This window comes from Micromonospora okii (assembly GCF_020884795.1).
GTDB classification, from domain to species: Bacteria; Actinomycetota; Actinomycetes; order Mycobacteriales; family Micromonosporaceae; genus Micromonospora; species Micromonospora okii.
This window is the reverse complement of record NZ_BBZF01000031.1, coordinates 1-57,387: the sequence shown is the minus strand read 5'-3', so window position 1 is coordinate 57,387 and position 57,387 is coordinate 1. Positions and strand designations below refer to the sequence as shown.

The window sequence follows — 57,387 nt, the reverse complement described above, 5'->3', positions numbered from 1 at the left end:
GTTGAACACCCCGTCGGGCACGCCGGCGGCGGCCATCACCTCGGCGAGCAGGGTCGCCGAGGCGGGGGTCTCCTCGCTGGGCTTGACCACCACGGCGTTGCCGCAGGCCAGGGCGGGGGCGACCTTCCAGGTGAGCAGCAGCAGCGGCAGGTTCCACGGGACGATCACCGCGACCACGCCGACCGGCTTGCGGACGGCGTAGTTCAGCGCCCGCCCGCCGCCGGGGGTGACGGTGGTGAACGACTCGGTCGGCGCGGTCGCCACGATCTCCGCGAACGCCCGGAAGTTCGCCGCGCCCCGAGGGACGTCCAGGGTCCGGGCCTGGCTGATGGACTTGCCGGTGTCGGCGACCTCGGCGGTGACCAGGTCGTCGAAGCGGCGCTCCAGCTCGTCGGCGACCCGGCGCAGCACCTCGGCGCGCTCCCGCTCGCCCATCCGCCCCCACGGCCCGCGCAGCGCCGCCCGCGCGGCGGCCACCGCGTCGTCGACCGTCGACCGGTCGGCCTCGACCACCTCGAAGACCGGCTCCCCGGTCACCGGGCTGCGCTTGACGAACCGCCGCCCCGCGTCGACGAACTCCCCGCCGACGAAGTGGCGCAGCAGCCCCGGGCCGCCGGCCGCCCGCCCGGCCATCAGGCCGGCGTCCCAGGTCACGCTCATCGCCGCCGCCCGAGGGCCAGCGCCGCCCCGACCGCGCCGACCAGCAGCGCCGCCGCCCCGGCGGCCACCGCGCCGAGCGCCGCCTGCTGGCGGCGGACCCGCCGCCGCACCTGCGCGTACGGGGTGGTGGAGAACGAGACCAGCTCGTATTGGGAGACGTACCGACCGGGCAGGGCCCGCTCCAGGGCGTGGTCGAGCCGCCGCCGGGCCTGGAACACCGGGGAGGCCACCTTGTCGCGCATCTCCACGAAGTTGGCCAGCGCCATCCGGGCGATGGCCTCCGTGTCGTCGCGCCGCCGGGCGTGGAACAGCGGCAGCGCCGCCGCCCAGTCGTCGGCGCACTCGTCCAGGCAACGGTCCAGCTCCACCACGTCCTCGAAGGCGCAGTTCGCGCCCTGGCCGTAGAACGGCACGATGGCGTGCGCGGCGTCGCCGAGCAGGCCGACCCGCCCGCCCACCTGCCACGGGGCGCAGCGGACCGTCCCGAGCACCCCGACCGGGTTGTGCTGGTAGTCGTCGACCAGGTTGGGCGCGAGCGGGACCAGGTCCGGGTAGTGGGTGGCGAAGTGCCGTTCGATCGCCGCCGGGCTGGTCAGCGAGGCGAAGCTCGCCGTGCCGTGGGTGGGCCAGAACAGCGTGCAGGTGAAGGAGCGGTCCGGGTTCGGCAGGGCGATCATCATGGACGTGCCGCGCGGCCAGATGTGCAGCGCCGTCGGGTCGAGGGCGAACTCCCCGCCGGCCGGCGGGATGGTCAGCTCCTTGTAGCCGTAGTCGAGGAAGTCGAGGCGCTCGTCCAGCACCCCGTACCCGAGGAGTTGCCCGCGCACCGCGGAGCCCGCCCCGTCGGTGCCGAGGACGACCGGCGCGGCGGCCGTGACCTTGCCCTGGGGGGTCTCGAAGGTCATCTCCCCGGTGGCCGGATCGAGCCCGACGAGCCGGTGGTCGAAGGCGACCCGCACCCCCGGCAGCGCGGTGGCGGCGGTGAGCAGGGCGTTGTTCAGCGCTCCCCGGCTGATCGAGTTGATCGCCAGGTCGCCGGCGGCGCTGTACGACTGGAAGCTCGGCTCCCCCGCGACCGGGTGGATCATCCGGCCGCGCATCGGCAGCGCGTCCGCCAGCACCTGCTCGGCCAGGCCGACGCGGCGCAGCGCGTCGAGCCCGCGCTCCGACAGCGCCAGGTTGATCGAGCGGCCCCGCTCGGCGCGGCCCGTGCGCGGGTCGGGTCGCCGCTCGTAGAGCGCCACCCGGTGCCCGCGCCGGGCCAGGAAGCAGGCCAGCAGGCAGCCGGCGAGACCCGCCCCGACGACGGCGATCTCGTCGCGGTCGGTCATGAGTGCCTATCTTTCGTTCGCGACTGCGGGGCTCGCAAGCCCGGCTCACTCCTCGCGCTCATGGATGCCTACCTTTCGTTCGCGACTGCGGGGCTCGCAAGCCCGGCTCACTCCTCGCGCTCACGGGGTCACCTCGGCGACGGTCGCGGCCAGCGCGTCGGCGACCCGCCAGCAGTCGTGGTACGTCGAGTAGAGCGGGACCGGGGCGAACCGGACGACGTCCGGCTCCCGGGCGTCGGCGATCACCCCGTGCTCGTGGCGCAGCCGCTTGGTCAGCTCGCCCGCGCTGCCCGCGTCGATCCGCACCGAGAGCTGGCAGCCCCGCCGCTGCGGGTCGCGCGGGGTGACCACCGTCAGTGGGCGGCCGGGGGTCACCGCGTCGAGCAGCCGCTCCAGGTACCCGGTGAGCCGCACGCTGCGCTCCCGCAGCGCCGGCATGCCGATCGAGTCGAACAGCTCCAGCGAGGTGCGCACCGGGCCCATGGCGAAGATCGGTGGGTTGGAGACCTGCCACGCCTCCACGGTGGCCGGCGGCCGGGACACCGGGGTCATCTCGAACCGGGTGGCCGCCTCGGTGCTCCACCAGCCCTCGAAGCGGGGCAGGTCGGCCCGGCCGAGGTGGCGCTCGTGGACGAAGACGCCGGCCAGCGCTCCCGGCCCCGAGTTGAGGTACTTGTAGGAGCACCAGGCGGCGAAGTCGACGTCCCAGTCGTGCAGGGCGAGCGGCACGTTCCCGGCGGCGTGCGCCAGGTCCCAGCCGACGACCGCCCCGGCGGCCCGCCCGGCGGCGGTGATCGCCGGAATGTCCATCAGCTCGCCGGTGAGGTAGTTGACCCCGCCGAGCAGGACCAGCGCCACGGTGTCGCCCTCGGCGGCCAGGAAGTCCAGCACGTCGGCGGTGCGCAGGGTGTCCTCGCCGGGGCGCGGGGTCAGCCGGACCACGGTGGCGTCGGGGTCGAGGCCGTGGAAGCGGGCCTGGCTGCGCACCGCGTAGCTGTCCGAGGGGAAGGCGCCGTCCTCGATGACGATGCGGGTGCGCCGCCCGGCCGGCCGGTAGAAGCTGACCATCAGCAGGTGCAGGTTGACCGTGAGGGAGTTCATCACCACGGCCTCGGCGGGCCGGGCGCCGACCAGTCGCGCGACGGGCCCGGTCAACAGCTCGTGGTACGGCAGCCAGGGCCGCTGCGCCTCCAGGTGCCCCTCGACGCCGAGCCGCCGCCAGGCGTCCAGGTCGGCCAGCAGCTCGTCGCGGGTGGCCCGGGGTTGCAGGCCGAGGGAGTTGCCGGCCAGGTACGCGGCCTCCGGGTAGCGCCCGCCGTCGGCCTCCGGCACGTGGAACAGGTGCCGGTGCCCGGGGTCGGCCTTGTCGAGCCGGTGCGCCTCGCTCTCCTGAACGCTCATCGTCTCCTCCATGCTCACATCGCCGTCCGGGCCGACCACAGCTCGGGGAAGACCACCCGGGCCATGCTGCGCTGCAACCAGGCCAGGCCGGCCGAGCCGCCGCTGCCCACCTTGGCGCCCATCGTGCGCTGCACCGCCTTGACGTGATTCCACCGCCAGTCGCCGAACTGCTCGGCCACCTCGGCGAGCGCCTCGCCGAGCAGCAGCAGGTGGTTCTCCGGCCCGCCGTCGTCGTAGACGGCCACCCAGGCGGCCTCCACGGCCGGGTGAGGGCGGTGCTCCTCGGCGACGTCGCGCCCCAGCACCTCGTCGGGGACCTCGAAGCCGCGCCGGGCCAGCAGGGCGGTCACGTCGTCCCAGAGGCTCGGGGCGGCCAGCGTGGCGGTCAGCTCCGCGTACACCTCGGTCTGCCGGCGGAAGGGCCGGATCAGGGCCGGGTCGCGCAGGCCGAGCAGGAACTCCAGGTGCCGGTACATGGCGGACTGGAAGCCGGAGCCCTCGCCGAGCAGGTTGCGGAACCGCTCGAAGTCCGCCGGGGTCATCCAGCGCAGCCCACGCCAGGCCGCGTTGAGCCCCTCCAGGTGCAGCCCGGCGCGGCGCAGCGGGGCCAGCGCGTCCCAGACGCGGTCGGCGCGCAGGCAGCGCTGCGCCTCGCGCAGCTCGTGGCAGGTCAGCTTGAAGTACAGCTCCATGATCTGGCTGACCATCAGGAAGGACATCTCGCCCGGGTCGTCGCTCAGCGGCTGCTGCAACGTGTGCAGGGTGCTGGCGTGCACGTACGCGTCGTAGGGCACCCGCTCGGCGAACTCCAGCGTCGGCTGGCCGCCGTTGCGGGCGGCCCGCGCCGCCCGCTGCCGGGCAGTCGCCGGGCGGACCGCCGTGACCAGCGCGGGGCCCCGCAGGTCCGTCTGCTCCACCTGTCGCCTCCTCCTTGAGCCGGGTAGCGTCATGGTGCCCCGGCGACCAGGCGGAACGGAATGCCGATTCGACGGCGCTACCGCCCTGCGACCTGTCACGGCAAAGGCGAAGCGCCCCTACGGGTTTCGGGAAGGAAGGTCAGGCGTGGATCACATGGACTGGGCGCTGCTGCGCGAACTCCAGGCCGACGCCCGGCTGTCGTACAGCGAGCTGTCCCGGCGGGTGCACCTGTCGCCGCCGGCCGTGGCCGAGCGGGTGCGCCGGCTGGAGGAGTCGGGGGTGATCACGGGCTACCACGCCCACGTCGACCTGACCCGCGCTGGCCGCACCGTGGTCGCCCTGATCCGGATGTCCTGCTACGGGTCGCGCTGCGTCCTCAACGACCCGACCGTCCCGGACTGGCCGGAGATCATGGAGATCCACCGCATCACCGGCGACGCGTGCAGCATGCTCAAGGTGGCGGCCGGCTCGATCGGCGCGTTCGAGCGGGTGATCGACCGCCTCGCCCCGTACGGCCAGCCGTCGAGCACGATGGTCCTCTCCACCCCCCTCGCCTGGCACCCCGTCACCCCGGTACAAGGAGGGGCACCTTCCTAGCGTCTCCGGTATAGGAAGGGCCCCTTCCCAACACCTCCCGGGGCCGCCGCACACCTCCCCGGGCCGCCGCCCCCGGCCGCTCGGGTTTGCCCCGGGGCCAGGGGGAATGCAGGGCGCGGACCACCCAGGGGAGGATTTCCGGTGCCCCGGCACCGGGAGGGGGGAATCATGCGGGGGCTCACCGCGTCGCACCGTGTCCTTGCGACCGTGCTGACCGTTCTCGGCCTCGTCGGGGCGTTCGTCCTGGCCGCCGCCGCGCCGGCCCGGGCCGGGGAGAACACCTTCGTCGAGGTGACGCCGAACAGCGCGCAGGCCGGCAGCCGGGTCGACATCCGGGCGAGCTGCGACAACGACAACAACCGCCAGGCGGAGGTGCACTCCGACGCCTTCGGCCGGGTCGTGCTCCGGCCGGACAACGGCTTCCTGACCGGGGCGGTCACCATCCCGGGCAACAAGCAGCCCGGCGACTACCCCGTCGAGCTGCGCTGCCCGGACAACCGCACCGCGACCACCACGCTCACCGTGCTGAACATGGCCCAGCCGAGCAAGGGGCCGAACACCGGCGCGGGCGGCACGGCCGGCGACGACCGGGGCAGCGGCTCGCTGCTGCTGGTGGGCGGGCTGACGCTGGCGGCCGTGGCGGCCGGGTTCGGGGCGTACGGCTCCCGCCGGCGGGCCGGTACGCGTCCCTGACGGGGCCCGCCATGGCTCGACGTACGCGCGAGGGCCCGGCCCCGGGCCGGTTCCGGGCGACGGCCCGGCTGGTGGCCCGGGGCGCCGGCCGGTTCGCCCGGGTCGCCGGGCAGGCGTTCTCGGCGAGCGTGACCACCGAGGCCCCGTCCGCCGGGGCGCCGGCCGCCCGCACGGCGCCCGCCGGCGCGGTCGGCCGGGCGGGGACGGTCGCCCGCGGGTGGCGGCGGTCGGCGGGCCGGGGCCCGGGCGCGCCCGGGCTCTTCGTCGCCGCCCTGATGGTGCTGATCATGGCGATGCTCGCCGTCGAGCGGGTGACGGGCCACAGCCTGCTGCCGGACCGCTTCGTCGCGGGACTGCGGCCCCCGCCGAAGAAGTTCCCGGTGCTGCCGGCCAGCCGACCGGTCGGCATCGCGAGCGAGTCGATCGACCTCGACGCCCCGGTGCACGAGGTGGGCATCGCGGCGGACGGCAGCATCGACACGCCGGACGCCGGCCGCGCGCAGGAGGCCGCCTGGTACGACCAGGGCCCGACCCCCGGGCAGTACGGCCCGGCCGTGATCGTCGGCCACGTCGACACCCGGACCGGGCCGGCGGTGTTCCACGAGCTGAAGGAGCTGCGCTCCGGCGACCGGGTGGAGGTGCGCCGCGCCGACCGCTCGGTGGCGGTCTTCGAGGTCGACGCGGTGCACCGGTACGCCAAGGACGCGCTGCCGGTGGACGAGGTCTACGGCGACTTCAGCCGCCCCCGGCTGCGCCTGATCACCTGCGGCGGGCGGTGGGTCGGCGGCGCGACCGGGTACGCCGACAACGTGGTGGTGTACGCGTCCCTCGTGAAGGCGCGCGACGCCTGACCGCGACCGTCAGCGGGCCGACGCCGGGGCGGGCCGACGCCGGCCGGACCGACGCCCGACCGCGACCGCGAGCGGGCCGACGCCGGGCGGGCGACGGCGACGGCTCAGGCCGCCACCTCGGCCTCGGGCTCCCGCAGGTCGAGCCAGTCCGCCCAGCGCGGGTCGGGGGCCCGGTGCCCGAGCACCCGCCAGGCCGTGCCCTTCGGCACCGAGGGCGGCGAGTGCAGCCGCCAGCCCAGCTCGGCGGGGGTCTTGTCGCCCTTGGTGTGGTTGCACCGGGCGCAGGCGGCCACCACGTTCTCCCAGGCGTGCCGGCCGCCCCGGCTGCGCGGGAAGACGTGGTCGATGGTCTCGGCGGGCCCCCGGCAGTACGCGCACCGCCAGCCGTCCCGCGCGAAGATCGCCCGCCGGGAGAGCCCGACGTGGGCGCGGAAGGGCACCCGGACGAACCGGGTTAGCCGGACCACCGAGGGCACCGGGAGCGCGTTGCGGGCGCTGTGCAGGACGCCCTCGCCGTCGGCCACGCAGACGGCCTTGGCGGAGAGGACGAGGATCGCGGCGCGACGCACCGACACGACACACAGCGGCTCGTAGGTGGCGTTGAGAACCAGCGCGCCGGAGCCCACCGTGGGTCGTATGTCAGGCATCGAGCTCACCCTCCCGGTCCAGCCGCTCCCGCCGCGGGTGCGCCGGGCGCGTTCGCGCACGGCGCGACCACCCGACGTCGGCGGGTCCACCGACGTCCGTTGCGCAAATCTTCCCTGATAAGGCACCGGATTGCACGTACTAATGTGACAAGCCAAGTAGGCATCACCCGGAAACGGGCAGAGCTGGCCTCTGAGCAGGGCGGGACCCTTCATCGGCTCTCGACGTTTTACACCCGTTTTCGATCTCAGTTGTGCCGGATCTGTGCCCGATGATCATGCTTATGCATTGGGCTTGATGAATTTGATCAAGGTGACTCAAGATCACTAGAGTGCCTGACGTGAAGCGAAAAGCCCTCTCGAAACGCTGGCCCTGGGTTCTCCTGTCCCTCGTCGTCATGGCGTGCACGGGTGCGCTGGCCGTTCCTGCGGCGTGGGCGGTGAGAGTCCAGGTTGAGGCGGAACGGGGAGAGCACGCCCCCGATGCTGCGGTGGCCGTCTACCTGCTGCGGTTGAGTAGCGGGGATGATGGCGGGTTGCGTCGAGTGCTTGCCGCTGATCGCCGTGACGATCTGGTCGGTCAGTGGCGCGCTTACCGGGCACAGATGTCAAGATCGGCTAACCCGCCCAGCAAGCTCGAATCAGGCCCGTTGCAGGTTGACCACGTCCGAGACGGTGTAGCCCTGGTCGTCACCGAGGTTTACGCGGTTTGGTGGCAAGATCGGACGCTGCTGACGGGAAGTCGGCATTCCTGGCGTTTTGAGGTCCGAGAAGGCCGTAGCGGGTGGAGGGTCTGGACGGTCGAGGCCCCGGCTTGGTGCGGTGGCTACATCCGGCCGGACCGGTGCTAACGGCCGGCTGTCACTGCCTTACCGGGCAGAGATGTTCGAGTCCTCTCAGGCCGCGCGGGAGTCAGCCGGCAGGGTCACAATACGTCCGAAAAATCGGTGGATCTGCTGCACGACGCTCTCGAACTCGTCCAGGTCGATGGGCTTGGTGACGTAGGCGTTGGCGTGCGCGGTGTAGCTGGCCACCACGTCGGCGTCGACCGCTGAGGTGGTGAACACCACGACCGGGATCGTCTGGAGCCGGGGGTCAGCCTTGATCGCGGTGAGGACTTCTCGGCCGTTCATGCGGGGCATGTTCAGGTCGAGCAGAATCAGTTTCGGGCGTGGAGCATCGGCGTACTGGCCCTGACAGCGCAGGAACGCCATAGCCTCCACCCCGTCGGAAACGTGGTGCAGCTCGGTGTCCAGGGTGTGGGTAGCGAACGTGTCCTCGATGAGGGCGACGTCGGCGGGGTCGTCCTCGACTAGCAGCACTCGCAGCCGACCAGGCTGACCGTAGGTGGTGGCGTCCTCAGCAGCGTTCACGGCCGAAGAATACTTGTGGACCCGTTGCAGGTCACGACCCGATTTTGCTGGCGTTCGGAAGATCACTACCGGTCAGTTCGGAGCCCTGTAGTTAAGCTGGCCTCCTGCGCTGCGGTGTTGGCGGGAAGGCCCTGGTGTCGCCGTAGGTGGTACCGGCGGCCAGGCCTGCTGACGCTGGCAGCCAAGGCCAGGGCGACAGGGCGCACCGTCTTACGTCTTGCTTGCCGGCTTCACGAAGGTCCCCCGCTGAGGCACCACGAACAACACGCCCTGGTCCACCAGTACCGCGATCGTTCGCCGTACGGTCGCCCGCGCGAGACCGTACTCCTGCACCAACTGAGACTCGGACGGGATCGCTCGGTTGGGCTGCCAGTCGCCACGCTCAATCCGGGCGGCAAGGATGCCGGCCAGTTGCCGATACGGCGGCAGCGGTGCCCCGTGGTCAATGTGGGCCTCCGGGTCGATCTCCATGGCTCGACGCTAGAAGTCCCCGGATGACCGCCCTCAACCTTCTACGTACCTAGACGTATGAAGACCAGCGTTGGTACGGTGCGGTTACCCGCTGTGCTGGTCGTGGAGGATCCGAACTCGCCCCGGTGCGGCGGTATCCCTGCCCGGCTGGGCTCCTTCGACTCAGTCGGGCAGGGCCACTTTCGAGCAGGAAGGGCTTTCATGCCTGCCGAACAGCACAGGCGCACGTGGGCCAGGGCGCAACTTCGCTCGCCCAAGCCTGGTGATGAGCTGTGGATCGACCGGGAAGCGTCGGTGCAGTTCGCACGACAGCCGCGGTTCCTGTTCCGGGTGATCTCGGTGTGCCCGAAGCCGACCTATCCGGGCTGGGTGTGGCTGACGGGCTACCAGCTCGATGAGCGGGGCAACGCTGTCGACAAGCGGGAGATCTTCGTCAGGCTTGCCGGCCTGCATTCTGCCCGTCGATCTGATGGGCGCCCGGGGTCGGAGTCGGCTTTCGTGTCACGGTCCGGCACCCGGCGGACACCGCCACAGCGGCGCTCTTGACCTCAACCGGGACCGGCAGCGGAGTCGGCTCCTGGCCGATCGCCCCGACCCCAGCGGCTACCCACCCCCTTCCAGGCGAAGGTTTTGACCTAACCCGGACTCGGTAGTAGCTGGCACGGGGTCATGTGCTCGATACCAGCGGACGCCGCCCCCATGCTTGGGGCTTGCCGGCCCTGCCCCGCGCGTCATTCTCGGCGCTCAGTCCCCGGCGGCGGCCCGTTCTGACGCCGGGGTACACGAGGGTTTATCCGGTCGGTCGGAGAGCTGCACTGCGGCTGTCAAGGGCTTCCCTGATAGCCGTGCGCCGGGGCGTGACCGGCCGCCAGGCCGCACGCGCGCCCCGGCGCGAACACGGCGGCGGGCCGCAGGCCCGCCCTTGACCAAGTAAAGAAAGTCTGAACACGCTACGCTCCAACCATACCTAAGTAGAGGGCCAGCGCGTTACGGCCGGTCTCGCATACACCGATCGATGGCATTTGCCGCTTCACCGATAGACACAGCCTCGGTATCGATTCGCATGTCTGCGACTGGCAGGCGAAGCGTTTCTTCGACAGCCGCGCGGCGCTGGCCTTCGTCCCCGGTGCCCCGTGCTCGAATGCGCTCGTTCAGTACGGCCGGATGGGCGTAAAGCTCGACTACAGTCCAGTTCGCTTCGGTGCCGCCCGCTACAGCTCCAATCGCCTCCACCTGGCCAAGGTGCACGACTGGCACCCGGCCAGACCTCCATATCTGCTCAAGCCCGGAGCGATCGACAAAGTAGGTTGCCCCGTATCGGGTGTTCTCCCACAGAATCGCCTCGTGCGCTAGCCGCAGCCGATCTACTTGGTCTGGCTTGATCATCCGGTAGCCGGCTGTTCTTCCGGGTCCACACTTCAACCGCTTGAAGTGCTCAAAACTGGGGTATCGGCCGATCAGCTCAGCGGTTATTGAATCTTTTCCGCTTGCGGGAGCACCGTAAAGGATTAAGCCTTTCCTCACAGTTTCGCCATCCTGTCGAGCAATTCTTTCGCCTGCTCTTGAAGTGGCCTTGCGCCAGCAGAGTTATCAAGCCGGGCGTGCGACGCTTTCGGCGCAAACACGAAGTCAAGCTGACTCACGTACTCGCTCCAGTTTGCAAGCTTGTATTCATCACGGGCGGCACCACGGCGACGAATATAGGTGTGCATAGTGAATGCGTCGCAGTAAACCCAGACAACTTGAAGACTCCCATTGTGGGCTGCCACGGTCGCCGCAAGCCGTTCACACCATGCCTCATCGCTCAACTCCCTGACGAAGGGTGCGGTAACGACTACGTTTGAACCACACTGCAAATTCTCGTTCAGAGTCGCCATCAGGGCTTCATACTCGGCGGGCCGGATGATCGTCAGATACGTCTCAGACTCCCGGTCATGCGGCGAGTGCCCCAAGCGCTCCAGCGCAGCCTCTACCACGGGACGGGTTGTGGTGTCCTTGTCAAGGATTGCCCAGCCTGTTTGGCAAGCGATGATGCGACCGAGCTCTGTCTTGCCCGAGCCTGGATAGCCTCCGATAAGGATCACGCGGGGGCCTCGCCGCTCCGCCGCTCCTGCCGGGTTGTGCACGATCCGGCTTGAACGTGCCCGGTTGATCACCAACCCTTCCTCAGCAAGCATCGCCATCGCTCGGTTGATCGTGGCCACGCTTGTATTCCAGGACTCGGCAAGGCTCCTAGTCCCTGGGAGCTGCCGCCCATGCGCCAGGCGCCCGGACTGAATGTCGTTCCGGATGGCCTGCGCGATGACGAGCGCTGCCGTCCCTCGCTGCAACTCCTCCTGCGGGTTTGGCTGAGTGGTCACTGGCGCTCCTTGTTTCGACGCGGGCGAGGGCTACGAAGGGTGCCTGCGCCACCCCCACGTAGCGATGTTCTCGCAGGTCAGCCGGCAACTTTCGCGGACCTGAGTGTATCTGTTGACTCGCTCTGATCCAAGCTGTTAGCCTCTGATCCACGCTGATCCGCTCTGTTACATCGGACAGCAGTGAGGAACCGGGGCCTAAGTGCCCAGCAGCCACAGGAACGACACAGGCACGACGCGACGAAGGAGATCAACAGATGCGGAACATCCCGGTGAACCTGGCTGGCTTCAAGCTGCGGGTGGTGGAAGAGGCGTCGATCAAGACGGACCAGGAAGGCAGGGTCAAGACGGCCTACGGGACCGATGACCCGCTGTACGTCGTGGGCGTGTTCGCTAAGCCGGTGGCGACGGAGGACGGCTACCGGGGCAAGGGTGAGGAACTCAAGGTGACTCTCTCGATCGCTCCGGAGGGGATCGAGGAAGGCGACCTGGTCGAGCTGGTGGGGCCGACGGTGTCGCACTGGGAGAACGAGGGCCGGTCGGGTCTGTCGTGGAAGGCGCAGGCTCTTAAGCCGGTCGGCGCGTAAAGACTTTTCGCCCCGCCCCTTTCTGGTGGGTGACCCGTTCGAGTCGGGTCGGGGCACTTTGTCAAGGTGATGGGGTCTGTGTGTGGGCTTCATTCTTGGCTACTCGTTCGTTGAGAATTCCACAGTGAATGTGAATACAACCATGCCTAAAACGGGTTCAATGCTGCTATTCGCATATCGATTCTTTGGAAGGAGGTTGTCATGTCGGACTTTGAGTTGATTCTTATCGGGTTGCTGCTGTTGTCGGTTTCTCTGAACGTCGGTCTGATTCGTCGCGAGGGGCGTCGGTTGCGGCGGGTGTGGCGTCTGTCCGGTCGGGAGTAGCCGCCCGGTCGGTGGCTTCTATCCGTCCCTTGGGGTGTGTGCACCGGGGGCGGGTGGTGCCCACCGATGGTGGAGGTGGAAACCGGAAGGAGAGGCATGGATTTGGTGCCGGAGTTCGTGAAGTCGTTGACCGGCAAGTCTCGATATGAGGCGCTGATGGGCAACGTGCAAGGGCTGTCGATGCTGATGGACGGCGCGAAGAGCCTGATCAAGGGGTGCGAGCCTCCGCCGGGAACGCTGTACCAGTTCGCGGCCCGGGTGGAGGAGCTGGAAGACGCGCACAAGCAAGCGGTGGAGGCGCTGAGGGCGTTTCACACGCGAGTGAAGACGTATGAGGCCGATTTGGTGGCCAAGCCGTGGAAGGTGAGCTGATGTCTTACCAGATTAGCGACACCTACGACGGTATCGATCAGGCTATGCGGTTGATGCGTTCTTCGATGAAGGGAATGCCGGAGCGGTACCGGTACATGCGGCACTACGACGACCTTCGTCGGGCGGTCGCGGTGCTGCTGGTGCTGCTCGAAGAGGCCGCGCCGTGGATGGACGAGACGCGGGAGGCGAAGGAGTCCACGTCTCGCGCGAAGAAGATGCTCGCGGCGGTGCGCTGACAGTAATTGCGTCAACGGAAAGGCCCGGGTTGGTAATCCGATCCGGGCCTTTCTTATACCCAAAAACAGATGTCACGGAATTGTATTCGGAATTGATGAAAGTAGGTGCGGGAGATGGGTAAGCGTGTTCAGGGGTGGGAATGGAAGGTCGCGGGTTGGGCGGCGCGGCACCCGGGTTTCGTGGCTGCTCCGGCGGCGGTGGCTACTGCGGTGGCGCAGCTCGGGCCGGTAACGGCGGGTGGCGTGGCGGCGGGTGCGCTGGCGGCGGGTGTGGGCTGGTACCGGGGTCACCCGGACTCCTGGTCGACGCTGGCGGCCCCGAGGTTGCGGGCGGTGCGCCGGCGGTGGCTGTCGCGGGCGTATCTCGGTCCGTGGTGGGGTCGGGTGACGGAGGCGTGCAACCTGGTGACGGTGCACCGGGTCACCGGGGCGGTCAACGTCCCGCGCATCATCCGGGTTCGGTCGCACTCCCCGTCGACGGAGACGGTGTACGTGCGTCTGCTCCTGGGCCAGACCCCCAAGCAGTGGGAGGAAGCGGCCGACGCCCTGGCGGTTGCTCTGAACGCGGAGCGGGTGGGTATCGAGCGGGTTCGCGCGCAGGTGATCGCGCTGATCGTGCAGCGCAGCGAGCCGTTTACTCAGGTCATCGTTCCGCCGGACCTGCCTGGCGACGCTGACGCGGTGAGCCTGGCGAACGTGTACCTGGGTGAGACCGAGCACGGTACCGACTGGATCGCGCCGCTGATCGGCCAGCACTGGCTCGTCGGCGGGGCCACTGGGTCGGGCAAGAACTCGGTTACGTGGATGGCGTTGCGGGCGTGCGCTCCGCTGATCCGTGACGGCCTGGTGCGGGTGCACGTGGTCAACCCCAAGGGCACCGAGTTGAACGCCCTGCGGCCGGTGTCGTACCGCTACGCCGAGACTGACGGCGACATCGTGGAGGTCGTCCAGGAGTACTGGGCCACCATGCAGGCCCGCAAAAAGGTGTTGGCGGAGCAGGGCCGGCGCACGTTCGAGCTGTCCCGCGAAACCCCGCTGGATCTGCTGGTAATCGATGAGCTGGGCGCGGTGACCGGCTACGGCGACCGGTCTCTCACCAAGGGCGTCCAGGCGGTGTTGCCGCTAATCCTGTCGCAGGCTCGCGCCCTGGGCGGCAGCGTCATCGGCGCTCTCCAAGAGCCCACCAAGGACGTCATCCCTCAGCGAGACCTGTTCAGTCTGCGGATGTGCCTGCGGACCACCTCGGCTGGACACGTTGAAATGGTGCTCGGTGACGACATGCGACGCCGGGGCGCGCTCGCCGACGAGATCCCGAACCACCCGAGCACGGCCGGTATCGGGTTCGTCGTCAAGCAGCGCTCACGGACCCCGATGCGGGTGCGGGCGGCGTACTGCGATGACTCCGACATCCGCGAGTTGGTGCGGGTCGCCGGCTGGCCCCACACCGAACTCACCACGGCGGGCCGGTGATCGCGGTGAACAACCCCGACACCAACAAGCGGCCCGCGAAGCAGCCCCGACCGGTTCGCAAGCTGAGCAAGCGTCTCGACGTTGCCCGGCAGCTTCACGACCTGGAACAGGACTCCGCGCTAGAGATCGTGGAGATCGAGCGGCTACGGGTGAGCGTGAACCGCAACCTGTGGACGTTCCTGGCCATCGGCCTCTTCTTCACCACCACGGGCGTCCACGACTTCCTAGCCGGCGATCTGACCCCGACTAACCCGGTGTGGTGGGGAAGCTGGGGCGTTGAGCCCTGCCTCGCGGGAATCCTGATCACGGTCCTGCGATGGGAAGCCGCGATGATCGCCCGGGACATCAAGATCGATTCCCGGGTGGTCGACTGGTTGAAGCGGTTCCTTCTCGGCTGCACCTTGATCATGAACGTGGTGCCGGTCCTGATGCCACGCACAGGCGGTATCAGCCCGGGAATGCTCGCCGCGCACGTCATGGTGCCGGTCCTGGTGTTCCTCCTGGCCGAAGTCATGCCGGTCGTCCAGGCCCGCTGCATGCAGGCACGCCGGGCCGTCGCCCTCCCCACCAACACCCCCGCCCCTGCCCCGGCTCCGGCTCCGGCTCCGGCTCCGGTGACCGTGCCGGCCGCCGTCGCGGAAGCCGCCACCCCGGCACCGGCCCCGGTTGCGCCGCCCGCTCCGGTCAAGGTCCCGGCTCCGATCCCGGTTGCCCTGGTGGAGCCGGCCAGGGACGCCGTTGCGGAGCCTCCGGCCCTGGACGGCTTGGGCATTCCGGCCGGGATGCAAGCCCAGATCCGGCGACTCGTCGCAGACCTGGACCGGCCGGTGACCGCCGTCGACATCCAACAGGCCACCCGGCTACCGGCGTCGATCGCCTCGAAGGTCGCTGACCGGTTCACCCCGGCCACCGCCAACGGCTACACGCACTAACCCCTGCTCATCTCCTGGCCTGCCGCGCTCCATCCTGCGAGCGCGGCAGGCCCCGCACGGCCCTTGTCTTTCCTGACCGAGGAGGCACCCCCGTGTCCCGATCGCTGCCCTACCTGTCGTCGCTCACGATCCACAGTGAGGCCCCGATGAGCCTCACCGCTGTTGCCGGTCTGCTCCTGGTCGCCGCGCTCGCCCTGGTGTCCTGGAACCGGTATCGGCTGACCGTGCTCCGCTGCGAACTGGCCGCCCTGCGGCGGGCCGTCCTTCGTGACCCACTGACCGGCCTGGCCAACCGCGCCGGACTTACCCAGGCGTGGACGCACCTCGCGCCGGCCCGGCCATACGTGGCGGTGATCGACCTCGACGGCTTCAAACCCGTCAACGACACCCACGGCCACGCCGCCGGCGACATCGTGCTCACCACCATCGCCGGCCGCCTCCGCACGGTCAACGCAGTAGCCGCGCGCCTCGGTGGAGACGAGTTCGCCGCTCTCATCGACGCACCCGACCCGGCCGCCGTCGCTCACCGGCTCGCCCAGGTGATCGCCGCTCCGGTCGAGCTGCCTACCGGAGTGACGGTCACGGTGACGGCCAGCATCGGCCTCGCTCCCGCCGTTGGTGACCTGCCCGCTGCTCTCGGCGCTGCTGACGCCGCGATGTACCGGGCCAAGACCGGCCGTACCGGAGTCGCGATGTTCGACCCCCGCCGCGATGACCACACCACCCCCACCGCCAACACCCGGCCGGTCGTGCGGGTTCGTGACCTCAGCGGCGCTGCGGTCACCAGCTACGCCCACTGACCCCCGCACCTCTCCCCCTCGCTCCTGCCTGCCGTGCTTCACGCCCTGGAGCACGGCAGGCCCGTCTCCGAAAGGAGAGACCTCGTGGCACGACCACCAAGCCCCGCGTACGACGCTGAGGCAGCCTTCGCCCGCTGGATGCGCACCCCCGCCTACAAGGAATGGCGGGCCGGCGTCGAGAGCGTCAAAGGCTGCCTGCAACCGGTGCGTCTGGTCGGCAAGTTCGAGGTTCGGCACCTCGGCAGCGGTGACCTGATCGCGTCTCGGCAGGGCCGGGTGTGGGCGCCCTGCGGCACCCGCCGATCGGCCGTCTGCCCGACCTGCGCCGACCGGTACGCCGCCGACGCCTGGCACCTGATCCACGCGGGCATGTCCGGCGGCAAGGGCGTCCCCGACACGGTGGCCCGGTCGACGCGGCTGTTCGTCACCCTCACCGCCCCGTCCTTCGGTGCGGTGCACAACCGGCCCGGCAAGCGGCCCTGCTCCTGCGGACGCTGGCACGGCGAGGGACACCCGCTGCTGGGTAGCCCGCTCGACCCCGGCTCCTACGACTACGCCGGGGCCGTGCTGTGGCAGGCACACAGCGGTCAACTCTGGCACCGCTTCACCATCGCCCTACGCCGCGCCGTCGCTGCCGCTGGTGGCCTCACCGTCCGCGCATCCGGGGCATACCTGCGGATCTCCTACGCCAAAGTTGCGGAGTATCAGCGGCGCGGCCTGGTGCACTTCCACGCCGTCATCCGCGCCGATGGCCCATCCGGGCCGGACTCGTCGCCCCCGACCTGGCTCACCGCCGACGTGTTGGCCGACGCGGTGCGTTCCGCGGCTTCCTCCGTCGAACTGGACACCGCCCGACCTGACGGGACCGCGCTGCCTCTCGGCTGGGGCGCACAGGTCGACGTCAAGGACATCACCGCCACCGACATCGACGCAGACGCAGACGGAGACGACGACGGGGACCAGGTCGTAGCCGACACCCGGCTCGCCGGCTACATCGCCAAGTACGCCACCAAGGGCACCGGCGCGACGGAGACCGGCGACCGGCGTATCCGTTCACAGGCACACATCGACCGGCTACGGGTCTCCGCACACCACCGCGCGATGATCCAAACCGCGTGGGACCTCGGCGAACTCGACCAGTACGCCGACCTGAAACTTCGTCACTGGGCGCACATGCTCGGCTTCCGAGGCCACTTCCTCACCAAATCGCGCATCTACTCGACCACCTTCAAGAACCTCCGCGCGGAACGCCGAACCCACCAAATCCAGACCGCGCTCACCGAAGCCGGCCTACCCGAAGACGCTGACGTCCTGGTCGTCAACGACTGGCAGATCCTCGGCATCGGCTACGACTCGCCCGAACAACTCGAACTCGCCACCGCAATAGGCGACCGCATCCGAACGGCACGACAGCAAGCCAGAAAGGAACCCCGATGACCACCCCCACCACCGAACGGCTGTGGAGCGTCACCGACGTGTCGGCGTTCCTCGGCATCCCCGTCGGCACCCTCTACCAATGGCGTCACCGCCGCATCGGCCCCCGCGCGTCCCGCGTCGGCCGCCACCTCCGATACGACCCCGCCGACGTGCGGGCCTGGTTCAACAGCAAGGCGGCCTGACATGCCCATCGATGACCTGTGGTACCTGACCAAACGCGGGCCAGACAAGAAGCGGCTTCCCTCCAAGCGGCACGGCAGGGGCAAGCGCTGGCGAGTGCGCTACGCCGACGCGGCTGGTGAGCCCCGAGAGAAACTGTTTGAGCGCAAGGTCGACGCGGAAGCCTTCGACCTCGAATGCCGTTCGGGCGTTGCTGTTGAGGTATCGGTAAAGCGTGAGATCGAGCGCCTGACATTTGCCGAGTATGCCGACCGGTGGAAGGAGTCACGGGAGTCGGGGTGGAGCGTCGAGACAAGGCGGCGCGTTCCGCAGAACCTTAGAAAACGTCTTCTGCCGACGTTCGGGGATCGGGTAATTCGATCGATCACCCGGACTGACGTTATGGCATGGATTGGTCGCCTGCTTGACGAGAGCGTCGCCAGATCATCTATCGTCCTTTACTTCGGGGTCCTTAAGAGCATTTTGAACGCCGCTGTTGTCGACAAGGTCCTTTCCGACAATCCATGCGACGGCGTGAAGCTCTCGCACATCCTACGGGGCATTTCACGTACGCCGAAATGGGTGCCCACTGAGGATCAGGTTCTAAAACTCTCCGAGGTTGTGCCCCGACGATTTCGCGCGGCTGTTTGGCTTGGAGCCGGCGAAGGCTTGCGCATCGGTGAGGTTCTGGGAATGGAAGCCGGCCCACGATGCATGGACGTTGCCCGTGAAGAGCTTCACGTTATTCAGCAATTGCGATACTCCACGGAGCATTTCGGCGGCTTTTATCTCGCGTCACCGAAAAGCGGATCGGCGGGGACGGTCGACCTAGACGCGATTGTTGCGGAGGAGGTGGAGGCGCACATCAGAGAGGTCGGTCCGGTTGAGTTCGAGATTCCGGATATCACCGGCGAAAGGTGCCTAACTCGTTCGGCAGCTCTTCTATTCACCTCTACGCGCGGAAAGCTGATTTCCGGCCGATATTGGTCCGAACTGTGGGAAGACTGGCGTATTGCTGCGGACTGGCCCAAAGAGGGAACTTTCCACTCGTTGCGTCACTTCTTCGCCACCACCCTCATGAGCAACGGGGTTGAGCCTCAGGAGGTACAGAAGGCACTGCGGCACGCCAGCCTGCGGATCACGTTGGAGACCTACGTGCACTGGATGCCGAAGAAGGACCGGCGGCGCGGTCTGGTCGGGCAGATCCTGCGGCCGGTCAAGGACAGCCAGCCGGTCGGCCCTGCCGGTCGGGACCGGATCTGAGTTGTGCCCCAGTTGTGCCGGATGATCTTCTCTTGGCGTTCTTGCAGTTCAACGCCTTCTCGACCCAGTCAATCCCGGATTGCACGTACTAATCCGGGGTCCCCTCATGAAGCTTTCTCCCCACGTGTCAGGATGATCAGTTCCGTCGCGTACCGGATGGTGGGTCCGCCGGTGGGCGGTCGACGGCCGTGCGGTACGAAAGCAGGGTGAGCGCCGCCAGCCTGATCTCCGCCGCCCTGTCCGCCGCCGTGACGCCGAGCGCGACGCCCAGCGCCGACTGCCAGGGCAGCACCTCCTGCGAGTGGGTCTACAAGACGACCGGGTCGAGCTGGTTCGCCGAGGGCAGTTACTGGATCCTGCTCAAGCCGCTGCGGGTGGCGCTGATCCTCGCGGTGGCCCTGCTGGCCCGCTGGGCGCTGCACCGGACGATCAAGCGGCTGGTCCGCACGACCACCGACGGCGCGGTGCCGACCATGCTGCGTCCGCTGCGCGAGCGGGTGCCGAGCGCCGCGCACGAGCCCGGCGAGTTCGTCCCCGAGCGACGCCGGCAGCGGGCCGAGGCGATCGGCTCGGTGCTGCGCAGCATGGTCACCGCCTTCGTCATGGGCATCGCCGTGCTGATGATCCTGCGCGAGTTCAGCTTCGACCTGGCGCCGCTGCTGGCCAGCGCCGGCATTGCCGGCGTGGCCCTCGGCTTCGGCGCGCAGAGCCTGGTCAAGGACCTGATCGCCGGTCTGTTCATGCTGATCGAGGATCAGTACGGCGTCGGCGACACGGTCGACCTGGGCGAGGCGACCGGCGTGGTGGAGTCGGTCGGGCTGCGGGTCACCACGGTCCGGGACGGCCGGGGCGTGCTCTGGTACATCCGCAACGGCGAGATCGTCCGGGTGGGGAACAAGAGCCAGGGCTGGGCGCTGGTGGTGGTCGACCTGCCGATCGGCTTCGCCAGCACCGAGGAGGCCACGGCGGTGCTGCGGACGGCCGCCGCCTCGGTGGCGATGGACCCGGACCTGGCCCCGGAGATCGTGGAGGCGCCCGAGGTGCTGGGCGTCGAGCAGATGACGGTCGACGGCGCGGTGATCCGTACCGTCGTGAAGACCACGGCGGACGGCCAGTTCGCGGTGGGCCGGGAGCTGCGCCGACGGCTCGCCGAGTCGCTGGAGAATTCCGGCATCACGGCGAAGATCGCCGCCGCGCGGCTCTTCCCGGGCCTGCCGCAGCGGCCCGCGGAGGGTGCCGGCACCGGCCCGGGCGGGCCCGCCTGAAGCACGAAAGGCGTCTATGACCTGCGCCTTCGTCATCCGCTGGTCGCGGGGGTCGCGGACCGCACGGCCCCTCGGGTATCGTCCGTTCGTTCAGTCGGGGATGCGACGCCCAAACCGTTCGCCCTAGCCAGGTGTCAGACGATCGGGCAGAATCCGGTAGGCACACCACCTGCCGGAGCGTGATCACGTCTCGCTGATCCGTAGATCTGACGACGGTTCCCGGGCAGGCCATCACGAGTGGCCAAACCGTGGGGAACGATGGAGGCCACGGTGTCCGACGAGGGACCCTCCCGGGAAGGGCCGGCCACCTTCCGTGAGGTGTTCGCCCAGCGGGAGTACCGGGCGGTCTTCACCGCCAGTGCGCTCTCCTGGATCGGCGACTTCGTCGCCAAGGCGGCGGTCACGGTCCTGGTCTACCGGGACACGCAGTCGGTGGGCTACTCCGCCGCCGCCTTCGCGGTCAGCTTCCTGCCCTGGCTGATCGGCGGCCCGCTGCTGGCCACGCTGGCCGAGCGGTACCGCTACCGGTCGGTGATGGTGGCCTGCGACCTGATCCGGATGACGCTGATGGTGCTGGTCGCCATCCCGGGCAACGAGCCCTGGCTGATCCTCTGCCTGCTCTTCGCGACCACCCTGGCCAACCCGCCGAGCCAGGCCGCCCGGTCGGCGCTGATGCCGCTGATCCTGACCGGCGACCGGCTGGTGGTCGGGCTCTCCCTCAACAGCAGCACCGGGCAGGCCGCCCAGGTGCTCGGCTACCTCGTCGGCGCCGCCCTCGCCGCGGTCGATCCGACGGCCGCCCTGCTGGTCAACGCCGCGACGTTCGCCGTCTCGGCGGCCCTGGTCCGCTTCGGCGTCGCCGACCGGCCGCCGGCGATGACCAGCGCCCACCGCAGCCACCTGCTGCGGGAGACCGGCGAGGGCTTCCGGATCGTCTTCGGCACCCCGGTCCTGCGGGCCATCGCCCTGCTGGTCTTCAGCGGCATGCTCTTCTCGATCGTGCCGGAGGGGCTGGCCGCCGCCTGGGCCCGGGAGGGCACGAGCGGCAGCATGGACACCGGAACGGCCCAGGCCGTCATCATGGCGGCCAACCCGGTCGGCTTCATCCTCGGCGGGCTGCTGATCAGCCGGGCGGTCGCCCCGGCCCGCCGGCTGGTGCTGATCCGGCCGCTGGCGGTGCTCGCGCCGCTGGTCCTGGTGCCGTCGCTGTTCGACCCGCCGCCGCTGGTGGTGGCCCTGCTCGCCGGCCTCTGCGGCTTCGCGGTCGCCGGGCTGCTCCCGGTCGCCAACGGCCTCTTCGTCCGGGCGCTGCCGAACGGCTACCGCGCCCGCGCCTTCGGGGTGATGGCCACCGGGCTCCAGGTCATCCAGGGCCTCGCCGTGCTGGCCACCGGGCTGCTCGCCGAGCGGTTCCCGATCCCGGCGGTGGTCGGCTGGTGGAGCGCGGCGGGCGTGTTGCTGATGCTGGCCGGCGCGGCCCGCTGGCCCAGCCGGGCGGCGATCGACGCGGCGATCGAGGCCGCCGGCAACGCCACCCCGACCGGTCGGGGCGTCGACCGGGGCCACCCGCGACCGGCAGCGCCGGGCGACGAGCAGAGGGGCGACGAGGAGGCGGGCGGTGTGCCGGGCGAGCACGGGCGGCCCAGCCACGCGGTCGGCTGACCGCTGCCCCACCCGGCGGCACGGCGCCCCGGCCGCCGGGGTGTGACGAGGACGGCACCCGGCCCCTGCCGGTGCCCCCCGACGCCGCCGGCCACACCTGGCAGGATGGAACGGTGAATCCCGCAGGAGAGTCCGAGCGCCCCGTGACCCTCTTCGAGGCGGTCGGCGGCGAACCCACCTTCCGCAAGTTGGTGGACGAGTTCTACGCCGGCGTCGCCACCGACCCGCTGCTGCGGCCGATGTACCCGGAGGAGGACCTGGGCCCCGCGGCGGACCGGCTGACGCTCTTCCTCATGCAGTACTGGGGCGGCCCCCGCACGTACTCGACGCAGCGGGGGCATCCCCGGCTGCGGATGCGGCACGCCCCGTACCGGATCGGCGCGGCCGAGCGCGACGCCTGGCTGCTGCACATGCGCCGGGCCGTCGACCGGCTGGACCTGCCGCCGGAGATCGCCACCGCGCTCTGGGACTACCTGGAGCGCGCCGCGTACTTCATGGTCAACGCGATGGAGGACCCGGCCTGACCGCGCCCGGGCCGCCGTCGGGCGACCCGGGCGCGGCGACGCGGATCACCAGGCCGGCCCCGGTCGGGTGCCGGCCCGCGGCCGAGCGGCCGGCACCGGATCACCAGGTGGCCCCGGTCGGTGCCGGCCGGCCCAGCGGCCGGCACCGGCGGTCGGGGCCGTCACCCGGATCAGAGCAGGGCGCCCTCGTCGTGCAGCCAGTCCACGAACGTGGTGGCCACCGCCGCCCCGCAGTCGAGCATCTCCACCAGCAGCGCGTCGTGCGCCCCGGCCCCGAGCGGCACCTGGAGCTCGGCGTAGATGGGTAGCTGACCCCGCTCGGTGGGGTCGCCGACGTATGCCTTGCAGAACCGTCGAGTGTGGTTCCACTCGTTGACCACCCGGTACGCCCGGTCGGCCCAGTCGGGTGGGACCGTCGCGTGTGGACGGGCCCGCATCACCAGGATCTCGTCCTCCGGCCCCTCCAGCGTGACCAGCACCGCGTGCCGCTCCCACATGGCCAGCAGGTTGCCGTCGCCGTCTGCCAGGTAGCGCACGTCCAGCAGGTCGAGCGCGTCGCAGACCCGGCGCAGGGTGACCGGCTCCACGGTGGCCGACATGTCCGCGATCATCGGACGGTCGGTTGCCGGGCATTCGTCGTCGCCCGGCTGACGTGGGGCCGGTGGTCCGACCCGGACGGTGCTGTCCACTGTGATCCCGCTTCGAGTTTCCGGTTCGCCGCCGACGGCGGGACCGGGGCGCCATGACCACCACGGCATCGCTCGCGCACCTCACTCCCCAGCGGATCCACACGCCTACGGTGCGTTGGATCCGAGGAAGGACGGTACCCGGACAGCCGGGCTGAGGCATCCCCCCAACGGCAGCACCAGCCTAGAAGGACGAACCGGGGTCATACTTTCGGCTGAATTCCGAGCGGCGTCACGGCAAGTTTCGACACCTTCTGCGACCACACGGCTCCGTATGGTCCCACCAGGCCGACCCATTGGCCGGCGACCCGCACCTGGACGTCACCGCCGAAGCCCGCCGCGACGGCCGAATCGGCCGAAGCCACGGCAGTCGGGTCCACGGCGGGCGGGGTCACGGCGGGCGGGGTCACAGCGGGCGGGGTCACGGCGGGCGGGTCGGCGTCGCCGGGGCGACCGAGGAAGCCCATCCGAATCACGCCCTGGACCACGCGCTGGGTGATCTCGACCGGCGGGCCGGGCGGATCCTCCGGGGTCACCACCACCGCCACGTGGTCGAGCAGGGCGTCGCGCAGCGCCCGCTGGCCCACCGCCCGGCCGGCCACCCCGTGCGCGGCGGCCTCCCGCAGCGCGCCGGCCGCCGCCTCGGCGATCCGCCACAGCTCCCCGGCCGGCAGCAGCTCCACCGGCCGGCTCGCGGGCGGCGGCAGGGGCCACCGCCACTGCGCGTCCCGCCGGGCCGGCAGGGCGTCCTCGCCGGCCGCCAGCCCGGCCAGCAGCTCCCGGGCCGGGACCGTCGCGTCGCCGCACCCCGCGCCGGCCACCGTCCGCACGGCCAGCACGCCCCACGGCAGCCGGGCCCAGAGGGCGGTGCGGGCGGCGGGGCCGCCCGGGGACGCCGGGGCCCCGGGGGCCCGCGCGTCCGGGGCAGCCGGCGGGCTCGCCGGGCGCAGCCGGACCAGCGCGGCCGGGTCGAGGCGGACCAGCCGGGCCAGGAACGCCCCGGCGTCGGCCACCCCGGTCAGGCCGTGCCCGCCCGCCGGGCCGGGGCCCTGCGGGACGGCCGGGGCCGCGCTCACGCCGGCCCGCCGACCGTCGGGGCGTACGAAAGCAGGAAGGCGCGCTCGTCGTCGCTGATCCGCCGGGGCCGCTTGGCGGCCAGGTCGAACGGGACCAGCACCGAGCGGGCGGTGCTGGCCAGCACGTCGCCGTCGTACAGCTCGTAGGCCACGGTGAACCGGGCGGCCCGGATCTCCTCGACCCAGAGCTCGATCCGGACGGTGGGGGCGGCCTCCGCGGTGGCCCGGCCCAGGGCGTAGTCGACCGGGCGCAGGTAGTCGACCTCGTGCCGGCGGATGACCACACCGTCGGCGAACGAGCCCACCCCCCACGCCCGGCCACCGGCGAACATCAGCGCCACCCGCGCCTCCTCGTACAGGGTGAGGAAGCGCGAGTTGTTGACGTGGCCGTACGCGTCCAGGTCGGACCAGCGCAGCGTGCAGTGGTAGATGAAGCGGTCTGCCATGCTCAGTCGCGGGTGAGCTTGCGGTAGGTCACCCGGTGCGGCCGGGCCGCCTCGGCGCCGAGCCGGTCGATCTTGTTCTTCTCGTACGCCTCGAAGTTGCCCTCGAACCAGAACCACTTCGCCGGGTTCTCGTCGTCGCCCTCCCAGGCCAGGATGTGCGTGGCGACCCGGTCGAGGAACATCCGGTCGTGGGAGATGACCACGGCGCAGCCGGGGAACTCCAGCAACGCGTTCTCCAGGCTGGAGAGGGTCTCCACGTCCAGGTCGTTGGTCGGCTCGTCGAGCAGGATGACGTTGCCGCCGATCTTCAGCGTCAGCGCCAGGTTGAGCCGGTTGCGCTCGCCGCCGGAGAGCACCTTGGTCGGCTTCTGCTGGTCCGGCCCCTTGAAGCCGAACGCCGCGATGTACGCCCGCGACGGCATCTCGACCTTGCCCACCATGAGGTAGTCCAGGCCGTCGGAGACGACCTCCCAGACGGTCTTGTCGCCGTCGAGGCCCTGCCGGTTCTGGTCGACGTACGACAGCGAGACGGTGGGGCCGACCCGGACCTCGCCGCCGGTCGGCTGCTCCAGCCCGACGATGGTCTTGAACAGCGTGGTCTTGCCGACGCCGTTGGGGCCGATGATGCCGACGATGCCGTTGCGCGGCAGCGAGAACGACAGGTTGTCGATCAGCAGCCGGTCGCCGAAGCCCTTGCTCAGGTTCTGCGCCTCGATCACCGTGCTGCCCAGGCGCGGGCCCGGCGGAATCTGGATCTCCTCGAAGTCGAGCTTGCGGGTCTTCTCCGCCTCGGTGGCCATCTCGTCGTACCGGTCGAGTCGGGCCTTGGACTTGGTCTGCCGCGCCTTGGCGTTGGAGCGGACCCACTCCAGCTCCTCGGTGAGGCGCTTCTTCATCTTGGCGTCGCGGCGCCCCTCGACGGCGAGCCGGGCGGCCTTCTTCTCCAGGTAGGTGGAGTAGTTGCCCTCGTAGCCGATGGCCCGGCCGCGGTCCAGCTCCAGGATCCAGCCGGCCACCTTGTCCAGGAAGTACCGGTCGTGGGTGATCGCCATGACGGTGCCCGCGTACTTGGCCAGGTGCTGCTCCAGCCAGGAGACGCTCTCCGCGTCCAGGTGGTTGGTGGGCTCGTCGAGCAGCAGCAGGTCCGGGGCCTCCAGCAGCAGCTTGCACAGCGCCACCCGGCGGCGCTCGCCGCCGGAGAGCTGGGTGACGTCGGCGTCCGGCGGCGGGCAGCGCAGCGCGTCCATCGCCAGTTCGAGCTTGGAGTCGATGTCCCAGGCGTCGAGGTGGTCCAACTCCTCCTGGAGCCGCCCCATCTCCTCCATCAGCTCGTCGGAGTAGTCGGTGGCCATCTGCTCGGCGATCTTGTTGAACCGCTCCAGCTTGGCCTTGGTCTCCGCGACCGCCTCCTCGACGTTGCCGAGCACGGTCTTGGCGTCGTTGAGCGGGGGCTCCTGGGCGAGCATGCCGACGGTGTAGCCGGGCATCAGCCGGGCCTCGCCGTTGCTCGGCCGGTCCAGCCCTGCCATGATCTTGAGTAGGCTGGACTTACCCGCGCCGTTCGGGCCGACCACACCGATCTTGGCCCCCGGCAGGAAGCTCAGCGTCACGTTGTCGAGCACGACCTTGTCGCCGTGCGCCTTGCGCGCCTTTTCCAGGACGTAGATGTACTGGGCCACGGTGCGGGCTACCTCCGTAGGTTGCTGATCTGGAAGCTTGCGGATTCAGGACGGGCGGATCGTTCGGGCTTGCGGGCGCGGCCGGCCTGGGCCGCTCGCCGCCGGCCGCTCGCCGCCACCGGCGGGGGCCGGCCGCCACGCACGCCGTCGTCAATCCTGACAGGTACGCCGGGCTACGCCCACATCACCCCGCCCGTCGCCCCCCTCGGCGGGCCGCCTCGCGCCGAGGCGGGCCGGTCCCGCCGACCACCGGTCTCCGGCCGGGCCCGACCGGGTGATCACCTTCACGATTCGGCCAGCGTGGGACGGGTAGGTGACTCCGTCACGGGGTGCCAGGAGCCGCAGATACGCTCAGTACTCTCATGCGGTGGACCCGTCAGCAACCGGAGGTGGCCGATCGTGACCGTCCGCAGTTCCTTTGTCGTAGTGGCGAACCGACTTCCCGTCGACGAGGTGAACACCCCCGACGGACGGCAGTGGCGCCGCAGCCCCGGCGGGCTGGTCACCGCGCTGCACCCCGTCCTCGCCGAGCACCAGGGGACCTGGGTGGGCTGGGCCGGCGGCACCGGGGCCGCCCCCGAGCCGTTCGACCTGGAGGGGATCCGGCTGCATCCCGTGCCGCTGAGCGCGGAAGAGCTCGAACGCTACTACGAGGGTCAGTCGAACGCCACGATCTGGCCGCTCTACCACGACGCGGTGGAGACCCCGGCGTACAAGCGCCGCTGGCGCGAGGCGTACCGGCTGGTCAACGCCCGCTTCGCGGAGGCGGCGGCGGAGGTCGCGGCCGAGGGCGCGACGGTCTGGGTGCAGGACTACCAGCTCCAGCTCGTCCCCGCGATGCTCCGCGAGCTGCGGCCCGACCTGCGGATCGGTTTCTTCCTGCACATCCCGTTCCCGCCGATCGAGCTGTTCATGCAGATGCCGTTCCGCACGGAGATCCTGCGCGGCCTGCTCGGCGCGGACCTCGTCGGCTTCCAGCAGCGGCTGGCCGCGCAGAACTTCGTCCGGCTGGCCCGGCACCTGCTCGGGCTGCGCTACGAGGGCCAGATGATCCAGGTCGACGGCCGCCAGGTGAAGGCGGGCGCGTTCCCCATCTCCATCGACACCCAGGAGATGGAGCGGCTGGCCGAGGACCCGGCGATCCAGGCCCGCGCCAAGCAGATCCGCGAGGAGCTGGGCAACCCGAAGACGATCATCCTGGGCGTGGACCGGCTCGACTACACCAAGGGCATCGAGCTACGTCTCAAGGCCTTCCGGGAGCTGCTCTCTGACGGAAAGTTGACAGTTCCCGACGCGGTCATGGTGCAGGTCGCCACGCCGAGCCGCGAGCGGGTGGAGCACTACCAGGCGCTACGCGTCAAGGTCGAACGTGAAGTTGGCCGTATTAATGGCGAATACGGAAGAGTGGGCGTGCCTGCGGTGCACTACCTCCATCAGTCGTACAGTCGCAGGGAACTCGCGGCAATGTATGTTGCCGCCGACGTGATGATGGTGACCCCCCTTCGAGACGGAATGAATCTGGTGGCCAAGGAGTACGTGGCATCGCGCGCCGACCAGGGCGGCGCGCTCGTGCTCAGTGAGTTCGCCGGCGCCGCGACCGAGCTGCGCCAGGCGTTTCTGTGTAACCCGCACGACCCCGACGCCGTCAAGGACGCGCTGCTGCGGGCCGTGCACGTGGAAAAGTCCGAAGCCCGCCGCCGTATGCGGACCATGCAGCGGCACCTGCGCACCCACGACGTGGGGCACTGGGCGAAGTCGTTCCTCACCGAGCTCGGTGTGCCTGATTCGGAGGCTGCGTGAACACGTCCGTCCAAGACGGGGCAGCCCCGGCCGCAGGGGTGCTGGACCCGGAGCTGCGCGCCGCCATCGGGCGCATCGCCCGGGTGCCGCAGCTCCTCGTCGCCTGCGACTACGACGGCACCCTCGCGCCGATCGTGGAGGACCCGAGCAAGGCCGTGCCGCTGCCCGAGTCGGTCGCGGCCGTCCGCGCGCTCGCCGCGCTCCCCCAGACCACCGTCGCGGTGGTCTCCGGCCGGGCGCTGCGCGACCTGGCCGCGCTCTCCCGGCTGCCCAGCGAGGTCCACCTCGTCGGCAGCCACGGCTCCGAGTTCGACATCGGCTTCGTCGAGCGGCTCTCCCCCGAGCTGGTCGCCGTGCGGACCCGGCTGCGCGACGCGCTGCGCGAGATCGCCAACGCCCACCCCGGCGTCCGGCTGGAGCGCAAGCCCGCCAGCGTCGCCGTGCACACCCGCGGGGTCGACCCGCAGGTCGCCGCGGCGGCCGTGGAGGCGGTCCGCAGCGGCCCCGCCACCTGGGACGGCGTGACCGTCACCCAGGGCAAGGAGGTCATCGAGCTCTCCGTGGTGGCCACCCACAAGGGCACCGCCGTCGACCAGCTCCGCACCCAGCTCTCGGCCAGCGCCGTGCTGTTCATCGGCGACGACGTCACCGACGAGAACGCCTTCGGCAACCTGCACGGGCCGGACATGGGCATCAAGATCGGCCTCGGCGAGACGAAGGCGGACTACCGGGTCGCCGAGCCGATCGAGGCCGCGCGCGCCCTGGGCCTGCTGCTGGAGACCCGGCGGCACTGGCTCTTCGGCGAGCGGGCCGTGCCGATCGAGCGGCACTCGATGCTGGCCAACGGCCGTACCGTCGCGCTGCTCACCCCCGAGGCCAAGGTCACCTGGCTCTGCCACCCCAAGCCCGACTCGGCGGCGATCTTCGCCGACCTGGTCGGCGGCAGCCCCGCCGGGCACTTCAGCGTCTCCCCCGAGCGGGGCGGCATCCCGCTCGGCCAGCGCTACCGCTCCGGCACCATGACGGTGGAGACCCGCTGGTCCGGCCTCACCGTCACCGACTGGCTCGACAAGCCGGCCCGGGAGACCACCCCCGACGGCCCGGCGATCGTCACCGGCGACTCGACGCTGGTGCGGGTGCTCGCCGGCTCCGGCCGGGTCCGGGTGGAGTTCGCCCCCCGGCCCGAGTTCGGCCAGGTGGCCACGCAGCTCCAGCCGACCGGCGACGGGCTGCTGGTGCTCGGCTCCAACGAGCCGGTCGCGCTCTACTCCCCCGGGGTCGAGTGGCAGGTCAGCAACGACGGCGGGTACGAGACGGCCAAGGCCGTCGTCGACCTCTCCGCCGCCAGCGGGCAGGTGGTGCTGGAGCTGCGCTTCGGCACGCACAGCCTGGAGCACCACCGGGTGCCGGTGCACGAGCGGCAGGCCGCCGCCGAGCAGCCGTGGAAGGACTGGGTGGCCTCGCTGCGGCTGCCCAGCACCGCCCGGGACCTGGTGGTCCGCAGCGCGCTCACCCTGCGCGGGCTCTGCCACGAGGCGACCGGCTCGATCCTCGCCGCCGCGACCACCTCGCTCCCCGAGGAGCTGGGCGGCGTCCGCAACTGGGACTACCGGTACTGCTGGCTGCGCGACGCGTCGATGACCGCGCGGGCGCTGGTCGACCTCGGCTCGATCGAGGAGGCCGAGGCGCTGCTGCGCTGGGTGGACGGCTGCATCGAGCGCACGGGCGGCCACCCCGAGCGGCTGCACCCGCTCTACACGGTCGACGGGTACGAGCTGGGCGCCGAGGCCGTCATCGACACCCTGCCCGGGTACGCCGGCTCCCGGCCCGTCCGGGTCGGCAACCTCGCCAACCACCAGCTCCAGCTCGACGTCTTCGGCCCGATCGCCGACCTGATCGCCGCCGTCGCCGACGCCCGGGGCTCGGTCCGCGACGACGAGTGGCGGGTGCTGGAGAACATGGTCGAGGCGGTCCGCCGCCGCTGGCACGAGCCCGACCACGGCATCTGGGAGGCCCGCCTCCCCCCGCGGCACCACATCTTCTCGAAGGTGATGTGCTGGATGACCGTCGACCGGGCGCTGCACGTGGTGCGGCAGCACAGCGGCGAGGACCGGCCGGAGTGGGTGGAGCTGCGCGACCGGATCGGCGCCAACGTGCTGGAGTACGGCTGGCACTCCGACGTGGAGGCGTACAGCGTCGCGTACGGGGACGAGGACATGGACGCCTCGTCGCTCTGGATCGGCCTGTCGGGCCTGCTCCCGGGCGACGACCCGCGCTTCCTCTCCACCGTCCTGCGCATCGAGGCGGACCTGCGCAGCGGCCCGGTCGTCTACCGGTACCACTGGGACGACGGCCTGCCGGGGCGCGAGGGCGGCTTCCACATCTGCACGGCGTGGCTGATCGAGGCGTACCTGCGCACCGGCCGGCGCACCGACGCCGAGGAGCTGTTCGCCCAGATGATCGACACGGCGGGCCCGACGGGGCTGCTCCCCGAGCAGTACGACCCGCTGGCCGAGCGCGGGCTGGGCAACCACCCGCAGGCGTACAGCCACCTCGGCCTGATCCGCTGCGCCCTGCTGCTGGAGAACATGCTCAAGCAGTGACCGAGGTGTAAGGAAGGGCCCCCTGTTAACGCTTTCGGTATAGCAGGGGGCCCTTCTTGACACCCGGCCCGGCGGGCCGCCGTCGGCGGGCGAGGTGCCGGCCCGGTCAGGCGCCGGGTCGGGCCGACACAGGCAGCAGTCCGGGCAGCCGCCGGAGCGGTCAGGCGTCGAGCTTTCCCACCACGTCGCCGACGACCACCACCGCCGGCGGCCGGAAGCCCTCGGCGGCCACGTCGGCGGCCACCGCGCCGAGCGTCGAGCGGAGCACCCGCTGCCCGCCGGTCGTCCCCTCCTGCACGACCGCCGCCGGAGTCGCGGCGCGACGGCCGTGGGCCAGCAGGGTCGCGGTGATCGCGGCCAGGTTCTTCAGCCCCATCAGGATCACCAGCGTGCCGCGCAGCCGGGCGAGGGCGTCCCAGCGCACCAGCGAGTCGGGCGAGTCGGGCGCGACGTGCCCGGAGACCACGGTGAACTCGTGCGCCACCGCGCGGTGGGTGACCGGGATGCCGGCCGCCGCCGGGGCGGCCACGGAACTGGTCACCCCGGGCACCACGGTCACCGGCACCCCGGCCGCCGCGCAGGCCAGCAGCTCCTCGCCGCCTCGACCGAAGACGTACGGGTCGCCGCCCTTGAGCCGGACCACGAAGGCCCCGGCCAGGGCCCGGTCGACGAGGATGCGGTTGATCTCCTCCTGGCTGCGGGACGGCCCGTAGGGGATCTTCGAGGCGTCGACCAGCTCGACGCCCGCGCGCAGCTCGTCGAGGAGCAGCCCGGGCACGAGGCGGTCGGCGACCACCACGTCGGCCTCGGTGAGCAGCCGCCACCCCTTCACGGTGATCAGCTCCGGGTCGCCCGGCCCGGCCCCGACCAGCGCCACCCGTCCGGGCGCGCGGCCGGCGTCGGGCGCGCGCTGCCCGAAGCTGTTAGGAAGGGGCCCTTCCTCTACCGAATCCGTTAACAAGGTGCCCTTCCTTGCACCGAGGAGGGTGCGGATGGCGTCGCGGGTCGACATGGCGCGGCGGGGGTCGCCGCCGCCGAGGACCGCGACCGTCACCGGGCCGTGCCGGGTGACCGCCGGAGTCCAGGCGGTGGCGGCGGTCCGGTCGTCGGCGCGGACGCAGAAGATCCGGCGCTCGGCGGCGGCGGCGCTGACCGACGCGGCGGCCACCGGGTCGTCCAGGACCGCCTGGACCAGCCACGCCCCGTCGAGGTCGTCGGGGACGAAGCGGCGCGGCTCCCAGCGCAGCCGCCCGGCGTCGGCGTGGGCGCGCAGCGCAGGGGTCAGCTCCGGGGAGACCAGCAGGACGTCCGCGCCGGCGTCGAGCAGCGCCGGCACCCGCCGGGTGGCCACCGTTCCCCCGCCCACCACGACCACCCGCAGCCCGGCCAGCCGCAACCCCAGCGGGTACGGGTTGGCGTCGCTCACTTCTCGGCCACCCCCGCCGAGTCGAACGTCGCCACCTCGTGCAGCACCCGGACCGCGCCGGTGACCACCGGCAGGGCCAGCAGCGCGCCGGTGCCCTCGCCGAGGCGCAGCCCGAGGTCGAGCAGCGGGTCGAGCCCGAGGTGGCGCAGCGCGGCCGTCGCGCCCGGTTCGGCGGAGCGGTGCCCGGCGACCATCGCGCCCACGGCGTCCGGGGCGAACGCGGCGGCGGCGAGCGCGGCGCTGACCGCGATCACCCCGTCGAGCAGCACCGGCACCCGGCGGGCGGCGGCGCCGAGGATCAGCCCGGCGAGCGCGGCGTGTTCCAGGCCGCCGACGGCGGCGAGCACGCCCAGCGGGTCGGCCGGGTCGGGGGCGTGCCGGGCCAGCGCGGCCCGGACCACGTCGATCTTCCGCGCGTACGTGGGGTCGTCCACCCCGGTGCCCCGGCCCGTCGCGGCGGCCGGGTCGACGCGGGCGAACGCGGCGATCAGGGCTGCGGCCGGGGTGGTGTTGCCGATGCCCATGTCCCCGGTGAGCAGGATGCGGGCCCCGGCGTCGACCAGTTCGCCGGCGACGCGGATGCCGACCTCGACGGCGGCGCGGGCCTCGTCGCGGGTCAGGGCGGCGGTGACCGTCAGGTCGCGGGTGCCGCGCCGCACGTTCGCCGCCAGGAGGCGGGGGCCGCCGACCACCTCCGGCGGGGCGGGCGGCAGCGCGGTGGCGACGCCCACGTCGACGACGGTGACCGACGCGCCGGCCTGCCGGGCGAACGCGTTGACCACCGCCCCGCCGGCCAGGAAGTTGCCGATCATCTGCGCGGTGACCTCCTGCGGCCAGGGGGTCACGCCCTGGGCGTGCACGCCGTGGTCGCCCGCGAAGATCGCCACCGCGGCCGGCTCGGGCAGCGGCGGCGGGCAGGCCCCGGCCAGCCCGGCGAGGCGTACGGAGAGTTCCTCCAGGGCGCCGAGCGAGCCTGCGGGCTTGGTGAGCCGGCCGTGGAGTTCCCCGGCGGCGACCATCGCCGGCTCGTCGGGCGGCCGGATCGCCGCGATCGTGGACTCGATCATCTTGCCTCCAGGGTCTGCGCCAGTGCCTCGGTGAACGCGTCGGTGGTGGCCCGGTCGCGCACGGCCACCCGCAGCCAGTCGGGCCCGAGGCCGGGGAAGGTGTCGCCCCGGCGTACCGCCCAGCCGCGCTTGCGCAGGCGTTCCCGCACCTCGGCCGCGCCGGGGCGGTGGAGCAGGACGAACGCGCTGGCCGGGCGGCCGGCGACGCGTACCCCGGGCAGGGCCGACAGGCGGGTGACCAGGTGGTCGCGGTCGGCGGCCAGCTCGGCGGCGATGGCGCGCTCGGCCGCGACGGCGGCCGGCGACGCGCAGGCGGTGGCGGCGGCGAGCGCGGGGGTGGAGACGGCCCAGAGCGGCTGGGCGGCGGCGAGGCGGGCGAGCAGCGCGGCCTCGCCGAGCAGGTAGCCGATGCGCAGGCCGGCGAGGCCCCAGGTCTTGGTGAGGCTGCGCACCACGACCAGGCCGGGCAGGTCCCGCCGGGCGGCCAGGGACTCCGGCTCGCCGGCGACGCCCGGCGCGGCGGTGGTGTCGGCGAACGCCTCGTCGACGACGAGGACGCGGCCGGGGCGGGCCAGCGCGGCGAGGCCGGCGGCCGGGTGCAGGACGGAGGTGGGGTTGGTCGGGTTGCCGACCATGACGAGGTCGGCGTCGGCGGGCACCCGCGCCGGGTCGAGCCGGAAGTCCTCGGCCGGGTCGAGCAGCACCCGCTCGACGGCGTGCCCGGCGGCCCGCAGCGCGGCCTCGGGCTCCGTGAACTGGGGGTGCACGACCACCGGCCGGCGCGCCCCGGTCAGGGCGCGGGCGAGCAGCACGAACCCCTCGGCCGCCCCGGCGGTGAGGAGTACCTCCTCCGGGGGACGGCCGTGCCGGGCGGCGACGGCGGCGCGGGCGGGCCGGGGGTCCGGGTACGCGGCCAGCTCGCCCAGCGCGGCGGTGATCGGCGCGGCCAGCCACGCCGGCATCGGGGCCCGGCGGACGTTGACCGCGAGGTCGACCAGGCCCGGGGCGACCTCGGCGTCGCCGTGGTGGCCGAGGTCCGGCGCGAGCGGAGCAGACATGCCCGCGATCCTGCCGGGAAGCCGCCGCGCGGGACAACGCGGCCCGGCGTGGGCCGCGTCACCACCGGACCGACCGCCGGGCGGTTCATGAGTTCTTCTCATTTTCGAATCGGAAATGTCATAGCTTGACCCTGTGAGCAATCGACCCCTTGCTGCCGCTGGTCGTTCCGTTCCTCTCCTCCGCGCCGGGCTGATCGTCGGGATCGTGGTCGCCGGGGCCCTCTACCCCCTGGCCGCCGTCACCGGGCTCGGCGCCAAGGCCACCGCCCACGAGATGGAGCAGAAGACGGCGATCCTGCGCACCGCGCTGCCCGCCGAGACCTCCTACCTCTACGCCCCGGACGGCAGGACCGTGCTGACGATGTTCTACGAGGAGTACCGGCGCTACACGAAGCTGTCGGACATGTCCCCGAACATCCAGCAGGCCATCGTCGCCGCCGAGGACAGCCGCTTCTACCAGCACCGCGGCGTCGACCCGAAGGGCGCCGCCCGCGCCTTCGTGGCCAACTTCAGCGCCGGCGGGGTCTCCCAGGGCGCGTCGACCCTGACCATGCAGTTCGTGCGGATGGCCCTGCGGGACAGCGCCACGACCCCGCAGGAGGTCCAGGAGGCCACCCAGCAGACCAGCCTGCGCAAGATCAAGGAGATGCGGATGGCCCTCGACGTGGAGAAGGAGCTGAGCAAGGAGCAGATCCTGGAGCGCTACCTCAACTCCGCGTACTTCGGTCACCGGGCGTACGGCATCTACGCCGCCGCGCAGATCTTCTTCTCCAAGACCCCGGCCACCCTCACCCCGGCCGAGGCGGCCACCCTCGCCGGGCTGGTCAAGTCGCCCTCGGAGTACGACCCGGTCACCTCCGACCAGAAGGACGCCACCGGCCGGCGCAACTACGTGCTCGATCGGATGGCCCGGCTCGGGTACCTCAGCCCCGACGCCGCCGCGGCGGCGAAGAGCGAGCCGATCCGGCTGAAGCTCACCAACCCGTCCAACGACTGCGCCTCGCTGCCGGAGAAGTACAACAGCTGGGGCTTCGCCTGCGACTACCTGAAGAACTGGTGGAGCGCCCAGCCGGCGTTCGGCGAGAACCGGCTGGAACGGATGGACAAGCTGCGCCGGGGCGGCTACCGGATCGTGCTGAGCATCGACCCGAAGATCCAGGAGGCGGCGGAGAACAACGTGGGGGCCAAGGAGAACACGGGCACCCCGTACGCCAACGGCATCGTGGTCGCCGAGCCGGGCACCGGCCGGGTCAAGGCGATGGCGGTCAACCGGACGTATTCGCTGGACCTCAGCGAGAACGGGCCCAGCTCGAACCCGGAGGCGGGGCCGAAGGTGAAGGCGAACTTCCCGAACACGGTGGCGCCCCTGCTCGGCGGCGGCGACCTGCCCGGCTACCAGGCCGGATCGACGTTCAAGATGTTCCCGATGCTGGCCGCGCTGAACGCCGGCATGCCGCTGTCCACCGCGTACGACTCGCCGTACAAGTACCGCTCCGAGGTGTACGACGGGTGGTCCCCGTCCAACGCCAGCGGCGCGATGACCGGCCGGCAGACCATGTGGTCCGGGTTCGGCAAGTCGGTGAACACCTACTTCGTCCAGTTGGAGGAGAAGGTCGGCGCGGACGCGTCGGTCCGGCTCGCCGAACAGCTCGGGCTGCGCTGGCGCACCGACGTCGACCGGGAGCAGGCGTCGCCGGCCAAGGCGAAGAAGTGGGGCGCGTTCACCCTGGGCGTCTCCGACGCCACCCCGCTGGAGCTGGCCAACGCGTACGCCGCGATCTCCGCCGACGGACGGTACTGCGAGGCGATGCCGGTGCGGTCGATCAGCAACCGGGACGGCACCCCCGCCGTGTACACGACGCCCGGCGGGGTCCAGCGGGAGATCGCCAAGCCGCGCTGCCGCCAGGTGGTGAGCGCCGACGCGGCCCGGGCCGCCACCGACGCCGCCCGCTGCCCGACCGGAGACACCCCGCAGCGGGGAGGGTGCGGCGGCTGGTCGACGGCGGACAGCGTCCGGGGCACGGTCGGGCGGCCCGTGGCCGGCAAGACGGGCACCACGGACAGCACCCGATCGGCCTGGTTCGTCGGCTACACCCCGGAGCTGGCGGCGGCGAGCTTCATCGCCGACCCGGACAACCCGTTCAACGCGGTCGGCGACGGCCAGGCCCAGATCCCGGTGAACGCGGTGGCCCAGACCCTCCGCGACGCCCTCAAGGGCCAGCCCACCCGCGAGTTCACCCCGCCCTCGGACGCGATCGTCGGCTGACCGGCGCGCCGGCCGGCCGCCGTACGCCCGCCGTCAGCGCAGGTCGGCGGGCGTACGGTCACCGTCAGCGCAGGTCGGCGGCGACGAAGGACCACAGCTCCAGGTCGACGCGGGCCCCGCGGACCACGCCCGCGTTGCGCAGCAGGCCCTCGTACGTGAAGCCGGCCTTCTCGGCGACCCGCCGGGAGGCCACGTTCCCCGGGGCGACGCGCAGCTCCACCCGCTGGAAGCCGTGCTCCAGGAGCAGCGCGATGGCCACGCCGTCCACCGCCTCGGCCGCCAGGCCGAAGCCCCGGGCGTGCGGGGCCAGGGCGTAGGAGACCTCGGTCACCCGGGCGCCCCAGTCGGTGCGCCGGGTCCACAGGCAGCCCACGACCCGATCGTCCTCCCGGCGCAGCACCGCGTAGTGGTCGCCGTCGCCGCTGTCGCGGCGCTGCCGGGCCAGGTCGGTGCACCAGGCGTGCCCGTCGATCTGCCCGGACGACTCGGCGATCGGCAGCCAGCGCTGCGTCCGCCGGTCGGCGAAGACCTCGTCGACCTCCTTGGCGTCGGCCGCCGTCAGCGGCCGGACCTCGGTGCGCGGGGTGGAGACCGTCAGCACCGGGAACCGCCGGACGGCCACCTGCCCGATCACGCGCCCGCTCCGACCGCCGCGCCCCCGGCCCTGGGCGCCGCCTCGGGTGTGGGCGTCCCGCCGGCCCGTGCCGCCGCGACCAGGCGCGCCGCGATCCCCGGGTACCCGGCCCAGTGCACCCGGAGCTGCGAGGCGTGCACGCCCCGCAGGACGAACCCCTCGGGCGCGCCGCCGTCCCAGCTCCACGCCGGGGAGCGCCCGGCCCGGGGCGTGAGGACCGCCCGGTGCTCCTTGTAGCCGACCAGCGTCGCCCCGGCCGGGGCGAGCACGCTGGCGGTGCGGGCGGTCGCCGTCCGGTAGCCCACCACCACGCCCTCCCGGCTCGCGCCCACCGCGTCGAGCACCCCGCACATCGGCAGCCCGTCCAGCTCCAGCGCCAGCCACAGCAGGCCGGCGCCCTCGGCGAGCACCGGCCGCCCGGCCCCGGCCAGCTCGGCCACCGCGGCGCGGAGCCGGCCGTTGGCGGAGAGTTCCTCCGCGTACGCCTCGGGCAGGCCCCCGCCGACGACCAGCGCGGCCGTGCCGGCGGGCAGCGCCTCGTCGCGCAGCGGGTCCACCCGGACCACCTCGGCCCCGGCCGCCCGCAGCAGCTCCGCCGTCTCGGCGGGCGCGTAGTCGCCGCCCGCCCCGCCGGCCAACGCGACCACCACCGGCGGTCCCCCGGCGGGCGGCTCCCCGACGGGCGGCCTTCCGGCTGGCAACTCCCCGGCCAGCAGTCCTCCGGCTGGCGGTTCCCCGGCCGGCTCGTCCGACGGCCCTCCGACGGGCTCGGCCCGCTCCGGTGACCACGGCTCGCCGGGCACGGGCGGGGCGGAGCGGGCCAGCGCCAGCAGCCGGTCCAGGTCCAGCGCGGCGGCCACAGCCGCGCCGAGCCGGCGCACCGCCCGCAGGGCGTCGGCGTCCCGACCCACCACCGGGGCCACGCCGTGCCGCCGGGCCGGCAGCGCCGACGCCAGCTCGTGTCGGCGCACCGCGCCGTAGACCGGGATGCCGACGTCGTCGAGCGCCTCGCGCAGCGTCGCCTCGTGCCGGGGCGAGGCGACGCGGTGGAGGATCACCCCGCCGAGCCAGAGCTGCTCGTCGTACGCCCGGAAGCCGTGCGCGAGGGCGGCCACCGACTGCCCCATCGCCGCCACGTCGACCACCAGCACGACCGGGCTGCGCAGCGCGGTCGCCACGGCGGCGGTGGACTCGGTCTCGGGCTGGCCGGCGACCGAGTCGTACAGGCCCATGGTGCCCTGCACCACCGCGAGCCCCGCGCCGGCCGCGCCGTGGGCGAAGAGCGGCGCGACCCGCCCGGGGCCGACCAGCCGGGGGTCGAGGGTGCGCCCGGGACGGCCGGCGGCCAGCCCCAGGTACGCGGCGTCTACCTGGTCCGGCCCGACCTTGAACCCCGCGACGGCGAGCCCCCGGTCGGCGAACGCGCGGAGCAGCCCGAGCGCGACGGCACCCGTGCCGTGCCCCGAGGACGGCGCGCTGAGCACGAGACGCGGCACGACGGTCATCAGCGGCTCCTGCGGCGAGGTGGTGCGGCGGCGGGCGATTCCGCACGAACCGCCCGCGTGACGATACCGGCCCGACCGGGGAACGGGTGGCTGCCGAAGGCATCACGTCGCGGCGGCCGGGGTTCCTGGCCCGCACCCGACCCGGACGGCCCGCCCCGGGTCGTGGCGGCGGTCATACGGGTAGCCTCGACGCGTGTACCGGTTCCTCCTGACGCCACGTTGGCTGGGCATCTTCGCGCTCACCCTGGTCGCCGCTGCCACGATGGTGTTCCTCGGCAACTGGCAGCTCGACCGCTACGAGGGCCGCACCGCCATCAACGAGCGGATCGACGCCGGCCAGCGGGCCACCCCCGTGCCGCTGCGCGACGCCGTGCGGGCCCCTGCCGGGGGCGCCGGCACCGCCGGCCCGGCCCCCGCCGAGGAGGACACCTGGACGCGGGTCACCGTCACCGGGCGGTACGACGCCGCGAACGTCGTCCTGGTCCGGGGCCGGACGGCCGAGAGCCGGGTGGGCTTCGAGCTGGTCACCCCGCTGGTCCTCGCCGACGGCACCGCCGTGCTGGTCGACCAGGGCTGGGTGCCGCCGGCCCCGGGCGGCGCCCTGGCGCAGCCGCAGGTGCCGCCGCTGCCCCAGGGCGAGGTGACCGTGGTGGGCCGGGTGCACGCGACCGAGAGCGGCAACGTGGCCGTCAACCGGCGCGACGGCAGGCTGGAGACCCGGCGCATCGGGGTGCCCCAACTGGCCCGCGAGCTGCCCTACCCCGTGCACGGCGCGTACGTGCTGCTGGACGAGCAGACGCCGGCCGCCGACCCGGTCTTCAAGGCGGTGCCGATCGGGCACGCCAACAACTGGCAGAACCTCGGGTACGTGGTGCAGTGGTGGCTGTTCGCCGCCATGACGCTCGTCGGCTTCGGCTGGGTGGCCCGGCGCGAGGCCCGCCGCATGGCCGGGCTCGACAAGCCGCGCGGCCCGATCGACCGGGCCGCCGAGCCCACCGACCGCGCCGCCGAGCCGAGCGACCGTGCCGAGCCCACCGACCGGGCCGCCGAGCCCAGCCCGAGCACTCCGGTCTGACGGCCCCCTGCCCGTCGGCCGCCGTACCAGGTGGACCGGACAACCGGCGGGTCGCCGGGGCACGGGGGATAGTTGTAGTGTCCGCCGCGTGATGGACAACCGTGGGGGGTGCCCGTGACCCCTGAGCCCACGCCGCCGCCGTACCCGCCGGACCCCGAGCCCGCGAAGGAGTCCGCGGCCACCCCGGGGCCGGCCACCCCGTCGGCCGACCCGTGGGCAGTCGCGCCCCGGTCGACGACGTACTCGACCCCGCCGGCAGGCTTCCCGGCCTCGGCCGACCCGTTCGCCGCTCCCCCGGCCCCCACCCCGCCGACCGACCCGTTCGCCGCTCTCCCGCCCCCCGCCCCGCTCCCCCCGACGGCCCAGTTCCCGGCACCGGCCCAGTTCCCGGCACCGACACACTTTCCGGCACCTCCGGCCCAGTTCCCGGCATCGGCCCAGCCCCCGGCCGTGCCGATGCCGTTCTCCGGACCGCCCGCCCCGCACTCCGGGCCCCCCGCCCCGTTCTCCGGGCCGCCCGCCGCGTACCCGGCAACGCCCGCCCCGTACTCCGGGCCGCCCGCGCCGCACTCCGCGCCGCCGGGGCCGTACTCGGGGCCGCCGGGGCCGCACCCGCCGCTGTTCACCGGGCCCGTCGGCCCGCAGCCCGGCCATCCGCCGTACGGCGTCCCACCGGCGGCGGGGGCGGTGCAGATCGGCGAGATCCTGGTGGCCCCGCCGGAGATCCGCACCCCGGCCGGGGTGCTGCCGCTGGCCGGGGCCCAGTGGCACATCGCCGACTACTGGCAGCGGGAGGAGAAGGTCGCCACCTGGGCAATCGTCTGCGCGGTCCTCGGGTTCTTCTGCCTCACCATCTTCAGCCTGCTGTTCCTGCTGATCAAGGAGACCCGACACCACGGCACCGTGCAGGTGACCGTCACCAGCGGCGGGCGGCAGTACGTGGCGCGCATCCCCGTCACGGACCAGGGCCAGGTCGTCCACCTGAACAACCAGGTCAACTACGCCCGGTCGCTGTCGGCCTGACCCGACCTGCCATGTCGCCGACGTGGCGGTGTCCTGGGCTCGGGATACCGCCACGTCGGCGACATGGCCCGCACGGCTGCGGGCGCAGGACTGCGGACGTACGGCCGCTCGCCACGGTTGCGGGCGCCGGGCCGCGCCGGACGGCTGCGGGCGCACGGCCGGTGCCCGAGCGCAGCCGTCGGCCCGGTCAGGCGGGGCGGCGGCCGGCGTGGACGGCCCGCACCGCGTCGACCGTGTCCGCCTCGGCGGCGCTCTTGTCGTCGCGGTAGCGGACCACGCGGGCGAAGCGCAGCGCCATCCCGCCCGGGTACCGGGAGCTGGCCTGCACCCCGTCGAACGCGATCTCGACGACCTGCTCGGGGCGGACCCGCACCACCCGGTCGCCCCGGGACACGGCGAGGTCGAGGAAGCGCTCGGTCTGCCAGCGCAGCACCTCGTCGGTGAGCCCCTTGAACGTCTTGCCGAGCATGACGAACCCGCCGGTGGCCGGGTCCCGCGCGCCGAGGTGCAGGTTCGACAGCCAGCCGGCGCGCCGGCCGCTGCCCCACTCCACGGCGAGCACCACCAGGTCGAGGGTGTGCCGGGGCTTCACCTTCACCCAGGCCGCGCCGCGCCGCCCGGCGTCGTACGGCGCGTCGGGGGCCTTGACCACCACCCCCTCCTGCCCTGCGTCCAGGGCCGCCGCGAAGGCCGCCCCGGCCGCCTCGGGGCCGTCGATCTCCACCCGCCCGACCAGCAGCGGCGCGTCGACCGCGTCGGCCAGCGCCGCCCACCGCTGGTGGCCGGGCCGGTCGATCAGGTCCTCCCCGTCGAGGTGCAGCAGGTCGAAGAAGTACGGCGTCAGCACCGCCTCACCCGTGGTCCCGGCGGCGGCGAGCACCGCCGGGGCGACCGGGGCGGAACCGCGGACGCTGGGGGTGGTCCGGCGGGCGGCCCGGCTCGACGTCTGCTGGAACGGCAGGGGCCGGCCGGTGGCGTCGAGCCCGATCGCCTCGCCGTCGAGCACCAGCTCGCGGGCGGGCAGCGCCCGGACGGCGGCGACGACCTCCGGCACCCGGGCGGTGATGTCGTCGAGGCTGCGGGTGAAGACCGCGATGTCGAAGCCGGAGCGGTGCACCTGGATGCGGATGCCGTCGAGCTTCACGTCAACCACGGCGGGCACGCCGGTCGCGGCGAGCGCCTCGTCGACCGTGGGGGCGCTCTGCGCCAGCATCGGGGCCAGCGGGCGGCCCACCCGGAGCCCGAAGTCGGCCAGCGCCGTCGCGCCGCCGCCGAGGGCGGCCACCGCCACGGCGCGCAGGTCCCCGGCGAGCAGCAGGGCCCGGCGTACGGCGGCCAGCGGCACGTCGGCCGCCCGGGCGACCGCGTCGGCGAGCAGCCCCGCCTGGGCGCCCTGGCGCAGCTCGCCGCTGAACAGCCCGCGCAGCAGGCGCTGCTCGTCGGCGGTGGCGGCGGCGAAGAGGGCGGCGAGCAGGGCCCGACGGCGGGCCTGCGAGCCGGTGCCACGCACGGCCGCGATCTCGTCGATCGCGGCGTCGACCCCGGCGACGGTCAGGGTCGGCTCGGCTGCCGGCGGCGGCAGGTCGCGCAGGCCGGCCCAGCCGACGCCGGTCTGCCGCTGCCGCAGCTCCCCGGCGAGCCACCCGGAGCCCGCCTCCACCTCGGTCGGGTCGAGCCCCCGCAGGGCGGCGGCGAGCAGCTCCACCTTGGCCCGCCGGCCGCTGGTGGCGCCCACGGCGGCGGAGGTGGCCGCCAGGTCGAGGAACCGCACGCTCCCATCCTGCCAGCCACCCCCGCACCGCTGGACATACGCGGCCGGCCCCGGAGGTTGCCGCCTCCGGCCCGCCGCGTCATCCCGGCCCGGGCACCCCAGCGGGCACCCGGACCTGCGGCCCCGAAACGCCCCCCGACGTCGGGGCCGCAGGGTCTCGGGCCCCCTCAGGCCGAGACCGGCTCCTCGATGCGCAGGCCACGGGCGCGCACCTCGTCGGCGACCCGGGAGAGCAGGCCGTCGAGCGTGACCAGGGCGGTGGAGAGCTCACCGAGCTGTTCCTTCAGCGTGGCCTCGGGCCACGCGGAGACGTCGACGTCCCCCAGAGCGCTGACGGCGGCTTCGAGCCGGGTCATCACCTCGTTCGTACTCATGTTCGAAAGGCTATAACAGCCCGCCCCCCGACACGCCGAAAACGCCCGGATGAACTGCGACGTTACGCTTTCGTCACCTGGTCCCGTTCGTGCCGACGGCGGCCACCTTCGCCAGCAGCAGCGCCTCGGCCGCGCAGACCCGGGCGAACTCGCCGAGGTGCAGGCTCTCGTTCGGGCCGTGCGCCCGGGCGTTCGGGTCCTCGACCCCGGTCACGAGGATCGCGGCCTGCGGGAACATCTCCTGGAAGGTGGCGATGAACGGGATCGACCCGCCGATGCCGATGTCCACCGGGTCGGTGCCGTCCCACGCCGTACGGAAGGCGTCGCGGGCCGCGTCGAACATCGGCCCGGACGCGTCGATGACGCACGGGTCGCCGTCGTGCTCGAAGGTCACCGTCACCCGGGCGCCCCACGGGGCGTGGCTCGTGAGGTGCTCGCTCAGCGCCGCGTACGCGCGCTTCGGGTCGTCGCCCGGGGCCAGGCGCACGCTCAGCTTGGCCTTCGCGGCCGGGACCAGCGCGTTCGGGGCCTCGCCGGTGGCGGGGGCGTCGACGCCGAGCACCGCCAGCGCCGGCTTGGTCCAGATCCGGTCGGTGATCCGGCCGGTGCCGATGAGCGACACCCCCTCGCTCAACCCGGCCTCGGCCCGGAACCGGTCCTCCGGGTAGTCGACGGTCGCGCCCCCGCGCCCGACCAGCCCGGCGACCGCCACGTCCCCCGCGTCGTCGTGCAGGGTGGCCAGCAGCCGGACCAGCGCGGTCAGCGCGTCGGGGACCGCGCCGCCGTACATGCCGCTGTGCACCGCGTGGTCGAGGGTGCGGACCTCGACGAAGCAGTTGACGATGCCGCGCAGCGAGGTGGTCAGCGCCGGCACCCCGATGTCCCAGTTGCCGGAGTCGGCGATCACGATGACGTCGGAGGCGATCTCGTCGCGGTGCTCGGCCAGCAGCCGCTCCAGCGAGTCCGAGCCGTACTCCTCCTCGCCCTCGATGAAGAGGACCACGCCGACCGGAAGGCGGTCGCCGAACGCGCGCAGCGCCGCGACGTGCGCCATGATCCCGGCCTTGTCGTCGGCCGCGCCGCGCCCGTAGAGGCGGCCGTCGCGCTCGACCGGCTCGAACGGGTCGGACTCCCACAGCGACAGGTCGCCGACCGGCTGGACGTCGTGGTGGGCGTAGAGCAGGACCGTCGGCGCGCCGGGCGGGGCGGGCCTCTTCCCGATCACCGCCGGCTGCCCGCCCGACCGCACGACCTTCACGTCGAGGTCGCAGCCGCGCAGCAGCTCCGCCACCGCCTCGGCGGAACGCTCCACATGCGAGTGGTCGAAGCCTTCGAAGGCGATGCCGGGAATGCGGACGAGTCGCTCCAGGTCGGCGCGGACGCCGGGCAGCTCGCGCTCGACGGCGGCGAGCACCTCGGCGTCGGAGATAATCGGTGAGGTCATGACCGGCATCGTATGCCGCCCTTACCGCCCCCGCCCCGGCCCGCCGCCCGACCAGGCCCTTCCCCGGCCCGCCGCTCGGCCGGGCCCCTCCCTGACCCGCCGCTCGGCCACAGCCCGCCGCTCGACCAGGCCCCTGCCCGGCCCGTCAGCGGAGGCGGACGTACTCGGTGCGGGGGTCGTGGGCGAGGGTCGGTGCGCCGTCGACCACCAGGTCCACCGCGTCGGCCGTGCCGTCGGCGGTGAAGTGCGCCCCCTCGCCGGCGTGCCAGCGGCGCAGCTCGGGCAGGATGCCCGGCCCGTCCCGCTCGACAGCCCGGGTCAGCCGCAGGTCGGCGGGCGCGGTGACGAGGACCGCGAGGGTCGCCTCGGGCCGGACGGTCGCCCGCGCCGCGCTGACGCCCTCCACGATCATCACGGGGGCGGGCGGGACCGGCACCGTCCCGGGCAGGAAGCACCCGCGCACCCAGCTGTACCGCCGGTAGGCGCCCGGCCGCCCGGCCCGCAGCGGCCCGAGCACCCACTCCTCCAGCCGGGGCCAGAAGGTGAACTGGTCGTCCCAGCCGTCGAGCAGGTCGTCGGTGTGCACCACGGGTGGCCGCCCGCCGCCGGGCAGCGCGGCGAGGGCGTCCGCGAGGCGCGCGGCGAAGACGCTCTTCCCCGCGCCGCTCGGCCCGTCGACCGCCACCAGCCGGGTACGCCCCAGCCGCGCCGGCCCGGCCAGCACCCGCCGGCCCAGCCCGGCGTACGTCTCGACGACCGGCACCCCCACGGTCCCGACGCTAGCGCCCCCGCCCCGGCGGGTACCCGTCCGGTCGAACCGGGGCCGTTTCGCCGCCCGGACCCCCGCGCGCCTCGGCATGATCGTGCCGTGCGCCACAACGTGATGAGCCCGGGCGTCGACGCCCTGCTGGAACAGGCCCGTTCGGGGGTCCGCCGGCTGACCCCGCACGAGACCGTCGAGGCGGTACGCCGAGGCGCGCTGCTCGTCGACACCCGAAGCGACGCCCAACGCCGAGACCAGGGCGAGCTGCCCGGGGCGGTCGTCATCGACCGGACGGTGCTGGAGTGGCGGCTGGACCCGGCCAGCGACTGGCGCATCCCCGAGGCCACCGGGTACGACCGGGAGATCGTGGTGGTGTGCCGCCAGGGCTACAGCTCCAGCCTGGCCGTGGCCAGCCTGCGGACCCTCGGCCTGCACCGGGCCACCGACCTGATCGGCGGCGTGGAGGCGTGGATCGAGGCGGGGCTGCCGCTGGCCGACCACCCCGCCGACGTCCGCCCCTGAGCCGCCCTCCCGCTCGGGCTCTGCCCGTGCTGGGGCTCTGCCCGCGCTCGGGCTGTCCCGGCGCTCGGGCTCTCCCCCTCAGGCTCTCCCGGTGCTCAGGCCGGGTCGGCCACCCGGGCCAGCCAGTCGGTCGCCTCGTCCTCGGTGAGCGCCGCGTCCACGGTCAGCGACGCGGTCATCAGCGGGAACCGCCGGATGTTGTTCCAGCTCCGCTGGTACGGCGGCGGGTCGAGCACCACGACGCGGGCGTCGTCGAGGAGCGGGATGTCCGCCGGGGCGCCCTCGTTCCAGATCCACTTGCCGTGCCCGTCGACCAGGTTGAAGCTGCCGACGACCGTGCCGCCGAAGCGCTCCTCGGGCGCGTCGGTGGCCACCGCGACCCAGGACGGCTCGACGGTCAGGCCGGCGATCAGCCCCCGCTCTGCGGGTCCGGCGAGCGCCCCGGCCAGCAGGGTGTGGAGCTGGAAGTTGTCGGCGACCCCGTCGATGGTGACCCGCCAGCCCCGGCCGCTCGCCCGGTGCAGCACCAGCAGGCGCTCGCCGTCGAGCACCCGCAGCAGCCCGAGGACGCACTCCAGGTCGGGCCGCTCGCCGGCCAGCGCCGTTCCGGCGTCGAGCAGCCGCTCCCGGTGCGGGAAGGCGGCCCGGATCGCGGGGGACTGCTGCAACAGGGTGATCGCGGGCATCGCCCAGGTGCCGGCCGCGTACCAGCCCTGGACCGCGTCGGTGGCGGTCCGCTCGTCGTCGTACGCCCCGGACAGCACGCCGATCGATCCCTCCACGGTCGCGGGGTCGTCGGGGTCGGGCAGCTCGTCGTCCCCGCGTACCCGCTGCCAGCCGTCGCGGAACCGCAGCGCCCCGGTGAGCGCGGCGGCGAGCCCGTCAGCCACCGGGGCGACCAGCGCGTCGGGGCGGGCGCCCAGCTCGACCAGCGCACCGCAGAGGACGGAGAACTGACCGCCGGCACCGAGGCCGAGCTGCGGCAGGAGCGCCACGCACCGGGGCAGCGCCGCGTCCAGTTCCGCGACGGACGCCTGCTGCGCCGCCTGCCAGACCCTCGGCACGGCCCTGGTCATGGCGTCGGCGTCGTGCTCGCGCACCGCCGCCTCGACGTGGGCGATCCGGTCCGCCAGCTTCCCCCTGCGATTGAAAAACATCGGCGCAGCCTAGCGATCACCCCCGCCCCAACCGGCCCTCGTCCGCCCCCCGGAACGGCCCCGACGAAATGACCTGCCCGCACACGAAATGTGCGACACGCCACCCCCTTTTCCGCGCGGGAGCCGCTGCGCGGATTCAGCGAATCTGCGGCCTCTTCGCGCTCCGCGACGACGCATTGCCTGAATCTGTGCCGATCGGCGGCGGGGCGGTGCGTGCCGTGGGCGGAACGAGATGCGGCGCGCCGGGCGGGACGAACGGCAGGTCGGCGGGCGGGCCGGACTCGATCAGCCGCCACAGGGCGTCGGTGTCCAGGTGCTCCTCGACCAGGTCGCCGAGCAGGTCCAGGGAGCGCTCGCGGACGGCGGCGAACGCCGTGTCCGGGGCCACCCGGAAGCCCGTGCGGCCGGCGAGTCGGGCCGCGCCGGTCAGGAACCGGCGGCGGAACGCGTCGGACTCGAAGGCCCCGTGCCAGTGGGTGCCGCACACCGCGCCGAGCACCGCCCCCTCGCCGCCGCCCGCGTACGTGAACAGGGGCGGCAGCGCCGGGTCGGCCGCCGAGACGTACCCGTGGTGGATCTCGTACCCGGCCACCGGGACCCCGGGGTCGGCGGCGACGACGCCGGCCGCCCGCCGGACGGTCTTGCGCTCGGCGAAGGTGATCTCGATCGGCAGCAGCCCCAGCCCGGGGACGCTGCCCGCGCGGCTCTCCACCGGGTCGTGCACGGCCCGGCCGAGCATCTGGAAGCCGCCGCAGATGCCCAGCAGCGGCTTTCCGGCCGCCGCGTGGGCCGTCACGGCGTCGGCGAGGCCGGTCTGGCGCAGCCAGGCCAGGTCGGCGACGGTGGACTTCGAGCCGGGCAGCACCACCAGGTCGGCGGCGGCCAGCTCGGCGGGCTCCACGGTCAACCGCACCCGGACGCCCGGCTCGGTGGCCAGGGCCTCCACGTCGGTCGCGTTGCTGATCCGGGGCAGCCGGACCACGGCCACGTCCAGCCAGTCGGTGCCGCGCGGGGCCGCCGGCCGCCCGAGCACCCGGCCGTACGCGAGGGAGTCCTCGGCGTCCAGCCACAGGTCCAGGTGCCAGGGCAGCACCCCGTACGTGGGGCGGCCGGTGGCCGCGCGCAGCATGTCCAGCCCCGGCCGGAGCAGCCCGAGGTCGCCCCGGAACTTGTTGACCACGAAGCCGGCGAGCAGCGCCTGGTCGGCCGGGTCGAGCAGGGCGAGGGTGCCGAACATCGAGGCGAACACCCCGCCCCGGTCGATGTCCCCGACCACGATCGTGGGCAGGCCGGCGTGCCGGGCCAGCCCCATGTTCACGTAGTCGCCGGCCCGCAGGTTGATCTCCGCCGGGCTGCCGGCCCCCTCGCAGACCACCACGTCGTACTCCCCGCGCAGCTCGGCGAGCGCGCCGAACGCCGCCTCGGCGAGCCGGGGCCGCAGGGCGTGGTAGTTGCCGGCGGCCAGCGTCTCCACCGCCTCGCCGAGCAGCACCACCTGGCTGGACAGTTCGCTTCCCGGCTTGAGCAGCACCGGGTTGAACCGCAGGTCGGGGGCGATCCCGCAGGCCGCCGCCTGCATCGCCTGCGCCCGGCCAATCTCGCCGCCCCGGCCGTCCGGCCCGACCACCACGGCCGAGTTGTTCGACATGTTCTGCGCCTTGAACGGGGCGACCCTCACCCCGCGCCGACGCAGCCAGCGGCAGATGCCGGCGGTGAGCACGCTCTTGCCCGCGTCGGAGGTGGTGCCCGCGACCAGCAGACCCCCGCTCACCGCCCAGCTCCCGTCCGGCGTGCCCCGGCCCTCGTCGCGCCCGTGTCGGCCCTCGTTCCGCGCATCCCGGCCCTCGCTCCGCCCGTATCGGTTTTCGTTCCGCCCACCCCGGGTCTCGCCCCGCTCGTGTCGGCGTTCCTTCCGCGCACCCCGGCCCTCGCTCCGCGCGGGTCGGCGGTGAGGCCGCGCCGGGCTCCCCGCGCCGCCGCGCCGACCAGCCGACCGGCGGTGACCGGGTACGCGGCGGCCAGGCCGAGAGCAGCCAGCCCGACCGCCGCCGAGATCCGCGCGGCCCGCTTCAGGTGCCGCGCCTCGGGGCGGGGCCCGTCACCGAGGTACGGCCGCACCTCCGACCGCCCGAAGTAGACGTTCCGCCCGCCGAGCCGCACCCCGAGCGCCCCGGCCATCGCCGCCTCGCACTGCCCCGCGTTCGGGCTGGGGTGGTCGTTGCGGTCGCGCCGCCACACCCGCCACGCCCGGCCCCGCTCCCCGTGCGCGGCCGGGGCCAGCGCGACGGTGAGCAGCCCGGTCAGCCGCGCCGGGACGAGGTTGAGCACGTCGTCGAGGCGGGCAGCCGGGGTGCCGAACCTCGCGTACCGGGGCGAGCGGTGACCGACCATCGCGTCGAGGGTGTTGGCCGCCCGGTAGCCGAGCAGGCCGGGCAGCCCGGCGACCGCCCCCCACAGCAGCGGCGCGACCACCGCGTCGGACGTGTTCTCGGCGACCGACTCGACGGTGGCGCGGGCCAGCTCCGCCTCGTCCAACGTCGACGGGTCGCGCCCGCACAGGTGCCCCAGGCGTCGGCGGGCCGCCGGCACGTCCCCGCCGCGCAGCGCCCGGCCCATCACCCGCGCCTCCCGGCGCAGCGTGCGACCGCCGAGCACGGTCCAGGTCGCGGCGGCCGTGAGCACGGCCCGGCCGACGGGCCGGTGCCGGGTCGCCACCGCCGCCGCCGCGCCGACCGCCACCGGCACGCCCACCGCGACCGCGGTGAAGACCGCCCCGGCGGTACGGTCCGGCCGGTACACGCCCCGCTCCAACGCCCCCGCCGCCCGACCGAACCCGGCCACGGGATGCCAACGCCGGGGGTCACCGAGGAGGGCGTCGAGGGCGTACCCCGCCACCAGCCCTGCCGCGTTGGCCACGGCGACCGACTGCCGCACCTGCCACCACCTCCGGCCGGCCAGCCTATCCGGCCCCGCATCGTCCCGTCCGGCAGCAACGCTCGCCGTCCCCGGCCCGTCCGGTCCCGCGAAAGCACGACTCCCACATCGATAGATCTTGGTACGAATCGGCCCCTGGAGGGGCCGATTCGTACCAAGATCTCGGCGAAGACCTCCGACGGCTGCCTCCGTCAGGTCACGGTGCACGCCGGCCGGGGAACGTCGGCCACGGTGACGTCGCCGACCACGATCCGGTGGTCTTCCGTGGGCGTGTGCAGCCGGCAGCTACGGAAGTTCACGCCCCGGCCGAGGATGTAGTCGAACTTGGCCGCCTTGGTGGGGAATCCAGGCCCCGTCTTCGGGAGGGTCTTGGTGCACCGGGCGTCCTCGACAGGTCCGCAGAACTGGTCGACGTCCTTGAACCCGGCCTGCCAGATCGGGCCCATGACGTTCGCGACGTACGGCCGGGTGTTGAAGTCGCCGAGAACGAGCGCGCGAGGGTGCGGTCGCGTGGCGGTCACCAGTTCTGCGGCCTGCAACTTCCTCAGCTTTTCGTGGCCTGGTGCACTGAGGTGCGTGTTGAACACCCGGACCCATTGGCCGTCGAGCCTGGTGGTGAAGGACTGCATGCCACGCGCCTCGCTCCACCCCTCGTCGTCGCTGTAGCCCTTCCTGTTGTGCGCCCTGACCGTGGTGCCCTTGGCGTAGACGATCGCGGTGCCCAGCCGACCCGGACACCCGAAGTTCACGGCGGACAGCCCGCTCCGGTACTCGTACTCGAACCCCGCTTCGTTGAGTTGCCGCACGGCCTCGCGCACCTCGTTCAGGCAGGATTCCTGCAAGGCGGCCACCTGCGGCAGGAAGTGCTTGATCTGCTCCGCGATCGCCCTCGGCGTGCCGAGCCCCTGCCCGTTCGTGTTCCATGTCATGAACCGGTTGGTGATCGGCTTCAAGGGCTCCTCGGCAGGCTCGGCGCTCGCCTGGCCGGCGTACGCGGGCGTCACGAACCCCGCCACCAGCATCGTGACCAACCCCGCCAACGTCGTTGACAATCTCCGCTTGGTACGGATACCCATTGCCATTCCTTTCGTCGGGCCGGTTCGCCCGGCCTGCTCTGCTCCGGCACTCGCTGCCGGTCGCCCCCTTACGACAAGGGGTCAGTCCCTCGTGGGCGGCCGACGGCAAGGTGGTTGCCCCTCGGCGTTTCTGCTGCCCCGGCGCTCGGTGACCGCCTCGCCAGGGATGAGAGTGACAGCGCGAGAGATGTCCTCCCCGCTTTCTGGACGAAGCTGGATAACGCTGGACAGCCGGTGGGACGGCGCGGCAGTGATTGCCGATCTCATCGATTCGCTCGGCTGTCCGCCGGTCGCCACGGACGGTTGAGCCGATGAGGCGCGACGGGTTTTGCGGAATGTGCGGGAGACGCCCGACGGCACCCCCGTGTGGGGTTCGCGAGCGCTCCCGCCCCTCCCCAGGGGTCAGACGGACGCGCCGACCCGACCCCGGCCGCGCCGGCCCCGGCCGCTCTGCGTCACCGCGTCTGGCCCGCCGTCGGCCGGGGCGTCCGCGCCCTCGCCCTCGCCCTCGAGGCTGCCGCCTTCCTCCAGCTCATCCAGGCCGCCCACGCCGACGTCCACGGCGCTCTCGACGGCGCGGCCGGTGAGGGCGTCCCCGCCTGGGTCGTCGTCGAAGGTGGTGCCGCCGACCGGCCCACCCTCGGCAGGCAGGCCGTCGAACGCAACCCGCCCCGGGTCGAAGCCGTACCGCTCGAACTCCTCGTCGAAGGGGCGGTCGTCCGGCGCGGCCGGGGCCTGGGCGCGCGGGACCTGCTCGGTTGGCTCACCCTGCACGCGGCTCTCGGCCTCGGCGTCCTCGACCGTGCTCGTGGCCATGCTCGGCCGGTTGCGCAGGAACCGCCCCCGCCCCCGGGACAGGTCGTGGCCGACCGTGACCGCCTCCAGCTCGTACAGGGTGCGGTGGTTGCCGGCCTCGTCGGTCCAGTCGCGGGTGTAGAGGCGGCCGGCGACCACGACGGGGTCGCCGACCATCACCGAGGAGGCGACCCCCTCGGCCAGCTTCCGCCAGCAGTTGACGCGCACGCGGAGGCTGTTGCCGTCGACCCACCGCCCGCTGTCGCGGTCGAGCCGGCGGGCGGTGGAGGCCACCTTGAAGTTGGCCACCAGCGTGCCGCTCTGCGTGGTCCGCCGCCACTCCGGCGCGGTCAGCACGTTGCCGACGATCGTTATGTACGTGTCGAACATCGTCCCTCCAAGGGAAGATCGGGCTTGCCGTGAGCGAGTCGACTCGCCGCCGAGCCTGGCCGCCCCCGGCCCTCCACCGCCACCACCGAAGCCGGTACCTGTGGACGACGCGGCGGCCTGTGGACAACGACCTGATCAAGGTCCCGGTGTGCTAGGCCGACCGGCCCTGGGCACGCCGACGGCCGGCCACCAGGATCGGAGGTGCCCGGCGGCGGGGCAGCGAGGGAGGCGTTTCCGGACCGACCGGGACTGGGTACAGCAGTGATCAACCGAGCACCACCGACGGCAGCCCCGCCGACGACAGGCGGCCAGCCGTCCGATCAGAAGGGCCGCGGAAGATGACACTCTGCCGACTCCGTACGACCGGCTCCGCCCGTACCGAGCAGGAGGTGCGCCGATGAGCGCCGTGGCGAACCCCGCGACCGTGGCCGAGTGCCTGCGCGTCGGGGCCGGGTTCTCGCAGGGTGACCGGAACTGGATCGCCGAGCAGTTCGCCACCCTCGACGCCCGGCTCGCCAGCTTCCACGCCGACGCCACCCAGCTCGAGGTGATGGTGAAGGACCGGGAGGCCCGGGGGCAGAAGGTCACCCTGGAGTGCTGGATCGCCGGCCGGCAGAAGATCGTCACCACCTCCTCGGAGGAGGACCTGCACGCCGCGCTGAACGACGTGCGCGACGACCTGCGTCGCCGGCTGAACGACGCCAAGACCAAGCAGGAGCCCCGCCACAACAAGCACCTGCGCGACACCGGCCACGCCGGGGCGGGTGCCGAGGAGATCGACCTCGACCTCGACGGCGGGCCAGCCCGGGTCGACGCCGAGACGGCCTGACCGGCACCCGGACGGACCGGCCGGGAGGGTGGGGCACGTCCCACCCTCCCGCTTCCGGCTACCGTCGGGTAGTCGCCCGGCGTACCGTCGCGGTCGTGGAACCGGACGTGCTGGGGCCGCCGTACGAGCGGCAGACGATCGACCTGGGCACCGACGACGAGGGACCGGTCGTCGCGACCCTGGTCCGCCGGCGGGCCGACCGCCCCACCGGGCGGGCCGTGCTGTACGTGCACGGCTTCGTCGACTACTTCTTCCAGACCCACGTGGCCGACTTCTTCGCCGAGCGCGGCTGGGACTTCTACGCCCTCGACCTGCGCAAGTACGGCCGGAGCCTGCTGCCCCACCAGACCCCGAACTTCTGCCTCGACCTCGGCGACTACTTCCCCGAGCTGGACGCCGCCGCGAAGATCATCCGTGAGGACGAGGGCCACGACACCCTGCTCGTCATGGGTCACTCCACCGGCGGCCTGATCATCTCGCTCTGGGCGCACGCCCGGCGCGACGACGGCATCGTCGACGGGCTCGTGCTGAACAGCCCCTTCTTCGACATCAACGCCCCCTGGGTGGTGCGCAGACCCCTCGTGGCCGCCGTCTCCCGCCTGGCCGGCCGGTCGCCGCGCCGCATCGTCCCCGCCGGCGTCAGCAACGTGTACGGCGAGAGCCTGCACGCCGAGCGGCGCGGCGAGTGGACGTACGACCTGGCGTGGAAGCCCCTCGGCGGCTTCCCGGTGCGGGCCGGCTGGCTGGCCGCCGTGCGCGCCGGCCAGCGGCAGCTCCGCTCGGGCCTCGACATCCAGGTGCCGGTCCTGCTGGCCTGCTCGACCCGCAGCTTCCGGGGCGCCAAGTGGCACGACTCGGCCGCGCTCGCCGACGCCGTCCTGGACGTGGAGCACATGGTCCGCTGGGCGCCCCGCCTCGGCCGGCACGTGACCCTGGCCCGCTTCGACGGCGGCAAGCACGACCTGACCCTCTCCGGCCCCGACGTACGCGAGAAGGTCTTCGCCGAGGTCGGCCGCTGGGCGGAGGCGTTCCTCGGCGCGGGCCCGACCCCCGCCGCGCCCGCCAGCGAGCGACCGGCCGAGGACGGCGGCGACCAGGAGGGTACGGAGGCCGGCGCGCAGAACTGACCGGGGCGAAACCGGGATGCCCTGGGCGTACGGGGCGTGCGAGGCTGGCAGCGCGCCGAAACGGGCCCGCCCCGTCGCACGCGCCTGCCTCGGTGCGGCGGTACCCTCTTGGCGCGAGACCCGCGACGCGCGCCCGTAGCTCAGCGGATAGAGCAGGGGACTTCTAATCCCAAGGCCGCAGGTTCGAATCCTGCCGGGCGCACAGGTACTTTCCTCTTCTGACCAGCTTGCGTGGGGCTATCCGTGGTGCGAGCGCGCTACGGTGGCCCCGTGGCAGCCTCGAACGGACGCAGCAAGCGCCAGCGCGGCGAGATCGAAACCCTCCCCAGCGGGTCACTCCGCGTGAAGGTCTATGCGGGCGTTGACCCGATCAGCGGCAAACGGCACTACCTGACCGAGGTCATCCCCGCCGGCCGCACCGCAGCCAAGGAAGCCGAGAAGGCACGTACCCGGTTGCTGGCCCAGGTCGACGAGCGGCGCAACCCGCGCACCCGCGCCACGCTCGACCAACCCTAGACCGGTGGCTTGAGGTGGCCGACATCGAGGCCACCACCCGCATGGGGTACGTGAACAAGCTCAACAAGCACGTACGGCCGGTGCTCGGCAAGCTGCCGGTCGGTCGGCTCGACGCCGAGACGTTGGAGTCGTTCTACGCGAGCCTGCGCCGCTGCCGCGACTGGTGCGGCGGCAAGGCGTATGTAAAGCACCGCATCGACGGCGAGCACAGCTGCACGACGAAGTGCCGACCGCACGTCCGCAAGCCGCTCAGCGCGTCGTCAGTGCGCCAGATTCACTGGATTCTCAGTGGTGCCCTCAGCCGCGCCGTCCGGTGGCGTTGGAGCGCCGTCAACCCCGCAGGTCAGGCCGAGCCACCCGCGCCGCCGCACCCCGACCCGCAGCCACCGAACCCGGCCGACGCCGCGCGCATCATCAGCGAGTCGTGGCGCGACCCGGACTGGGGCGCGTTGGTGTGGCTCGCCATGACGACGGGTGCCCGGCGGGGCGAGCTATGCGCGTTGCGCTGGCAGCATCTCGACCTGGCCGCCGGTGTGCTGACCCTGCGGCGCAGTGCCTACCTGGACGAGAACGGCGAGCTGCGGGAGAAGGACACCAAGACGCATCAGCAGCGGCGGGTAGCGCTCGACCCGGAGACGATCGAAGTGCTGCGCGAGCTGCACGGTCGGTACGTCGACCGCCTGGCCCAGCTCGACGCGGACGCCGATCCTGTCGACTACGTCTTCTCCCCCGAGCCGGACAACAGCCGTGGCTACCGACCCGACACCATCACCCAGCGGTACGGCCGACTCGCTACCCGGCTCGGCATAACCAGCCACATTCACGCGCTGCGGCACTACTCGGCAACCAAGCTGATCAACGCAGGTGTCGACGTGAGGACTGTCGCCGGCCGGCTTGGTCATGGTGGCGGCGGGACAACGACACTGCGGGTATACGCGGCCTGGCTATCGGAATCGGATCAGCGTGCGGCCGGGACGCTGGCCGCCCGGATGCCGCCACGTCCCGCCGCGCCAACACAACGCAGTGTGGCAAGTAGCCCATATCAGAAGATCGCCGCCGACCTACGCAAGCAGATCACCGCCGGTCGGCTACGGCCCGGCGACCAACTCCCCGCTGTTGCCGAGCTGGCTTCAGCGCATGGCGTCTCCGTCGGAACCGCTCATCGCGCCGTGGCGCTGCTTACCGCAGAGGGCTTGGTAAGCGTCATCCGAGGTCGCCGAGCAACCGTCGCAGGCCCTCGTCTATGACGACGACACCCGCATTACGAGATCAAACTGCCCGTCCCGCCGACCTGGGCACATGGCGTTCTAGCAGCGGAAACATCTCTCGACATCTCACACCACTCCCCCGCCGTCCGCCGACCTCTTGCGGACTGTTTGCGGACCGTTGACCGTCAGCAGACGGCTAGGCCTCTGCTATGGGTACGCTTCGGGTGTGTCGGAGCAGGGTTGGCGTGAGCTGATGCCGGAGAGTGTCCCCGCCCTTCTCTCCGTCGTGGACTGCGGCGACGGATGCATCCGGGAGTTGACGCTGAGGTCAACGTACGGACCCAATGCCGCCCAATCTGCCTTCGTGGTCGTTGAGGTCCGGCGCGCGTCTCAGCCCGGCTGGGTACAGCTCACGATCGAGCTGAAGGGCTTGGTGCACCGCAAGATTGTCGACATCAACACCTTCTCCTGGGTGATGCTCGATCAGCCCCAAGTGGTGCGGGACGACGCTGGCCTCTTGCACCTAGACCTCGATCCCACGGGTGACATTCGGACACCTGATGACATGGCGCAGTACTCCCACGTGTACCTAGCCGCGAGGGACCTGCGATGGCGGCTCGACCCACTGCCAGCAAGCTAGTGCCTCGTCTTTGAACGTTGATCGTGTAATCCGCCGGTTTCGAGTACCGATCGGGCAGGCTGTCTCTCAGCACTCGTGGTGGGAGGTGATGGCCGGTGGGCAGACGGCCGGAGGTGTTCGTCCGGCAGGTGTCGATGGCCGAGGGACAGCGGTTGCAGCGGATCACCAGGACCGCGAAGGACCCGGTGAAGCCGCGCCGGGCGATCGTGGTCCTGATGTCCGCCCAGGGACAGCCGGTCCCGGACATCGCCCACCTGCTGAAGGTCACCGAGGACTACGTCCGCGACGTCATCCATGCGTTCAACGAGCGGGGGTTCGACGCGTTGTCCCCAAAATGGAGCGGGGGCGCACCGAGACAGATCGATGAGCAGACCCGAGACTGGATCTGCGTCATCGCCCGGTGCCACCCCCGCTTCCTCGGCAAACCCTTCTCCTGCTGGTCACTGGCCAAGCTGCGCGACTACCTCATCGACGCCGGCTACGTCACGGCGATCAGCGTCGAAACCGTACGGCGGATCCTGCACGAGCGTGGGGTGTCGTGGCAGGCCACCAAGACGTGGAAGGCCAGCACCGACCCCGACTTCACATCGAAGATGCGCCGAATCCTGGACCTCTACGACCACCCACCCGCCGGCGGCAGGGTCCTCTGCGTCGACGAGTTCGGGCCGCTGAACCTGCAACCCCGCCCCGGCCGCGCCTGGCGACCCGTCGGACAACCAGTGCGATTACGCGCCACCTACACCCGCGACCAGGGCGTACGACACATGATCGCCGCCCTCGACCTGACCACCGGCAAGCTGCACTACCGCATCCGCGACCGCAAACGCTGGCGGGAGTTCCTCAGCTTCCTCAAGGTGCTGCGCCGCCGCTGGCCCGACCAGCACCTCTACCTGATCCTGGACAACTTCTCCCCGCACAAGCACCCCGAGGTCCGCTCCTGGTGCGCCGCCAACCGCGTCGACCTCATGTTCCTGCCGACCTACGCGTCATGGCTGAACTGGATCGAAGCCGAGTTCGCCGCCGTGCGGTACTTCGCCCTCAACGGCACCGACCACCACACCCACACCGAGCAGGACACCGCCATCGGCGACTACATCCGCTGGCGCAACCAACACGCCAAACCCAAAACCGCATTCGCTACCGGGTCCAAGATCCGCCACCCGGATTACC

General features: G+C 72.4%; 51 protein-coding genes, 1 tRNA gene and 3 pseudogenes (1 of these 55 only partly in view). 29 read left to right on the top strand and 26 right to left on the bottom strand.

Annotation, left to right across the window (positions count from 1 at the left end; genetic code table 11):
* The 4 genes from LPU43_RS27745 to LPU43_RS27730 form a co-directional block, all read right to left on the bottom strand.
* Window positions 1–633, bottom strand: partial view of a 2-hydroxymuconic semialdehyde dehydrogenase gene (locus LPU43_RS27745; RefSeq protein WP_229403513.1) — the 5' end (the start) only. The gene continues 849 nt to the left of window position 1, outside the view; only the first 633 of its 1,482 coding nucleotides appear in the window; it begins with the start codon at window positions 631–633; its stop codon lies off the left edge, out of view.
* A gap of 23 nt (window positions 634–656) precedes the next feature.
* Window positions 657–1,991, bottom strand: a complete 1,335-nt coding sequence (locus LPU43_RS27740) for an FAD-dependent oxidoreductase (RefSeq protein ID WP_229403499.1) — start codon at window positions 1,989–1,991, stop codon at window positions 657–659.
* A gap of 120 nt (window positions 1,992–2,111) precedes the next feature.
* Entirely contained in the window at window positions 2,112–3,392 is a 1,281-nt protein-coding gene (kynU, locus tag LPU43_RS27735) for a kynureninase (RefSeq protein WP_229403498.1), read from the bottom strand.
* Window positions 3,393–3,406: 14 nt separating this feature from the next.
* Entirely contained in the window at window positions 3,407–4,309 is a 903-nt protein-coding gene (locus tag LPU43_RS27730) for a tryptophan 2,3-dioxygenase (RefSeq protein WP_229403497.1), read from the bottom strand.
* Window positions 4,310–4,454: 145 nt separating this feature from the next.
* Here LPU43_RS27730 and LPU43_RS27725 point away from each other — a divergent pair, with 145 nt between their 5' ends.
* The 3 genes from LPU43_RS27725 to LPU43_RS27715 all read left to right on the top strand — a co-directional run bounded on the left by LPU43_RS27725 (window position 4,455) and on the right by LPU43_RS27715 (window position 6,451).
* Entirely contained in the window at window positions 4,455–4,907 is a 453-nt protein-coding gene (locus LPU43_RS27725; protein WP_229403496.1) for an Lrp/AsnC family transcriptional regulator, read from the top strand.
* A gap of 168 nt (window positions 4,908–5,075) precedes the next feature.
* Window positions 5,076–5,600 carry a hypothetical protein gene (locus LPU43_RS27720; protein ID WP_229403512.1) on the top strand — a complete coding sequence of 175 codons (525 nt, stop codon included), beginning with the start codon at window positions 5,076–5,078 and terminating at the stop codon, window positions 5,598–5,600.
* A gap of 11 nt (window positions 5,601–5,611) precedes the next feature.
* The gene (locus LPU43_RS27715) at window positions 5,612–6,451 is read left to right on the top strand and encodes a class F sortase (RefSeq protein ID WP_229403495.1); all 840 of its coding nucleotides are present in this window, start codon (window positions 5,612–5,614) and stop codon (window positions 6,449–6,451) included.
* A 104-nt stretch (window positions 6,452–6,555) separates the two neighbouring features.
* On the opposite strand, the gene LPU43_RS27710 is transcribed toward LPU43_RS27715, so the two are convergent.
* From LPU43_RS27710 to LPU43_RS27700, 3 genes are all read right to left on the bottom strand, one after another.
* Window positions 6,556–7,098: an HNH endonuclease gene (locus LPU43_RS27710; protein ID WP_229403494.1), complete on the bottom strand. Its 543-nt coding sequence runs from the start codon at window positions 7,096–7,098 to the stop codon at window positions 6,556–6,558.
* 893 nt (window positions 7,099–7,991) lie between these two features.
* Entirely contained in the window at window positions 7,992–8,468 is a 477-nt protein-coding gene (locus LPU43_RS27705) for a response regulator (RefSeq protein WP_229403493.1), read from the bottom strand.
* A gap of 210 nt (window positions 8,469–8,678) precedes the next feature.
* A complete protein-coding gene (locus tag LPU43_RS27700) occupies window positions 8,679–8,939 on the bottom strand; it encodes a GntR family transcriptional regulator (protein WP_229403492.1) in 261 nt (86 codons plus the stop codon).
* Between the two features lie 201 nt (window positions 8,940–9,140).
* Between LPU43_RS27700 and LPU43_RS27695 the strand changes: the two are divergent.
* Window positions 9,141–9,416, top strand: a pseudogene (locus LPU43_RS27695) (hypothetical protein); the annotation flags it as partial.
* 1,043 nt (window positions 9,417–10,459) lie between these two features.
* Here the strand turns inward: LPU43_RS27695 and LPU43_RS27690 are convergent.
* Window positions 10,460–11,299: a GntR family transcriptional regulator gene (locus LPU43_RS27690; RefSeq protein WP_229403491.1), complete on the bottom strand. Its 840-nt coding sequence runs from the start codon at window positions 11,297–11,299 to the stop codon at window positions 10,460–10,462.
* A 254-nt stretch (window positions 11,300–11,553) separates the two neighbouring features.
* Between LPU43_RS27690 and LPU43_RS27685 the strand changes: the two genes are divergently transcribed.
* From LPU43_RS27685 to LPU43_RS27630, 13 genes are all read left to right on the top strand, one after another.
* Complete coding sequence (locus LPU43_RS27685; RefSeq protein WP_229403490.1) at window positions 11,554–11,883, top strand: hypothetical protein; 330 nt, start codon at window positions 11,554–11,556, stop codon at window positions 11,881–11,883.
* A 201-nt stretch (window positions 11,884–12,084) separates the two neighbouring features.
* Entirely contained in the window at window positions 12,085–12,207 is a 123-nt protein-coding gene (locus LPU43_RS28615; RefSeq protein WP_255686668.1) for a hypothetical protein, read from the top strand.
* Between the two features lie 96 nt (window positions 12,208–12,303).
* The gene (locus LPU43_RS27680) at window positions 12,304–12,579 is read left to right on the top strand and encodes a hypothetical protein (RefSeq protein WP_229403489.1); all 276 of its coding nucleotides are present in this window, start codon (window positions 12,304–12,306) and stop codon (window positions 12,577–12,579) included.
* A complete protein-coding gene (locus tag LPU43_RS27675; protein ID WP_306416178.1) occupies window positions 12,579–12,815 on the top strand; it encodes a hypothetical protein in 237 nt (78 codons plus the stop codon). The genes LPU43_RS27680 and LPU43_RS27675 overlap by 1 nt, the downstream gene beginning before the upstream one ends.
* A 384-nt stretch (window positions 12,816–13,199) precedes the next feature.
* On the top strand, window positions 13,200–14,285 hold the full coding sequence (locus LPU43_RS27670; protein WP_229403487.1) for a cell division protein FtsK: 1,086 nt from the start codon (window positions 13,200–13,202) through the stop codon (window positions 14,283–14,285).
* The gene (locus LPU43_RS27665; protein WP_373321840.1) at window positions 14,249–15,217 is read left to right on the top strand and encodes a hypothetical protein; all 969 of its coding nucleotides are present in this window, start codon (window positions 14,249–14,251) and stop codon (window positions 15,215–15,217) included. Before LPU43_RS27670 ends, LPU43_RS27665 begins: the two co-directional genes overlap by 37 nt.
* A gap of 146 nt (window positions 15,218–15,363) precedes the next feature.
* Window positions 15,364–16,017, top strand: a complete 654-nt coding sequence (locus tag LPU43_RS27660) for a GGDEF domain-containing protein (RefSeq protein ID WP_229403510.1) — start codon at window positions 15,364–15,366, stop codon at window positions 16,015–16,017.
* A 138-nt stretch (window positions 16,018–16,155) separates the two neighbouring features.
* The gene (locus tag LPU43_RS27655; protein WP_229403486.1) at window positions 16,156–17,454 is read left to right on the top strand and encodes a replication initiator; all 1,299 of its coding nucleotides are present in this window, start codon (window positions 16,156–16,158) and stop codon (window positions 17,452–17,454) included.
* Window positions 17,451–17,636, top strand: a complete 186-nt coding sequence (locus LPU43_RS27650) for a helix-turn-helix transcriptional regulator (protein ID WP_229403485.1) — start codon at window positions 17,451–17,453, stop codon at window positions 17,634–17,636. The genes LPU43_RS27655 and LPU43_RS27650 overlap by 4 nt, the downstream gene beginning before the upstream one ends.
* Window position 17,637: 1 nt before the next feature.
* The gene (locus tag LPU43_RS27645) at window positions 17,638–18,876 is read left to right on the top strand and encodes a tyrosine-type recombinase/integrase (protein WP_229403484.1); all 1,239 of its coding nucleotides are present in this window, start codon (window positions 17,638–17,640) and stop codon (window positions 18,874–18,876) included.
* 206 nt (window positions 18,877–19,082) lie between these two features.
* Window positions 19,083–20,141 carry a mechanosensitive ion channel family protein gene (locus LPU43_RS27640; protein WP_505846426.1) on the top strand — a complete coding sequence of 353 codons (1,059 nt, stop codon included), beginning with the start codon at window positions 19,083–19,085 and terminating at the stop codon, window positions 20,139–20,141.
* 258 nt (window positions 20,142–20,399) lie between these two features.
* Entirely contained in the window at window positions 20,400–21,803 is a 1,404-nt protein-coding gene (locus tag LPU43_RS27635) for an MFS transporter (protein ID WP_229403483.1), read from the top strand.
* A gap of 113 nt (window positions 21,804–21,916) precedes the next feature.
* Entirely contained in the window at window positions 21,917–22,327 is a 411-nt protein-coding gene (locus LPU43_RS27630; RefSeq protein WP_229403482.1) for a globin, read from the top strand.
* A 170-nt stretch (window positions 22,328–22,497) separates the two neighbouring features.
* Here the strand turns inward: LPU43_RS27630 and LPU43_RS27625 are convergent, their stop codons facing one another.
* From LPU43_RS27625 to ettA, 4 genes are all read right to left on the bottom strand, one after another.
* Window positions 22,498–23,085, bottom strand: a complete 588-nt coding sequence (locus LPU43_RS27625; RefSeq protein WP_229403481.1) for a type III secretion system chaperone family protein — start codon at window positions 23,083–23,085, stop codon at window positions 22,498–22,500.
* A gap of 131 nt (window positions 23,086–23,216) precedes the next feature.
* A complete protein-coding gene (locus LPU43_RS27620; protein ID WP_229403480.1) occupies window positions 23,217–24,089 on the bottom strand; it encodes a DUF8185 domain-containing protein in 873 nt (290 codons plus the stop codon).
* The gene (locus LPU43_RS27615; RefSeq protein WP_229403479.1) at window positions 24,086–24,535 is read right to left on the bottom strand and encodes an acyl-CoA thioesterase; all 450 of its coding nucleotides are present in this window, start codon (window positions 24,533–24,535) and stop codon (window positions 24,086–24,088) included. The genes LPU43_RS27620 and LPU43_RS27615 overlap by 4 nt, the downstream gene beginning before the upstream one ends.
* Before the next feature lie 2 nt (window positions 24,536–24,537).
* Window positions 24,538–26,214: an energy-dependent translational throttle protein EttA gene (gene ettA / locus LPU43_RS27610; RefSeq protein WP_229403478.1), complete on the bottom strand. Its 1,677-nt coding sequence runs from the start codon at window positions 26,212–26,214 to the stop codon at window positions 24,538–24,540.
* 399 nt (window positions 26,215–26,613) lie between these two features.
* On the opposite strand from ettA, the gene LPU43_RS27605 reads away from it, so the two are divergent.
* Complete coding sequence (locus tag LPU43_RS27605) at window positions 26,614–28,014, top strand: alpha,alpha-trehalose-phosphate synthase (UDP-forming) (RefSeq protein ID WP_229403477.1); 1,401 nt, start codon at window positions 26,614–26,616, stop codon at window positions 28,012–28,014.
* Window positions 28,011–30,617: a trehalose-phosphatase gene (gene otsB / locus LPU43_RS27600; RefSeq protein ID WP_229403476.1), complete on the top strand. Its 2,607-nt coding sequence runs from the start codon at window positions 28,011–28,013 to the stop codon at window positions 30,615–30,617. Before LPU43_RS27605 ends, otsB begins: the two co-directional genes overlap by 4 nt.
* A gap of 160 nt (window positions 30,618–30,777) precedes the next feature.
* Here otsB and cobA read toward each other — a convergent pair whose 3' ends face one another.
* From cobA to cobC, 3 genes are read right to left on the bottom strand one after another with little or no spacing between them, the layout of a single operon-like run.
* A complete protein-coding gene (cobA, locus tag LPU43_RS27595; protein WP_229403475.1) occupies window positions 30,778–32,043 on the bottom strand; it encodes a uroporphyrinogen-III C-methyltransferase in 1,266 nt (421 codons plus the stop codon).
* Complete coding sequence (gene cobT, locus LPU43_RS27590; protein ID WP_229403474.1) at window positions 32,040–33,110, bottom strand: nicotinate-nucleotide--dimethylbenzimidazole phosphoribosyltransferase; 1,071 nt, start codon at window positions 33,108–33,110, stop codon at window positions 32,040–32,042. Before cobT ends, cobA begins: the two co-directional genes overlap by 4 nt.
* Window positions 33,107–34,168: an Rv2231c family histidinol phosphate aminotransferase CobC gene (cobC, locus tag LPU43_RS27585; RefSeq protein WP_229403473.1), complete on the bottom strand. Its 1,062-nt coding sequence runs from the start codon at window positions 34,166–34,168 to the stop codon at window positions 33,107–33,109. The genes cobT and cobC overlap by 4 nt, the downstream gene beginning before the upstream one ends.
* A gap of 133 nt (window positions 34,169–34,301) precedes the next feature.
* Here cobC and LPU43_RS27580 point away from each other — a divergent pair, with 133 nt between their 5' ends.
* Entirely contained in the window at window positions 34,302–36,434 is a 2,133-nt protein-coding gene (locus LPU43_RS27580; protein ID WP_229403472.1) for a transglycosylase domain-containing protein, read from the top strand.
* A 64-nt stretch (window positions 36,435–36,498) separates the two neighbouring features.
* On the opposite strand, the gene LPU43_RS27575 is transcribed toward LPU43_RS27580, so the two are convergent.
* Both LPU43_RS27575 and LPU43_RS27570 read right to left on the bottom strand, forming a co-directional pair.
* Window positions 36,499–37,068, bottom strand: a complete 570-nt coding sequence (locus tag LPU43_RS27575) for a GNAT family N-acetyltransferase (protein ID WP_229403471.1) — start codon at window positions 37,066–37,068, stop codon at window positions 36,499–36,501.
* Window positions 37,065–38,573, bottom strand: a complete 1,509-nt coding sequence (locus LPU43_RS27570) for a cobyrinic acid a,c-diamide synthase CobB (RefSeq protein ID WP_229403470.1) — start codon at window positions 38,571–38,573, stop codon at window positions 37,065–37,067. Before LPU43_RS27570 ends, LPU43_RS27575 begins: the two co-directional genes overlap by 4 nt.
* A gap of 193 nt (window positions 38,574–38,766) precedes the next feature.
* Here LPU43_RS27570 and LPU43_RS27565 point away from each other — a divergent pair, with 193 nt between their 5' ends.
* Window positions 38,767–39,648: an SURF1 family cytochrome oxidase biogenesis protein gene (locus LPU43_RS27565; protein ID WP_229403469.1), complete on the top strand. Its 882-nt coding sequence runs from the start codon at window positions 38,767–38,769 to the stop codon at window positions 39,646–39,648.
* A gap of 114 nt (window positions 39,649–39,762) precedes the next feature.
* Window positions 39,763–40,671 carry a hypothetical protein gene (locus LPU43_RS27560; RefSeq protein WP_229403468.1) on the top strand — a complete coding sequence of 303 codons (909 nt, stop codon included), beginning with the start codon at window positions 39,763–39,765 and terminating at the stop codon, window positions 40,669–40,671.
* A 187-nt stretch (window positions 40,672–40,858) separates the two neighbouring features.
* Here the strand turns inward: LPU43_RS27560 and LPU43_RS27555 are convergent, their stop codons facing one another.
* From LPU43_RS27555 to LPU43_RS27540, 4 genes are all read right to left on the bottom strand, one after another.
* Window positions 40,859–42,442: an ATP-dependent DNA ligase gene (locus LPU43_RS27555; RefSeq protein WP_229403467.1), complete on the bottom strand. Its 1,584-nt coding sequence runs from the start codon at window positions 42,440–42,442 to the stop codon at window positions 40,859–40,861.
* A gap of 167 nt (window positions 42,443–42,609) precedes the next feature.
* Window positions 42,610–42,816 (bottom strand): hypothetical protein, encoded by a 207-nt coding sequence (locus LPU43_RS27550; RefSeq protein WP_229403466.1) that lies wholly within the window; start codon window positions 42,814–42,816, stop codon window positions 42,610–42,612.
* Between the two features lie 73 nt (window positions 42,817–42,889).
* Complete coding sequence (locus LPU43_RS27545; RefSeq protein ID WP_229403465.1) at window positions 42,890–44,260, bottom strand: dipeptidase; 1,371 nt, start codon at window positions 44,258–44,260, stop codon at window positions 42,890–42,892.
* A gap of 145 nt (window positions 44,261–44,405) precedes the next feature.
* Window positions 44,406–45,209: a uridine kinase family protein gene (locus LPU43_RS27540; RefSeq protein ID WP_306416177.1), complete on the bottom strand. Its 804-nt coding sequence runs from the start codon at window positions 45,207–45,209 to the stop codon at window positions 44,406–44,408.
* On the opposite strand from LPU43_RS27540, the gene LPU43_RS27535 reads away from it, so the two are divergent.
* Entirely contained in the window at window positions 45,144–45,545 is a 402-nt protein-coding gene (locus tag LPU43_RS27535; protein WP_229403508.1) for a rhodanese-like domain-containing protein, read from the top strand. The genes LPU43_RS27540 and LPU43_RS27535 overlap by 66 nt on opposite strands.
* A 95-nt stretch (window positions 45,546–45,640) precedes the next feature.
* Here the strand turns inward: LPU43_RS27535 and LPU43_RS27530 are convergent, their stop codons facing one another.
* From LPU43_RS27530 to ssb, 5 genes and pseudogenes are all read right to left on the bottom strand, one after another.
* A complete protein-coding gene (locus LPU43_RS27530; protein ID WP_229403463.1) occupies window positions 45,641–46,702 on the bottom strand; it encodes a hypothetical protein in 1,062 nt (353 codons plus the stop codon).
* Between the two features lie 136 nt (window positions 46,703–46,838).
* Window positions 46,839–48,473, bottom strand: a complete 1,635-nt coding sequence (locus LPU43_RS27525; RefSeq protein WP_229403462.1) for a cobyric acid synthase — start codon at window positions 48,471–48,473, stop codon at window positions 46,839–46,841.
* Window positions 48,474–48,652: 179 nt separating this feature from the next.
* Window positions 48,653–49,618, bottom strand: a pseudogene (locus LPU43_RS27520) (cobalamin biosynthesis protein); the annotation flags it as partial.
* A 209-nt stretch (window positions 49,619–49,827) separates the two neighbouring features.
* A complete protein-coding gene (locus LPU43_RS27515) occupies window positions 49,828–50,658 on the bottom strand; it encodes an endonuclease/exonuclease/phosphatase family protein (RefSeq protein ID WP_229403460.1) in 831 nt (276 codons plus the stop codon).
* Between the two features lie 456 nt (window positions 50,659–51,114).
* Window positions 51,115–51,897: a single-stranded DNA-binding protein gene (gene ssb, locus LPU43_RS27510; protein ID WP_229403459.1), complete on the bottom strand. Its 783-nt coding sequence runs from the start codon at window positions 51,895–51,897 to the stop codon at window positions 51,115–51,117.
* Between the two features lie 397 nt (window positions 51,898–52,294).
* On the opposite strand from ssb, the gene LPU43_RS27505 reads away from it, so the two are divergent.
* The 6 genes and pseudogenes from LPU43_RS27505 to LPU43_RS27475 form a co-directional block, all read left to right on the top strand.
* Window positions 52,295–52,726: an HPF/RaiA family ribosome-associated protein gene (locus LPU43_RS27505; protein WP_229403458.1), complete on the top strand. Its 432-nt coding sequence runs from the start codon at window positions 52,295–52,297 to the stop codon at window positions 52,724–52,726.
* Window positions 52,727–52,821: 95 nt separating this feature from the next.
* Window positions 52,822–53,853, top strand: a complete 1,032-nt coding sequence (locus tag LPU43_RS27500; RefSeq protein ID WP_229403457.1) for an alpha/beta hydrolase — start codon at window positions 52,822–52,824, stop codon at window positions 53,851–53,853.
* Between the two features lie 129 nt (window positions 53,854–53,982).
* Window positions 53,983–54,055, top strand: a tRNA-Arg gene (locus LPU43_RS27495).
* Window positions 54,056–54,123: 68 nt separating this feature from the next.
* A pseudogene (locus LPU43_RS27485) lies at window positions 54,124–55,616 on the top strand (tyrosine-type recombinase/integrase).
* 187 nt (window positions 55,617–55,803) lie between these two features.
* Entirely contained in the window at window positions 55,804–56,217 is a 414-nt protein-coding gene (locus LPU43_RS27480; protein ID WP_229403454.1) for a hypothetical protein, read from the top strand.
* Window positions 56,218–56,312: 95 nt separating this feature from the next.
* Window positions 56,313–57,387, top strand: a 1,075-nt coding sequence (locus tag LPU43_RS27475) for an IS630 family transposase (protein ID WP_229403453.1), incomplete at its 3' end; no start/stop codon positions are given.

What these genes read in the sequence shown, in the direction of transcription:
- LPU43_RS27740 (WP_229403499.1), bottom strand. Translation starts at nt 1,991, where the DNA reads ATGACCGACCGCGACGAGATCGCCGTCGTCGGGGCGGGTCTCGCCGGC.
- kynU (WP_229403498.1), bottom strand. Translation starts at nt 3,392, where the DNA reads ATGAGCGTTCAGGAGAGCGAGGCGCACCGGCTCGACAAGGCCGACCCC.
- LPU43_RS27720 (WP_229403512.1), top strand. Translation starts at nt 5,076, where the DNA reads ATGCGGGGGCTCACCGCGTCGCACCGTGTCCTTGCGACCGTGCTGACC.
- LPU43_RS27715 (WP_229403495.1), top strand. Translation starts at nt 5,612, where the DNA reads ATGGCTCGACGTACGCGCGAGGGCCCGGCCCCGGGCCGGTTCCGGGCG.
- LPU43_RS27710 (WP_229403494.1), bottom strand. Translation starts at nt 7,098, where the DNA reads ATGCCTGACATACGACCCACGGTGGGCTCCGGCGCGCTGGTTCTCAAC.
- LPU43_RS27700 (WP_229403492.1), bottom strand. Translation starts at nt 8,939, where the DNA reads ATGGAGATCGACCCGGAGGCCCACATTGACCACGGGGCACCGCTGCCG.
- LPU43_RS27685 (WP_229403490.1), top strand. Translation starts at nt 11,554, where the DNA reads ATGCGGAACATCCCGGTGAACCTGGCTGGCTTCAAGCTGCGGGTGGTG.
- LPU43_RS28615 (WP_255686668.1), top strand. Translation starts at nt 12,085, where the DNA reads ATGTCGGACTTTGAGTTGATTCTTATCGGGTTGCTGCTGTTGTCGGTT.
- LPU43_RS27680 (WP_229403489.1), top strand. Translation starts at nt 12,304, where the DNA reads ATGGATTTGGTGCCGGAGTTCGTGAAGTCGTTGACCGGCAAGTCTCGA.
- LPU43_RS27675 (WP_306416178.1), top strand. Translation starts at nt 12,579, where the DNA reads ATGTCTTACCAGATTAGCGACACCTACGACGGTATCGATCAGGCTATG.
- LPU43_RS27660 (WP_229403510.1), top strand. Translation starts at nt 15,364, where the DNA reads ATGAGCCTCACCGCTGTTGCCGGTCTGCTCCTGGTCGCCGCGCTCGCC.
- LPU43_RS27655 (WP_229403486.1), top strand. Translation starts at nt 16,156, where the DNA reads ATGCGCACCCCCGCCTACAAGGAATGGCGGGCCGGCGTCGAGAGCGTC.
- LPU43_RS27650 (WP_229403485.1), top strand. Translation starts at nt 17,451, where the DNA reads ATGACCACCCCCACCACCGAACGGCTGTGGAGCGTCACCGACGTGTCG.
- LPU43_RS27645 (WP_229403484.1), top strand. Translation starts at nt 17,638, where the DNA reads ATGCCCATCGATGACCTGTGGTACCTGACCAAACGCGGGCCAGACAAG.
- LPU43_RS27635 (WP_229403483.1), top strand. Translation starts at nt 20,400, where the DNA reads ATGGAGGCCACGGTGTCCGACGAGGGACCCTCCCGGGAAGGGCCGGCC.
- LPU43_RS27625 (WP_229403481.1), bottom strand. Translation starts at nt 23,085, where the DNA reads ATGCCGTGGTGGTCATGGCGCCCCGGTCCCGCCGTCGGCGGCGAACCG.
- LPU43_RS27615 (WP_229403479.1), bottom strand. Translation starts at nt 24,535, where the DNA reads ATGGCAGACCGCTTCATCTACCACTGCACGCTGCGCTGGTCCGACCTG.
- cobT (WP_229403474.1), bottom strand. Translation starts at nt 33,110, where the DNA reads ATGATCGAGTCCACGATCGCGGCGATCCGGCCGCCCGACGAGCCGGCG.
- cobC (WP_229403473.1), bottom strand. Translation starts at nt 34,168, where the DNA reads ATGTCTGCTCCGCTCGCGCCGGACCTCGGCCACCACGGCGACGCCGAG.
- LPU43_RS27570 (WP_229403470.1), bottom strand. Translation starts at nt 38,573, where the DNA reads ATGACCGTCGTGCCGCGTCTCGTGCTCAGCGCGCCGTCCTCGGGGCAC.
- LPU43_RS27550 (WP_229403466.1), bottom strand. Translation starts at nt 42,816, where the DNA reads ATGAGTACGAACGAGGTGATGACCCGGCTCGAAGCCGCCGTCAGCGCT.
- LPU43_RS27545 (WP_229403465.1), bottom strand. Translation starts at nt 44,260, where the DNA reads ATGACCTCACCGATTATCTCCGACGCCGAGGTGCTCGCCGCCGTCGAG.
- LPU43_RS27535 (WP_229403508.1), top strand. Translation starts at nt 45,144, where the DNA reads ATGAGCCCGGGCGTCGACGCCCTGCTGGAACAGGCCCGTTCGGGGGTC.
- LPU43_RS27530 (WP_229403463.1), bottom strand. Translation starts at nt 46,702, where the DNA reads ATGTTTTTCAATCGCAGGGGGAAGCTGGCGGACCGGATCGCCCACGTC.
- LPU43_RS27515 (WP_229403460.1), bottom strand. Translation starts at nt 50,658, where the DNA reads ATGCTGGTGGCGGGGTTCGTGACGCCCGCGTACGCCGGCCAGGCGAGC.
- ssb (WP_229403459.1), bottom strand. Translation starts at nt 51,897, where the DNA reads ATGTTCGACACGTACATAACGATCGTCGGCAACGTGCTGACCGCGCCG.
- LPU43_RS27505 (WP_229403458.1), top strand. Translation starts at nt 52,295, where the DNA reads ATGAGCGCCGTGGCGAACCCCGCGACCGTGGCCGAGTGCCTGCGCGTC.